The 57671-nt window shown below is 40.1% G+C and carries 51 protein-coding genes, 1 other RNA gene, 1 pseudogene and 1 riboswitch; of the genes and pseudogenes, 8 read left to right on the forward strand and 45 right to left on the reverse strand.

What is annotated here, in order from left to right; all coding sequences use genetic code 11:
- A partial coding sequence (locus EO114_RS07870) for a hypothetical protein (RefSeq protein WP_164723783.1) occupies window positions 1-325 on the forward strand: 325 nt, incomplete at its 5' end.
- Between the two features lie 6 nt (window positions 326-331).
- Here EO114_RS07870 and EO114_RS06005 read toward each other — a convergent pair.
- The 9 genes from EO114_RS06005 to EO114_RS08070 form a co-directional block, all read right to left on the reverse strand.
- Complete coding sequence (locus EO114_RS06005) at window positions 332-1024, reverse strand: hypothetical protein (protein ID WP_127062084.1); 693 nt, start codon at window positions 1022-1024, stop codon at window positions 332-334.
- Between the two features lie 78 nt (window positions 1025-1102).
- Window positions 1103-2638 carry a glutamine-hydrolyzing GMP synthase gene (guaA, locus tag EO114_RS06010; RefSeq protein WP_127062086.1) on the reverse strand — a complete coding sequence of 512 codons (1536 nt, stop codon included), beginning with the start codon at window positions 2636-2638 and terminating at the stop codon, window positions 1103-1105.
- 84 nt (window positions 2639-2722) lie between these two features.
- Window positions 2723-4141 (reverse strand): [FeFe] hydrogenase H-cluster radical SAM maturase HydG, encoded by a 1419-nt coding sequence (gene hydG / locus EO114_RS06015; protein WP_062401249.1) that lies wholly within the window; start codon window positions 4139-4141, stop codon window positions 2723-2725.
- A 296-nt stretch (window positions 4142-4437) separates the two neighbouring features.
- Window positions 4438-4725, reverse strand: a complete 288-nt coding sequence (rpmA, locus tag EO114_RS06020) for a 50S ribosomal protein L27 (RefSeq protein WP_009353004.1) — start codon at window positions 4723-4725, stop codon at window positions 4438-4440.
- Between the two features lie 12 nt (window positions 4726-4737).
- Window positions 4738-5052, reverse strand: coding sequence for a ribosomal-processing cysteine protease Prp (locus EO114_RS06025; RefSeq protein ID WP_062401250.1), 315 nt, complete (start codon window positions 5050-5052; stop codon window positions 4738-4740).
- Window positions 5053-5057: 5 nt separating this feature from the next.
- Window positions 5058-5369: a 50S ribosomal protein L21 gene (gene rplU, locus EO114_RS06030; protein WP_009352881.1), complete on the reverse strand. Its 312-nt coding sequence runs from the start codon at window positions 5367-5369 to the stop codon at window positions 5058-5060.
- Between the two features lie 237 nt (window positions 5370-5606).
- The gene (locus EO114_RS06035; protein ID WP_127062089.1) at window positions 5607-6791 is read right to left on the reverse strand and encodes a multidrug effflux MFS transporter; all 1185 of its coding nucleotides are present in this window, start codon (window positions 6789-6791) and stop codon (window positions 5607-5609) included.
- Window positions 6778-7671 carry an epoxyqueuosine reductase gene (locus tag EO114_RS06040; RefSeq protein WP_127062091.1) on the reverse strand — a complete coding sequence of 298 codons (894 nt, stop codon included), beginning with the start codon at window positions 7669-7671 and terminating at the stop codon, window positions 6778-6780. The genes EO114_RS06035 and EO114_RS06040 overlap by 14 nt, the downstream gene beginning before the upstream one ends.
- Window positions 7672-8012: 341 nt before the next feature.
- Complete coding sequence (locus EO114_RS08070) at window positions 8013-8111, reverse strand: putative holin-like toxin (RefSeq protein ID WP_370447307.1); 99 nt, start codon at window positions 8109-8111, stop codon at window positions 8013-8015.
- Window positions 8112-8520: 409 nt separating this feature from the next.
- Here EO114_RS08070 and EO114_RS06045 point away from each other — a divergent pair, with 409 nt between their 5' ends.
- Window positions 8521-9468, forward strand: coding sequence for an L-lactate dehydrogenase (locus EO114_RS06045; RefSeq protein WP_127062182.1), 948 nt, complete (start codon window positions 8521-8523; stop codon window positions 9466-9468).
- Between the two features lie 330 nt (window positions 9469-9798).
- Here EO114_RS06045 and EO114_RS06050 read toward each other — a convergent pair whose 3' ends face one another.
- The 35 genes and pseudogenes from EO114_RS06050 to thrC all read right to left on the reverse strand — a co-directional run bounded on the left by EO114_RS06050 (window position 9799) and on the right by thrC (window position 50579).
- Window positions 9799-10581: a basic amino acid ABC transporter substrate-binding protein gene (locus EO114_RS06050; protein ID WP_009352866.1), complete on the reverse strand. Its 783-nt coding sequence runs from the start codon at window positions 10579-10581 to the stop codon at window positions 9799-9801.
- Window positions 10582-10884: 303 nt separating this feature from the next.
- A complete protein-coding gene (gene rpoD, locus EO114_RS06055; protein WP_009352990.1) occupies window positions 10885-12117 on the reverse strand; it encodes an RNA polymerase sigma factor RpoD in 1233 nt (410 codons plus the stop codon).
- A gap of 21 nt (window positions 12118-12138) precedes the next feature.
- Window positions 12139-13902, reverse strand: a complete 1764-nt coding sequence (dnaG, locus tag EO114_RS06060; protein ID WP_009352888.1) for a DNA primase — start codon at window positions 13900-13902, stop codon at window positions 12139-12141.
- Between the two features lie 205 nt (window positions 13903-14107).
- Window positions 14108-15691 (reverse strand): ribonuclease Y, encoded by a 1584-nt coding sequence (gene rny, locus EO114_RS06065; protein WP_369813333.1) that lies wholly within the window; start codon window positions 15689-15691, stop codon window positions 14108-14110.
- Window positions 15692-15797: 106 nt separating this feature from the next.
- A complete protein-coding gene (locus tag EO114_RS06070; RefSeq protein ID WP_127062094.1) occupies window positions 15798-16301 on the reverse strand; it encodes a regulatory protein RecX in 504 nt (167 codons plus the stop codon).
- Window positions 16301-17410 carry a DNA recombination/repair protein RecA gene (gene recA, locus EO114_RS06075; protein ID WP_369813334.1) on the reverse strand — a complete coding sequence of 370 codons (1110 nt, stop codon included), beginning with the start codon at window positions 17408-17410 and terminating at the stop codon, window positions 16301-16303. The genes EO114_RS06070 and recA overlap by 1 nt, the downstream gene beginning before the upstream one ends.
- Before the next feature lie 4 nt (window positions 17411-17414).
- Window positions 17415-18650 carry a competence/damage-inducible protein A gene (locus EO114_RS06080; RefSeq protein WP_127062096.1) on the reverse strand — a complete coding sequence of 412 codons (1236 nt, stop codon included), beginning with the start codon at window positions 18648-18650 and terminating at the stop codon, window positions 17415-17417.
- A 12-nt stretch (window positions 18651-18662) separates the two neighbouring features.
- On the reverse strand, window positions 18663-20003 hold the full coding sequence (gene rimO / locus EO114_RS06085) for a 30S ribosomal protein S12 methylthiotransferase RimO (protein WP_009352872.1): 1341 nt from the start codon (window positions 20001-20003) through the stop codon (window positions 18663-18665).
- Complete coding sequence (locus tag EO114_RS06090; RefSeq protein WP_127062098.1) at window positions 20000-21043, reverse strand: ABC transporter substrate-binding protein; 1044 nt, start codon at window positions 21041-21043, stop codon at window positions 20000-20002. The genes rimO and EO114_RS06090 overlap by 4 nt, the downstream gene beginning before the upstream one ends.
- A 30-nt stretch (window positions 21044-21073) precedes the next feature.
- On the reverse strand, window positions 21074-23035 hold the full coding sequence (locus EO114_RS06095) for a YgiQ family radical SAM protein (RefSeq protein WP_127062101.1): 1962 nt from the start codon (window positions 23033-23035) through the stop codon (window positions 21074-21076).
- A gap of 18 nt (window positions 23036-23053) precedes the next feature.
- The gene (locus EO114_RS06100; protein WP_062400958.1) at window positions 23054-23500 is read right to left on the reverse strand and encodes a helix-turn-helix transcriptional regulator; all 447 of its coding nucleotides are present in this window, start codon (window positions 23498-23500) and stop codon (window positions 23054-23056) included.
- A 53-nt stretch (window positions 23501-23553) separates the two neighbouring features.
- A complete protein-coding gene (locus EO114_RS06105; RefSeq protein WP_127062103.1) occupies window positions 23554-26280 on the reverse strand; it encodes a DNA translocase FtsK in 2727 nt (908 codons plus the stop codon).
- A 115-nt stretch (window positions 26281-26395) separates the two neighbouring features.
- The gene (locus EO114_RS06110) at window positions 26396-27694 is read right to left on the reverse strand and encodes a replication-associated recombination protein A (protein ID WP_127062105.1); all 1299 of its coding nucleotides are present in this window, start codon (window positions 27692-27694) and stop codon (window positions 26396-26398) included.
- 279 nt (window positions 27695-27973) lie between these two features.
- Window positions 27974-28146: non-coding RNA, 6S RNA (gene ssrS / locus EO114_RS06115), on the reverse strand.
- A gap of 98 nt (window positions 28147-28244) precedes the next feature.
- Window positions 28245-30041 (reverse strand): aspartate--tRNA ligase, encoded by a 1797-nt coding sequence (gene aspS / locus EO114_RS06120; RefSeq protein ID WP_127062107.1) that lies wholly within the window; start codon window positions 30039-30041, stop codon window positions 28245-28247.
- Between the two features lies 1 nt (window position 30042).
- Window positions 30043-31317 (reverse strand): histidine--tRNA ligase, encoded by a 1275-nt coding sequence (hisS, locus tag EO114_RS06125; protein WP_127062109.1) that lies wholly within the window; start codon window positions 31315-31317, stop codon window positions 30043-30045.
- Window positions 31317-32909, reverse strand: coding sequence for a coproporphyrinogen dehydrogenase HemZ (hemZ, locus tag EO114_RS06130; RefSeq protein WP_127062184.1), 1593 nt, complete (start codon window positions 32907-32909; stop codon window positions 31317-31319). The genes hisS and hemZ overlap by 1 nt, the downstream gene beginning before the upstream one ends.
- A gap of 22 nt (window positions 32910-32931) precedes the next feature.
- Window positions 32932-33423 carry a Fur family transcriptional regulator gene (locus EO114_RS06135; RefSeq protein ID WP_009352981.1) on the reverse strand — a complete coding sequence of 164 codons (492 nt, stop codon included), beginning with the start codon at window positions 33421-33423 and terminating at the stop codon, window positions 32932-32934.
- The gene (locus tag EO114_RS06140) at window positions 33416-34486 is read right to left on the reverse strand and encodes an AI-2E family transporter (RefSeq protein WP_126940559.1); all 1071 of its coding nucleotides are present in this window, start codon (window positions 34484-34486) and stop codon (window positions 33416-33418) included. Before EO114_RS06140 ends, EO114_RS06135 begins: the two co-directional genes overlap by 8 nt.
- Before the next feature lie 8 nt (window positions 34487-34494).
- Window positions 34495-35118, reverse strand: coding sequence for an MBL fold metallo-hydrolase (locus EO114_RS06145; protein ID WP_009353002.1), 624 nt, complete (start codon window positions 35116-35118; stop codon window positions 34495-34497).
- Window positions 35119-35130: 12 nt separating this feature from the next.
- Entirely contained in the window at window positions 35131-35580 is a 450-nt protein-coding gene (gene dtd / locus EO114_RS06150) for a D-aminoacyl-tRNA deacylase (protein WP_009352832.1), read from the reverse strand.
- Window positions 35577-37736 (reverse strand): bifunctional (p)ppGpp synthetase/guanosine-3',5'-bis(diphosphate) 3'-pyrophosphohydrolase, encoded by a 2160-nt coding sequence (locus EO114_RS06155; RefSeq protein WP_370447308.1) that lies wholly within the window; start codon window positions 37734-37736, stop codon window positions 35577-35579. The genes dtd and EO114_RS06155 overlap by 4 nt, the downstream gene beginning before the upstream one ends.
- Before the next feature lie 65 nt (window positions 37737-37801).
- Window positions 37802-39808, reverse strand: a complete 2007-nt coding sequence (gene recJ / locus EO114_RS06160) for a single-stranded-DNA-specific exonuclease RecJ (RefSeq protein WP_127062111.1) — start codon at window positions 39806-39808, stop codon at window positions 37802-37804.
- 439 nt (window positions 39809-40247) lie between these two features.
- The gene (locus EO114_RS06165; protein WP_126940562.1) at window positions 40248-41648 is read right to left on the reverse strand and encodes a DASS family sodium-coupled anion symporter; all 1401 of its coding nucleotides are present in this window, start codon (window positions 41646-41648) and stop codon (window positions 40248-40250) included.
- A gap of 91 nt (window positions 41649-41739) precedes the next feature.
- Window positions 41740-42132 (reverse strand): 30S ribosomal protein S9, encoded by a 393-nt coding sequence (gene rpsI, locus EO114_RS06170; RefSeq protein WP_009352806.1) that lies wholly within the window; start codon window positions 42130-42132, stop codon window positions 41740-41742.
- A gap of 21 nt (window positions 42133-42153) precedes the next feature.
- Window positions 42154-42594: a 50S ribosomal protein L13 gene (gene rplM, locus EO114_RS06175; RefSeq protein ID WP_009352918.1), complete on the reverse strand. Its 441-nt coding sequence runs from the start codon at window positions 42592-42594 to the stop codon at window positions 42154-42156.
- 125 nt (window positions 42595-42719) lie between these two features.
- Complete coding sequence (locus EO114_RS07980) at window positions 42720-43277, reverse strand: N-acetyltransferase (protein WP_240629068.1); 558 nt, start codon at window positions 43275-43277, stop codon at window positions 42720-42722.
- Window positions 43260-44162, reverse strand: a pseudogene (murB, locus tag EO114_RS07985) (UDP-N-acetylmuramate dehydrogenase); the annotation flags it as partial. The pseudogene murB and the gene EO114_RS07980, both read right to left, overlap by 18 nt.
- A gap of 1 nt (window position 44163) precedes the next feature.
- Window positions 44164-44514, reverse strand: coding sequence for a YlbF family regulator (locus EO114_RS06185; RefSeq protein ID WP_127062116.1), 351 nt, complete (start codon window positions 44512-44514; stop codon window positions 44164-44166).
- Between the two features lie 190 nt (window positions 44515-44704).
- On the reverse strand, window positions 44705-45193 hold the full coding sequence (trmL, locus tag EO114_RS06190) for a tRNA (uridine(34)/cytosine(34)/5-carboxymethylaminomethyluridine(34)-2'-O)-methyltransferase TrmL (RefSeq protein WP_127062118.1): 489 nt from the start codon (window positions 45191-45193) through the stop codon (window positions 44705-44707).
- A gap of 15 nt (window positions 45194-45208) precedes the next feature.
- Window positions 45209-45679: a cyclic pyranopterin monophosphate synthase MoaC gene (moaC, locus tag EO114_RS06195; RefSeq protein ID WP_009352949.1), complete on the reverse strand. Its 471-nt coding sequence runs from the start codon at window positions 45677-45679 to the stop codon at window positions 45209-45211.
- A 246-nt stretch (window positions 45680-45925) separates the two neighbouring features.
- Complete coding sequence (locus EO114_RS06200; protein ID WP_127062120.1) at window positions 45926-46600, reverse strand: metal-dependent hydrolase; 675 nt, start codon at window positions 46598-46600, stop codon at window positions 45926-45928.
- Window positions 46601-46775: 175 nt separating this feature from the next.
- Entirely contained in the window at window positions 46776-48191 is a 1416-nt protein-coding gene (gene gnd / locus EO114_RS06205; protein ID WP_009352833.1) for a decarboxylating NADP(+)-dependent phosphogluconate dehydrogenase, read from the reverse strand.
- 23 nt (window positions 48192-48214) lie between these two features.
- Entirely contained in the window at window positions 48215-49072 is an 858-nt protein-coding gene (locus tag EO114_RS06210; RefSeq protein ID WP_009352991.1) for a DMT family transporter, read from the reverse strand.
- A gap of 7 nt (window positions 49073-49079) precedes the next feature.
- On the reverse strand, window positions 49080-50579 hold the full coding sequence (gene thrC / locus EO114_RS06215; protein ID WP_127062123.1) for a threonine synthase: 1500 nt from the start codon (window positions 50577-50579) through the stop codon (window positions 49080-49082).
- Between the two features lie 351 nt (window positions 50580-50930).
- Here thrC and EO114_RS06220 point away from each other — a divergent pair, with 351 nt between their 5' ends.
- The 3 genes from EO114_RS06220 to EO114_RS06230 are packed head-to-tail and all read left to right on the forward strand — an operon-like array spanning window position 50931 to window position 51859.
- Window positions 50931-51218: a rhodanese-like domain-containing protein gene (locus EO114_RS06220; protein WP_164723785.1), complete on the forward strand. Its 288-nt coding sequence runs from the start codon at window positions 50931-50933 to the stop codon at window positions 51216-51218.
- Window positions 51219-51220: 2 nt separating this feature from the next.
- Complete coding sequence (locus EO114_RS06225) at window positions 51221-51433, forward strand: hypothetical protein (RefSeq protein WP_127062128.1); 213 nt, start codon at window positions 51221-51223, stop codon at window positions 51431-51433.
- A 15-nt stretch (window positions 51434-51448) separates the two neighbouring features.
- Window positions 51449-51859, forward strand: a complete 411-nt coding sequence (locus tag EO114_RS06230; RefSeq protein WP_127062130.1) for a DUF4236 domain-containing protein — start codon at window positions 51449-51451, stop codon at window positions 51857-51859.
- A gap of 295 nt (window positions 51860-52154) precedes the next feature.
- Window positions 52155-52324, forward strand: a riboswitch (cobalamin riboswitch).
- A gap of 425 nt (window positions 52325-52749) precedes the next feature.
- On the opposite strand, the gene EO114_RS06235 is transcribed toward EO114_RS06230, so the two are convergent.
- The gene (locus EO114_RS06235; RefSeq protein ID WP_164723786.1) at window positions 52750-53556 is read right to left on the reverse strand and encodes an ADP-ribosylglycohydrolase family protein; all 807 of its coding nucleotides are present in this window, start codon (window positions 53554-53556) and stop codon (window positions 52750-52752) included.
- 257 nt (window positions 53557-53813) lie between these two features.
- Between EO114_RS06235 and EO114_RS06240 the strand changes: the two genes are divergently transcribed.
- The 3 genes from EO114_RS06240 to EO114_RS06250 all read left to right on the forward strand — a co-directional run bounded on the left by EO114_RS06240 (window position 53814) and on the right by EO114_RS06250 (window position 57660).
- Window positions 53814-55151, forward strand: coding sequence for an MATE family efflux transporter (locus EO114_RS06240; RefSeq protein ID WP_127062135.1), 1338 nt, complete (start codon window positions 53814-53816; stop codon window positions 55149-55151).
- 140 nt (window positions 55152-55291) lie between these two features.
- Window positions 55292-56521 (forward strand): LL-diaminopimelate aminotransferase, encoded by a 1230-nt coding sequence (locus EO114_RS06245; protein ID WP_127062137.1) that lies wholly within the window; start codon window positions 55292-55294, stop codon window positions 56519-56521.
- Between the two features lie 164 nt (window positions 56522-56685).
- Window positions 56686-57660: a diaminopimelate dehydrogenase gene (locus EO114_RS06250; protein ID WP_127062140.1), complete on the forward strand. Its 975-nt coding sequence runs from the start codon at window positions 56686-56688 to the stop codon at window positions 57658-57660.
- The last annotated feature ends 11 nt before the right edge of the window (window positions 57661-57671 follow it).

The following is a 57671-nucleotide window of genomic DNA, read 5'->3' on the forward strand; positions in this document are numbered from 1 at the left end:
AAACCATACCTCAAATAAAAATTTAAGCTTAAATTCAGTTTCTTGTCAACTTAATTCTAATATAACAACCTATTATGCTCAAAAATTAAAAATAATTCGTTCAGGAAATGGTAAACAACCCCAAATAAAATTATCAGATTTAAAAAAAATCAGATTGACGGATTGTCCAGAAACTAATAATTCTTTAGAGAAAATATATAATAAAATGCAAAAGAATTTGTTAGATTGTGAAAAAGCAGTAGATGCAATCGATAAAATACTTGCACAGTTTTATGGTATAAGTTCCGATGAACTAGAATATATAAAAGAAGAGATTAGCCGTTAAAATTGGCTAATCTCTTTCTTCTGATTCCTCATTACATTTTATTAATTCTGGCAACAACGAAACTAATATTTCTTTCTTTTTGGTGATACTAGTTTCTTGCCTTATATACGATTCTTGCATTTTTTGAATCAATAGTTTAATAAATTCTTCCCTAGTTCTGTATTCGGGTTCAGCAGAAATATTAACTTGCAATTGTGGTTTAGGATTTAACCTAAAACTATGATTTACATCTTTAAGTAAGTACGTTTTAACAAATTTTCCGTTATACTTCTCAAATTGTAGTCCTAGTTGAATTCCAACGTAGTAAACAATAATATAAACTAAATAAAAATTTCCATTTTTAATAAACGATATAATTTTTGAAGGAGTCCCTATATCTGGATTACTATCTACCGAAGATACTTTTATTGCTTTAAAATCAATCCAAATCTCCTCTTCTCGATTCATGTAGTTAAACTTACAACGAGCATCCCATGGATTTTTTGTTTTTCCTTGAGGTGACTGCTCAGCATCATGAATAAATCTAGATACTTTTTCATCATTTACTTTTTCTTTAAACTTACCTTCTAAAAAGTCACTAATTTCCGCACCCGCTCTTGCTCGTGCTGAGATCTCTAATTGTTTATTTTCATTAATAATTTCTAATACTATTCTTGTTAATTCCTCACATAGAAAAGTTTCATATTTTTTAAAATCCATATAATCCCTCTTTGTTTGCAATTATCTTTTTAAAGGCTTTGAAATACTGATTTCAAAGCCTTTTTATTGTAATATTTGTTATTCCCACTCAATGGTTGCTGGTGGTTTACTTGTAATATCGTACACGATACGGTTAATGTGATTTACTTCGTTCACGATGCGGCGGGAGATAGTATCCAATACATCGTAAGGGATACGAGCCCAATCGGCTGTCATGAAGTCAGTGGTGGTCACCCCACGCAATGCCAATGTGTAATCATAGGTACGGAAGTCACCCATAACACCTACTGTGCGTGTGCTTGTTAACACCGCGAAGTATTGGTTAATGGAACGATCTAAACCAGCTTTTGCAATTTCATCACGGAAAATGTAATCCGCATCACGCAATACGTCTAGTTTATCTTTTGTTACTTCACCCATGACACGAATCGCAAGACCTGGCCCTGGGAATGGCTGACGCCATACTAGGTAATCTGCCAAACCAAGTTCAGCACCTAATTGACGCACTTCATCTTTGAACAAATTGCGAAGTGGCTCGATTAAACCTTTAAAATCTACCACTGCAGGCAAACCACCTACGTTATGGTGAGATTTAATGACTTCTGCTTCGCCAGTACCAGATTCGATCACGTCTGGATAAATGGTACCTTGTGCTAAGTAATCAACGGAACCAATTTTACGACCTTCATCTTCGAAGACACGGATAAATTCTTCACCAATGGCTTTACGTTTTGCTTCTGGATCTTCTAAACCCGCTAATTTTGTCAAGAAACGTTCTTCTGCATCCACACGAATGAAATGCATACCAGAATCTTTGAAAGCGGCTTCTACTTCATCACCTTCGTTTTTACGCATCAAACCATGGTCTACGAAGATACAAGTCAATTGGTCGCCTACTGCTTTAGAGATTAACGCTGCTGCTACAGAGCTATCTACGCCACCAGACAATGCCAATAATACTTTACCATCACCTACAGTGTTGCGGATTTCTTCAATAGCTGTTTTTGCATAGTTTGCCATTGTCCATTGACCTGTGCATCCACATACTTCATACAAGAAGTTGTGCAACATTTCTTTGCCGTGTTCTGTATGCAACACTTCTGCATGGTATTGCATTGCATATAAACGACGGTCTTCGTTTTGCATGGCTGCTACAGGGCAATCTTTTGTATATGCTACAATTTTGAAGCCTTCTGGCACTTTCGCCACATAATCTACATGGCTCATCCATACGATTTCTTCTTCTGAAAGACCTTTAAATAGCGGTGAGGACACGTCGACTTGAGTTGGTGTTTTACCAAATTCACGTGTTTCTGCAGACGTTACATGACCGCCCAATGTATGCGCCATGAATTGCATACCATAACACATACCCAACACTGGAATGCCAAGTTCAAATACTTCCGCTTCCATTTTTGGAGCATTTTCTTCGTATACGCTAGCAGGACCACCTGTAAAGATGATACCTTTTGGCTGTAATTCTTTAATTTTATCTAATGCTTTATTGTACGGATATACCTCACAATACACATTATTTTCACGTACACGACGCGCGATCAGTTGGTTATATTGACCTCCAAAGTCAACGACAACAACCATCTCTTTTTGTTCCATTCTGTCCTCCCACAATCTTCTGTTTATAACTTCAATATATAAACACTATATATTAAATATTATACCCTATGCACTAAATTTTGACTAGAATCGGAAGTCACGTTCTCCCTCTTCCATTTGCGCAATATAAGCTTTGGATTTTTCTTTCACTAGATCATTTTTAATGGAGTCTAATTGCACGTCGATAACAGCCGCACCAACAGCTTTTGTTTCCTCATCTGCATAGTCTAGTAAATACTCTTTCAATGTCATCAACGCATTCGGTTGACAACAGTTAGAAATTTGTCCACTCTTAGCCAGTGCCATAAAGCGGTCACCTGTACGTCCTTCACGGTAGCAAGCCGTACAGAAACTTGGTACATATCCTAATTGCAATAACCATTCCACAATTTCATCCAAGGAACGGCGGTCACTCGTATCAAATTGAGCAGAATTTTCTTCTTCTGGTTCTTCTTCTACATAACCGCCCACAGACGTACGAGAGCCCCCAGAAATTTGCGAGATACCTAAGGCTAAACCACGCTCACGCATAGCTTGACTTTCTCGAGTAGACATAATCATACCTGCATACGGTGCAGACACACGAATCAAAGCTACGATTTTTTCAAAAATATCGTCTGGTACAGCATTACTGAAATCATCTACATCGATATCATCAGCTGGACAAATTCGAGGCACACTGATCGTATGCGGACCTACACCAAACTTCGCTTCTAAATGTTCTGCATGCATCAACAAGCCTACGAAGTCATATTTATAGTGTTCCAATCCATAAAGGACGCCAATGCCCACGTCATCAATACCTGCTTCCATAGCGCGATCCATAGCCGTTGTATGGTATGCATAATCGCTCTTAGGGCCTGTTGGATGAAGGGCTTCATAGTTTTCTTTATTATATGTTTCTTGGAACAATGTGTACGTACCAATACCTGCCTCATGTAATTTTCGATAATCTTCTACTTCACACGCCGCAATATTGACATTGACACGACGAATTTCTCCATTATCTTTTTTGATGGAGTAAATCGTATCAATACATTCCAAAATATATTCCAGTGGATTTTCCAATGGATGTTCGCCAGATTCAATAACAATCCGTTTATGTCCCATGGCTTCTAAGGCCATCACTTCTTCACGGACTTGATCTTGGTTTAATTTTTTGCGAGTAATGGTTTTATTTTTTGCATGGTATGGGCAGTAGACACAACCATTGATGCAATAGTTTGATAAATACAAAGGAGCAAATAATACAATACGATTGCCATAAATCGCTTGTTTAATCTCTTTTGCTAAAGCAAATAATTTTTCCTTATATTCTGGCAAAGGACATTCTAACAGTACCATCGCCTCACGGTGGTTTAATCCTACACGAGTTTTTGCCTTTTCCAATATGGCATCCAATAAAGGACGGTTTTCCTTATTTTCTTCTGCATATTGTAAAGTGGCTAGAATCTCTTCGTGATTAATAAATTCTTCCGCCTTGGAAGAGCGTACATCATACATAGTAAACTCCTTTTCTACTGACTTAGTAGATCTATGATAGCCTACATCTTTCTAGGCTTTGTCCTAACATAAGCGCTATACCGATTTTATTAGATATAGCCTTTCTTTTATTATACTCCACTTATGAATTGATGTATATAAAATTAGTGTACATTATGAAAGCAAATATTAATACTATGTATGCATAAACAGAAATATACATCTATTCATTTGTTCATTTTGAAAGTTTCCTGCCCCATGCAAACAAAAAAGGCCACCAGATATTACTATCTAGTGACCTTTTATATGTGTTATGATTAAGCTTCTACAGGGTATACAGAAACTTTACGGTTATAACGACCAGCACGTTCAAATGCTACACGGCCAGGAACCAATGCAAACAAAGTATCATCTTTGCCGATACCAACGTTAGCGCCTGGATGGAAATGTGTACCACGTTGACGAACTAGGATGTTACCACTTTTTACAGTAGAACCGTCATGGCATTTAACTCCAAGACGTTTGGACTCGGAATCACGACCATTTTTTGTACTGGAAGCACCTTTTTTAGATGCGAATAGTTGTAATTGGATATTGAATAACATGTAGTTCACCTCCTATTGTTCACTCACTCTAACAAAATCACTATATTGATCCGCCACATTCTTGATACCAAGAAGCATCGTTTCTAATATAGTTTGTCCTCTTTCAGTAACAGGTTCTGAAAGTAGGATATGTAACTCACCGTCTTCTATTTGGTACTCCATGGATTGCTTAGCCACCTCATGAAGACCTAAGATCGATGTCTGTGAAAGCATGGATATAGCGGCACATACAATATCTTCTCCGTAAGGACCTGCTTCAGCATGTCCTCGAAAATGACATTCTATGATTTGCCCTAATCGATTGCGTTTCACATCAATGTGAGTCATGATACTTACGCCTCGATTTTTTCGATGCGAACTTTAGTGAATGGTTGGCGATGGCCTTGACGACGACGATAGTTGGATTTCGCTTTGTATTTGAAAACCAAGATCTTTTTCGCTTTACCATGTTCAAGTACTGTACCAGTAACTTTTGCACCGTCCACAAGTGGTGTACCAACTTTAACATCACCGTCTTTAACTACAGTTACAACTTCGTCAAAAGAAACAGTTCCTTCAGCTGCTACATCCAATTTTTCAATAGTGATTACATCGCCTTCGGAAACGCGATATTGTTTACCACCAGTTTTAATAATTGCGTACATTATGACACCTCCTTGTATTCGTACTCGCTGAATGCGGTTATCTAGCCGAAGCCAAATATTATTGACCTCTTCATGCGGCTTGCAATAGTTGGGCGTACCCAAACTATGACTCAATTATTATACATGACAAGTACCGTTTATGTCAACGAAAGAAACCTAATTTTTTCTATCTCTATAGACTCAATACTTGCCGTTTTCACTACCTTTACCCACAATACCCTGGCTATAGTAATACACCTATGCCCTAGGGCGAGCGAATCGATAATAGCAAAGAAGTGCTGCCAAGGAACATATCACCATTGTGATCCCCATAGGAGTTGCCGTATGTGACCCTCCGATCCCCACGATAGGTGACACAACACCCGCAGACATCATGGAGAAAAACCCTAATAAGGCAGATGCACTACCTGCTAGGTGACCGTAATTTGCCATAGCCATAGAAAAACTAGCCGCCCCGAATAGAGACACTGTCCCTACGGTAAAGAATAAAATTGTGGTCACCACTAAGAATGGCATATTCAGTACCATAGCACCTAAGAACAAAGTGGAGCCTAGGAATAGCACAGTTAAACTGCCTTGTAATAATTGGTAATCCTTAATGACATTACTCAAACGAGAGCTAATTATACTGAACAAAATGATACCACAGCTGTTGATGCCAAATACATAACTAAATTGTTGCGCATCCAACCCAAAAATATTCTGATACACAAAGGATGATCCACTAATGTAACAAAAGAAGGCTCCAAAAGCAAAGCATTGAATACCACATTGCCCTAAAAAAGCTTTATCTTTTAGTAGCGTCTTATAGTTTTTGATGGCCTCTTGAATGCCCCCTGCTACACGCTGTTCTGTTGGTAAACTTTCACGGAATAGAATGGACCCCACGAGAAGAAGAATCGCAAAGCCTGCTAAAACGACGAAAATGAATCTCCACGTTTCATATGCCAAAATTTGTCCTCCCACTAATGGAGCGATAACAGGCGCCAAGCCATTGACCATCATCAATGATGCCAGCAACTTAATCAGAGCCGGTCCCGATGCATGGTCACGAGCGATAGCCTTAGAGATAACTACCCCAAAGGAACCCGTCACACCTTGCAAAAATCGACCTAACAAGAGTACTTCAATATTTGGTGCATAAGCGCAAACAATGGTAGCTACTACGCAAAGTAGGTTTCCCACAATGAGTGGTCTCTTGCGACCTAGCACATCGCTGATAGGTCCTGCAAAGAGTTGTCCCACTGCAATACCGATGGTCATAATGCCGATGGTCATTTGAATATTTGATGCCGATGTATCCAGTTCTCCAGGCATAATCGGCAAGGCTGGCAAATACATATCCGTCGCCAATGGCGTTACCGCTGTGAGCAATCCTAAGAATATAATTAAACACAATGAAACAGACTTACTTTCCTTCATGCTTTTCCTTTCTAACAATCTCCACATTGCGAAGCAACACTTTTTTTCCTCGCCAAGCCCATGCTTTGTGGCCGTACTTCGCTTTAAACTCCTTATTCGTCATTCCTTCTAATTCCTCCATCTCAATGTAGGATGTAACCTGTTGAAACTCTGGTATAGGCGTCATAGGAATATCTCGATTGTGAGGGCACACCTCCTGGCATACATCACACCCAAAAATGAGAGGTGTTTTACCAATAATTCGTTCTTCTTCCTCTGAAAGTTCCCCTTTACATTGGGTAAGATAACTTTTACAGGTTCGATAATCTAAATGATCTCCTTGTAAGGCCTTACCGGGGCAAGCACGCAAACAAGCACCACATTGCAGACAGCTCTGTGCAAGCGGTACAGAAGGAGACAATTCCAACGTCGTCATAATAGTCCCAATAACAGTATAGGAGCCCCACGTAGGGTTGATAAATGTTTGGTTCCACCCATAAAACCCTAAGCCTGCCAAGTATGCCATATACCGATCCGCTAAAGGTGACGTATCACAATGAATCTCGTATATTTCGTCAGGATAGCGCTCACGCAAAATATCCACCAGTCGTTCCAAATACTGTCGTACCACAACATGATAATCATCGCCCCAACAGTACCTAGCTAAATTCGTCACTCCTTCCCTAGGCATATAATAAGGAAACAAACAGACTATCGCGGACTTCGGTGAAGCAATAGTCGTGGACCCCTGCAATCGTTCTTCAATACTTCCATTCGTAAACGGACAAGGATAGGGCGTATCCAAATGTAACGACGCCTCCACCGGCAATGGCCAAGACGCCACCCCCACCGCAGGAATATTTAATTGTATCGCTAATTCTTCAAGTTCTAAATTTGTCATGCATTCATTATACTATACAATCCATAGGTTTTATATATAAACAGCCACTCATATATCATACCAATTACGAACAAAGACCATGCATTTGGGGAAACTTTATTTTAACTTATAGTTTTCTCTGGAAGTACTACCAAAAAACTCAAAACTAATCCCGCTCCCTAAGGAACGCAGTTAAGCGTAGCAGAACAAGAGACATTGTCATGGCCTATATACTATGCTATAATTAAAACAACAAAAGAAGAGCCATCGACGTCTGCTAGCGTTAGGCTCATCTCAAAAGTGAAAAATTGATTACGTCTAACGTGTAAGGTCTGGGAAACCTTATTCGTTAGGCGTTTTCATTAGCTATAAAAGCAACGAATAACTTCTACAATCAACATAGAAAATTGAATCAATAAAGATAACTTTTCATATGTAGTCATAGTATCACCTCCTCCCATAATAGGAAGAGATGAGCCTAACAACACGTCGTTGACTCTTCCTATTTATTATACTGCAAAATCACACAAAATGTTAATGTTTTATCAATACTACACATACTCCATGAGGAACGCAGTTAAGCGTAGCAGCCTTGTGGCGTCCCTTACTACCTAAATCACACAAACACAAGAAGACCGTAACATGTTCCTGAACAAACCTAACCACTGTATCAGTTTGAGAAGGAGTATGTTGCGGTCTTCTCTTTGCAATATTTAGTATAGATCGCCACAGGCTACATAGCAGAATAAGTGACGACCTACAGGCTGCATAGATTAGCAAGTGACGTGTTGACGTAAACCCCTAAAAGTTTTATCCTATAACATATTACTAATTACTTTTATCATTCAATACAGGAGGAACAATATGTCTATAGAACTACGAAAAGTTGCCATTATCGGCACTGGTCATGTGGGCTCCCACGTGGCATTTTCCCTTGCTACACAAGGTGAGGTGGACCAATTATACATGGTAGACATCGACAAAGACAAAGCTATTGCTCAAGCCACTGATATTAATGATGCGGTAAGTTACTTACCACATCGTGTAGAAGCTATCCCTTGCGAACCTGAAGATATCGGAGACTGCGATATTCTCGTTATTTCTGCAGGCCCTCTACCATCCCCAGAACAAGATCGACTAGATACACTAGGGTCCACCGTAGAAGTATTGCGTGAATTCCTTCCTCGTGTGAAAGCCTCGGGATTCAACGGTTTCATCGTGAGCATTTCCAACCCAGCTGACGTAGTAGCGGCCTATGTACAAGAATATCTAAACTACCCAAAACACAAAATCATCTCTTCTGGCACATCCTTAGACTCTGCTCGTTTGCAACGATTAGTAGCTGAACAAATCCACGTACATCGTCGCTCTTTATCTTGCTATGCTATGGGTGAGCACGGTGGTAGCGCTATGGTCCCTTGGTCTCACGTTACTGTATCTGGCAAACCGTTGAAAGAACTTCAACAAGAGCTTCCTCACCACTTCCCAACCTTTGATGAAAATGCCCTAGTAGAACAAATGAAATACGGTGGCTACCTCGTCCTCATTGGAAAAGGATCCACAGAGTTTGGTATCGCTGCATCCGTTACAGAAATCATCCGCGCTTACTTCCACGATGAACAAAAAGTATTACCTCTATCTTGTAAACTAGAAGGCGAATACGGCGAGCACAATGTCTTCGCCTCCGTCCCTGCCATCATCGGCAAAAACGGCATCGAAGAAATCTTGGAGCTGCACCTAACCTCAGACGAACAAAAAGCCTTCCACAACTCTTGCGAACGCATTCGGGAATATATTAAACTAGCACACACACTATAATTCCCTGAGGAACGCAGTCATGCGTAGTAGCCCTGTGGCGATCCTTTATGAATACTATATTATAAACCTAAAAGACCGCAATATACCTTCGAAGAAACATTATGAAATACCGTTTCTGAGGAGTATACCGTGCTCTTCCACATCCCCCACCCCTGAGCAAGGCCATTATGCGTAACAGCCTTTATGGCGCTCCTTATTAACTAAATTACACAAACACAAGAAGAGCACGGTGTGCTCCGAACAAACATTATGAAATGCCGTTTGTGAGGAGTATACCGTGCTCTTCCCTTTCGCTAATAAGATAGAAACGTCATAGGCTGTATAGCAGAACTATTTTGCGAACCATTTGGAGTAAATTTTTTGATATGTTCCATCTTCACGCATTGCTTTCAAAGCTTCATTAACTTTATCACGTAATGCTGTGTTAGATTTATTGAACCCTAATACGAATGGAGGTGCATCTGTGCCTTCTCCTACCAATTTAAGATCTTTGTCTGCACCTTGTTTCAAGTAATACATAGCCACTGCTTGGTCAATGATAGCACCATCAATCGTACCTGCTTGTAATGCCATGAAGATATTGCTATTAGAATCCATTTCTTTTACATCTGTACCAGGGATTGCTTTTGCCATTTCCACAGGTACTGTACCAATTTGAACCCCTACACGTTTATTAGTAAGGTCGTCCATTTTTTTGATATCCGTATTATCTTTACGAACAATAGTGATGAAACCGCCTTCTTTGAAGTATGGCTCAGAGAATGCTAATGCTTTTTCACGTTCTGGAGTTGCATTAATACCAGCTGCAATCATATCAATATTGCCAGATTGTGTAGCAGGAATCAACGCATCGAATCCCATGCTGACAAACTCTAATTTTAAGCCTAACCGTTTGGCTACTTCTTCACTTAAATCTACATCAAAACCAATATATTTATTAGTATTTTCTTCTGCAAATTCAAATGGAGGGAATGTGGTTTCAGAACCAACTTTCAACACCCCTGCTGTTTGTGTTAACTGCGCTTCTTTTTTATCACTACCACAACCAGCTAGCAAACCTACACTAAGAACAGCTGTACATAGGATAAGACCTAGTTTTTTCATGCTAATCATAATTACCTCCCAGAATATATTCACTACTTATGATTATTTATACATAAATTATACCACACAATTATTAAATAGCAAGTATTTTTTATAAAGTTTCTCTTTATAAGTATATCACTATTTTTATTTTACTCTACAAAAGATATTTACTATAATACCATCAAATACATCAAAGGGAAGTTGAACAAAACATATCAACTTCCCCCTAGGTTCATTATTTTAATACGTAAGACTATAACAGCATAATTATTTCACAATTAGTTACAATCCCTACCTACAATACTAACTACTATTACTTAATATTAGGCATTATAAAAAGTCTTTAATTTTATCTCGTTTCCCACGATTTCGCAGTTTTGTTAAAGCTTTTCCTTCAATTTGACGAATCCGTTCCCGTGTCACATTAAAGAATTGACCAACTTCTTCCAATGTGCGTGGCTTGCCATCTTTTAAACCAAAGCGTAATTCTAACACTTGTTGTTCTCGATCTGTTAAGCAACTAAATACTTCAACAATTTGTTCTCGCAACAAAATAAAGCTAGCCGCATCATCTGGAGCTACCGCATCTTTATCTTCTAAGAAATCTCCTAAATGGGAATCTTCTTCTTCCCCAATTGGCGTTTCTAAAGAGACTGGCTCTTGAGAAATTTTTTGAATTTCTCGAACACGCTCCACTGTAATTCCCATGCCTTCAGCAATTTCTTCTGGACTTGGTTCACGGCCTAAATCTTGTAATAATTGACGCTGAATACGTACCAATTTATTAATCGTTTCTACCATATGTACTGGAATACGAATGGTTCTAGCTTGGTCAGCAATCGCCCTTGTAATGGCTTGACGAATCCACCATGTGGCATAGGTAGAAAATTTATATCCCTTTGTATAGTCAAATTTATCTACTGCTTTAATAAGCCCCAAATTGCCTTCTTGAATTAAATCCAAGAACAACATACCACGGCCTACATAACGTTTTGCAATACTTACCACAAGACGCAAGTTAGCATCAATCAATTTCTGTTTCGCGCTACTACCTAAACGAACTTCTTTATAGGTAGCTCCTTCTTGATTACCTGCCTCAATTTGTTGTGCCAAAATGATTTCTTCATCACCAGATAGCAATGGAACACGTCCAATTTCTTTCAAATACATACGCACTGGATCATCAATATTCATCCCCTCAGGAATAGATAAATCAAGATTAATCTCTTTTTCTTCATCATCTTCTTCCGTAGCAATATCGATGTCACTAGTTAAATGTTCCACATCCACATCTACATCAACTTCGACTTCTATATCCTTATCTAATAATTCATCATGTAGATGCAAGTCACTTTCAGAAGCATGCTCATCATCAGGAATGACTTCAATATTTAAATTATTAAATATTGCATACATACTATCAAGCTGCTCTGCTGTTACTTCCATTTGCTCTGAAAGTGCATCAGAAATTTTCTTAGCTGTAATGACGCCTTCTCGTTTCGCATCTTCTAATAAAACCGCGATAATTTCTTGCACTTGCGATTCTTTTTTCTTCTTTGCCACTGTGCTCTTCCTTTCACTACATCAAGACCACTGTTTAATTAATTCTTGTAAATCCTGACACATTCGTAACTCTTCTATAAATCTAGGATCATTAGCTCTACTTAATTGGTCTGCCAATCGACTATGTTCCTTATATTGATTGCGAAGGGATTTTAATCGCACACTTCGAATTAAACTGTGCAATAATTCCTCATTCATTTCACGGTCAATTAAGACCGACCATTTGCCAAACATGTGCCAAGATTCTGCATCTAAAGCTCCTTCTAAAAGGATGTCCGACAATGTTTCACCTCTAGTTACCAAATCGCCAATTTTTTCATAATAGGCGCGATACATAGGATGCGATATGTCTTCTACTCCTATATATTGGGTCACTAAGGTATAAATATTATTATCTTTACCAACCCAGTACAGCAATTCTTCTTCATCTGTAAAATGTTCCTTAGGCACATTAAGTTCCTGCTGTTTTAATTCTATATTTCCTTGTCGAAGAAACTGTCTAAAGTAAGTAATGATAGTACTCACATCTAACCACAAAGGTAATGCCATAGCTTTTAAATATTCATCACGGCGCACTTGGCTTTCATGGCCTGCAATAAAAGGGAACATATCTCCCAAAACAGAACGCTTTCCTTCTACCGAATTAGTATCGTGACGACGTAAGCTTTCATTTAATAAAAACTCAAAATCTCTTGGCGATGTATCCACCAATTCTTGCCATGCTTCAGGACCGTGATTTTTGATAAAATCATCTGGATCCTTTCCATCAGGCATAGATACTACCTTAACAGAAAATTCTGTATTTTGCAATAATTCGATAGCACGCTTAGCCGCTGTACGACCAGCTCCGTCCATATCATAGGCAAGAACAACTTCCTCTGCTTGACGCATTAATAACCTACCATGGTCTTTCGTATAGGCCGTACCCAACGATGCCACTACATTCGTAATGCCTACATTATGACAACTCAGTACATCCATATATCCCTCTACAAGGACTGCTTGTTTCTTTTCACGAATGCTACGGTAGGATTGATAAAAGGCAAATAATAAATGTCCTTTATTAAATATTTCCGTTTCTGGGGAGTTCAAATATTTCGGATTACTGTCATCAAGAACACGACCACCGAAGCCTAACACACGCCCCTTTCCATCCATGATAGGAAACATCACACGTTTTCTAAAATAATCGTATATCTTACCTTGCTCATTTTTACGGCATAGCCCTAACTCTAATAACAAATTAGGGTCCACTCCACGTCCAATAAAGGCACTGTATAACTTATCCCATCCATCTGGAGCAAAACCTAAGCGAAACTTTGTTATCGTCTCCATGGATAGACCTCGTTTTAGTAAATAGTCTAAACCCTGTTTTCCTAACTCTGTTTTTACTAAACAATTATGAAAGAAATTTGTAGCTAGTTCATTCACTTCATACATAGATTCCATACGGGCCATACGTTTTCGTTCTGCTGATGATACGGTCCGTTCTGGCAAAGCAATGTTAGCACGATTAGCTAATCTTTCTATCGCTTCTGGAAAAGTTAAATTATCATATTTCATTAAAAAACTGATAACATTCCCCGATTCTCGACAACCAAAACAATAAAAAAAGCCCTTTTCAGGGGTCACACTAAAAGAAGGTGTCTTTTCATTATGAAATGGACAACAACCCCAATAGTTTTTCCCTTTCTTCTTTAATGGAATATGCTCAGAAATGACAGATACAATGTCATTGGCATCTTTGACTTGTTCAATTATATCATCATCGAAAAACTTGCTCATGTCATTCTCCTAAGCTATGTACTACAGTGTATTTACTAAAAAGTATAAATTATATATACGTTCTCTATCTATACTATTCTACACAAATAAAAAAACTCCTACTTACAGATACTTTCTTTTTCTTCACACTATATATGCAATTCATATATAGTGTGAAAAAAAAGAAGTTAGAGCAGCCAAAGGCTGCTCCAACCACTTATGTAGACTATTTTTTCGCGTAATCTACGACTCGTGTTTCACGAATAACCACAACTTTAATTTGTCCTGGATATTCTAATTCATTTTCGATTCGTTTAATGATGTCACGTACCAACAAGTTCGCTTCCACATCATCCACTTTATCTGGTTTTACCATAACGCGAATCTCTCGACCTGCTTGGATAGCAAAGCATTTTTCAACGCCTTCAAAAGATTCAGCGATTTCTTCCAACTTAGATAATCGTTTTAAATAATTTTCTAATGTTTCGCGTCTAGCTCCTGGTCGTGCTGCAGAAATAGCATCTGCTGCCGCTACCAATACAGCCTCTACAGATTTAAACTCTTCATCACCATGATGAGCGCCAATACAATTTTGCACCAATGCGCTTTCATGATATTTTTTAGCAAGATCTACGCCAATTTCCACGTGAGATCCTTCAATTTCATGTGTTAAGGCTTTGCCTAAATCATGTAATAAACCGCCTCGTTTAGCCAGTACTACATCGCAGCCTAATTCCGCTGCCATCATACCTGCTAAATGAGATACTTCTACAGAATGTTTTAGTACATTCTGTCCATAACTAGTACGATATTTTAGTCTACCTAAAATACGAATCACTTCTGGATGTAAGCCATGTACATCTGCTTCAAAAGTAGCTTGCTCGCCCGCTTCTTTTATAGTTGTTTCCACCTCACGGCGTGCTTTTTCAACCATTTCCTCGATACGAGCTGGATGGATACGTCCATCTACAATGAGTTTTTCTAAAGCAATTCGTGCTACTTCGCGACGAATTGGATCAAATCCGGATAAAATAACTGCTTCTGGTGTATCATCAATAATTAAGTCAATACCCGTCAACGTTTCTAAAGCACGAATATTACGGCCTTCACGACCGATAATACGGCCTTTCATCTCATCATTTGGCAATGTCACCACAGACACTGTAGATTCTGCTACATGGTCAGCTGCACATCGTTGAATGGCCATAGAAATAATTTCTCTGGCATTCTTTTCCGCCTCTTCTTTTGCTTGTTGCTCAAGATCTTTAAGCATCACAGCAGTGTCGTGACGAATCTCTTGTTCTACTTTTGTCAATAAAATTTGTTTTGCTTCATCAAAGGTTAAGCTAGAAATTCGTTCTAACTCTTCCATTTGTTGTTGATGCAATACCTCGATTTTTTCTTCCGCTTTTTCTAGATTGCGTTCCTTGTGGTGCAAGGACTCCTCTTTGCGTTCAATACTGTCTAGTTTTTTGTCTAATTGCTCTTCTTTTTGTAAAATCCGTCGTTCAAGACGTTGTAATTCATTACGTCTATCCCGATTTTCTTTATCTACATCAGCACGCAATTTATGAATTTCTTCTTTTGCTTCCAGTAACGCTTCTTTTTTCTTAGACTCCGCTAAGCGCTCGCCATCAGCAACAATACGTGCAGCTTCTGTTTCCGCTTTATTTAGCTTACCTTCTGCAATATTGCGACGCAATAAATAGCCTACTCCAAGACCAATTAATACCATGACTACGGCAATAATGCTGTATTCTAAAATCGTGTTCACCTCCCACTTGCATAAAAAAAGGAGAAGTCGATACATCCGCTTCCCCGGTTTCTCGCCCATTTTGCTTTTAAATTTTATTTTGCTTATTATTAAGGCTATTTTAATTTTAGTTCATACACCGTGGAATGTCAAGACAAAGCCCCTACTCTAAGTAGGGGCCCCATTCATAACAGATAGATTGAATTGTACTCACAGCGAATCCACGATTCTTCAAAAAATAAATTATTTTTTTCTTACTAAACTTATCTTCTTCTCCCTCTTCGATGCCTGCTAACCGCTCCTCATCGGATATGTGAAATCGTTGCTCTAATAGTTTTACCGCTACCGACCATTCATCATAGTCATCTAATACATGGGATACAGTAAGACCTCGTTCGCGCATTTTTTCACGAATGTAATAGGTACTATGCTTTTCTGCCTCCATATAGGCACGCAATGCTTCTTCCGACAATTCGTCATCGTCTAAGTACGATAAGGATAGAAGTTTTTCTTCTACATCGTGTATTAGCTCACTAGGCACAGACCGTTGAGACAATTTACGCCGTAGCTCTAAGGTACTTAAAGACCGTGGCCCTAATAAGCGTAAAGCTTGCTCCATAGCTGATGCAAATGTCCACTCCTCTTCTTTCGATGTACGAAATGCCATTATTCCATATCCACAGTTTCAGTAGTTGCTACTTCATCCACTTCTTCATCATGACCAAGTACATTCAATGGTTCTGCTGCTAATGTATCACGAATGATAGCATCAATTTCTTGAGCAATTTGAGGGTTTTCTTTCAAGAATACTTTGGCCGCTTCTTTACCTTGACCCATACGCTCTCCATTATAGGAATACCAAGCACCAGACTTTTTGATCACTTCAATATTCGCACCGATGTCAATTAAGGTACCTTCATAAGAAACACCTTCTCCAAACATCAAATCAAATTCTGCCACTTTGAATGGAGGAGCCACTTTATTTTTCACAACTTTTACTTTTGTACGGTTACCGACATGTTCTTTAGCAGAAGTCAACGCTTCCCCTTTGCGTACATCTAAACGAATAGTAGAGTAGAATTTTAAAGCACGGCCACCTGTAGTTGTTTCTGGGTTACCAAACATAACGCCCACTTTTTCACGCAATTGGTTAATAAAGATAATAACCGTTCTAGTTTTACTGATGGAGCTTGTTAATTTACGTAATGCTTTACTCATCAAACGCGCATGTACCCCAACGTGAGCATCTGTCATTTCACCATCAATCTCTACTTTAGGTGTTAAGGCCGCTACGGAGTCCACAACGATTAAGTCTACTGCCCCAGAGCGAACCAAAGCCTCTGTAATTTCTAAGCCTTGTTCACCATTATCTGGTTGGGAAATCAACAAGCTATTGATGTCTACGCCTAATTTTTTCGCATATACAGGGTCTAAGGCATGTTCTGCATCGATGAAGGCAACAACGCCACCATTACGTTGTGCTTCTGCTGCTGCATGTAAAGCCACCGTAGTTTTACCAGAAGATTCTGGTCCATAAATTTCAATAATACGGCCCCGTGGGAATCCACCTACACCAACTGCCAAATCCAAGGCCAATACGCCTGTAGAAATGACTTCAATGTTCATTTTATCTGCCGCTTCGCCCATGCGCATGATCGCGCCTTGACCAAAGTCTTTTTCAATTTGTTTTAAAGCCCCTTCTAAAGCTCTCATACGATCTTCTTGAGATCCGCTTTTCATATCAATTGCTGCTTCTTTTGCTTTATCCTTTGCCATTGTTCTACCTTTCTATTAATTCTTTATATACATATTGAATCGCTCGTTCCGCTACACTCTTACGGATACTAGTACGATCCCCTATAAATATCTCTTTATATACAGTTATTCCTCGTGGTGTACCTATACCAATATATACAAGACCTACTGGTTTTTCTTGACTGCCACCACCTGGACCTGCTATCCCTGTGGTCGCAATGGCATAGTCTGTACGTAATACACGAAATACACCTTCAACCATTTCCTTAGCCGTTTCTTCACTGACAGCACCATATGTTGCCAATGTCTCTGATGATACACCTAATACTTGTTCTTTCACCGCATTTGCATAGGAAATAATACCACCCTGATAATATCCACTGCTACCACCTAAGTCAGTCAACATTTTTCCTACTAGGCCGCCTGTACAAGATTCAGCAGTTCCTATGGTAACGCCTGTTGTTAGAGCCACCTTGAGAAAGTCTTCCAACACCGATGTATCTAAACTACGGATATCTTCCAAGCGTTCTAATAGGATAGACCTCCATGGGCCTAATTTCTCCTGACAGTCTACTTTTGATTCGCCTTTTGCAGTTAAGCGAATTTCAATGTATCCTGGTTTGATCAATAATGCTATAGTTGGATTCTGCTGATTCTGAATCAAGTCTTGCAATAGAGTCTCTAGTTGCATTTCACGATATCCATACACAGCATACCGTTCAGAATAAATCATCCCTTGCTGTCCAAAACGTTGCTCTAAAAAGGGGCTCACACTGTCTATAAAAGTTCCTTGTAATTCTGATGGAGGACCTGGTAACAATACATATACCGTATCATCCTGTTCCACTACTACTGCTGGTGCCACCCCTACTGGATTATGTAGTACTTTTGCCCCTTCTGGCAAATACCGATCTCGGTCAGATTCGTAAGGTTTCACCCGTCCTTGTTTCTCATAAAAAGAATCTACCTCACGACCTGCTTCTTCGTGAAATACCAAAGGTAATCCTAGCGCATCTGCCAAGGATTTTCGAGTTATATCTCCTTGGGTAGCACCTAAGCCTCCAGAACTGATCACAATATCTGCTCGCTCCCCTGCTCGTTGAAATACCTCTTTCATACGCTCAGGATTATCCCCCACCGTCGTTTGATATGACACAGAATAGCCTCGATTGTTCAGTTCTTCGCTGAGCCATTTCACATTTGTATTGACAATATGTCCTAGTAATAATTCTGATCCTGTAGAGATTAATTCTACGATCATGCTATCACCATCCTATATAGTTTCTACTACCACGTCATAAGCGAAACCTTGTGATACTTTTACAGTCACAATATCGCCTTCAGAAAGTCCTGTTACATCTTCTACATACATGTTACCATCTACATCTGGAGCCTGCATTTGCAAACGTCCACGAGCCAAAAATTTTCCCGGCTCTACTTCATCGATAGCTTCAATTAGGCCTTGATGAATCGTTCCCTCTAGATCACGATTATGTTCCTCTGAAACTTGTGCTTGAATAGCCATTAATGTATGGTATCGTTCTTCTTTCACTTCTTCAGGAATTTGGTCATCCATCAGACCTGCTGGTGTGCCATCCTCTTGAGAGTACGTAAATACACCCATGTGATCAAATCGAATATCTTTGACAAAATCTGCCAATTCTTGGAATTGTTCTTCTGTTTCTCCAGGGAAGCCTACAATAAGGGATGTGCGCAATGTAATATGCTCGCTGCGATTGCGGATTTTATGCAACAAGGCTACAATATTTTCTCGCGTATCCTTACGGTTCATACGTTGTAACACAGTATTATTAATATGTTGTAGCGGCATATCGATATACTTGCACACCTTTGGTTCTGTCATGATTGTTTCTAGCAATTCATCAGAGAAGTGTTTTGGATACAAGTACAACATGCGAATCCATTCGATACCTTCAATCTTCGCCAATCGTTTCAATAACTCTGAAAGCAGCGGTGTACCATTGTTCAAATCTGCGCCATAGTAGGTAGTATCTTGGGCAATTAATACTACTTCTTTCACACCTGCTTCTGCAAGCTGTTGTACTTCTCGTTCAATAGACTCCATAGATCGACTGCGATAGGCCCCACGTACTTTTGGAATGATACAGAATGTACATCCATTATTACATCCTTCAGAAATTTTTACATATGCACTATAGTCTGGTGTCGTCATCATCCGTGGCATGCCTTCATCATACATATTTGTCATACTATCCATGATACAAATACGTTGACCTTGTTGAATGGCCTCCACAGCCTCCATGATACGATTCCAAGATCCTGTTCCAATGAGGGCATCAATTTCTGGAATTTCAGTAAACAATTCTTCTTGGTATTGCTGACTTAAACAGCCCGCTACGATAAGACCTTTACAGTCTCCATATTGTTTATATTGACCAGCCTCTAATATAGTATTGATAGATTCTTCTTTTGCTTTCTCGATAAATGTGCATGTGTTAATAATAATAATTTCTGCTTTTTCTAACTCTTCTGTGATTTCATAGCCATTATCTTGTAAAGCTCCTAGCATCACCTCTGTATCCACCAAATTCTTGGCGCAACCTAAACTAATATAACCTAACAACTTACTCATGGTGTATCCTTTCTAAAACGCACTTGTCGTATCCATTCTTGTAATATCTTATCTTGCTCTTCTTTCACAATCCCTGCATTCCATAACACAAGATGATTGCCCTGTCGGTCTTTATGAGATTCCACCGTTTCTCTGGTTGGCAAATAATACCTATCCCCCTCTTTCAATACAGCTTGTACCCGTTCTGAAAGTAACCAACTCACAAACGCTTCACTTTCACCAACATTACTGGATCCTTTTAGAATCCCTACGCCCATCAAATCATAAGGAGTACCTTCCCTAGGATATAAAATCGTCAAAGGATATTTATGAATCTCATATAATTTGGCATCCGAATAATGTCCTACGCTGACCTGTACATCTCCAATAGCAGCCATGCGCACTGAAGATGGCAAGGCTTTTGCATACTGCACAATACGCGGTCGCAAACTATCAAAATAGGAGATGGCACCATCTAGTCCATAGATAGCACCAAAACTATTCAATAAAGTAGTGGCCGATGCATCGGCTACAAAATCAGTGACCGCTATACGCCATGGGCCCGTATAAGCTAAGGAAAACCAAGTGTTTACATATTTTCCCTGACTACTATAGAAGGTATCGTGTAAGGCTAAGACATAAGGATCATACCATATCCCTACCCATTGCTCATCCGGACCGTGGAATACTGTATCTACCGAATACGTTAAAGTAATTGGCAATCTACGAAAGGCTCCATGCTCAACCCCTTCACTGAGATTGGATTTTGTAGAAATCACAAGATCCCCTTGTTGCTCTGCTTCTGGCAAAGCTAACCGTGTACCCATTTGATTCTGCGGTATGGGAATAACATGTACTCTTACTTGTGCCTCTCTTTCATAGGCCTGTCCTATAGCCGCCATGACTTCAGGGTCCCCATCTGTATAGATAGTAATTTCTGCTCTTGTAGAAATCACACGTTGATCCACTTGATCTTGTTTCATATCATTAAGCCACAAGCCTACACTAAACATACCTACTACTACTAGTACATACACCATGAGCAATCGTAACCGTTTCATAGATTCACCTCCTTTACCTATTAGAGATACCTAACCAAAATTCCTTTTTTTCATACCTTTATTTTTTCGATTTCCTATACCAGTTTTAGAACCACTATTTGTACGTCCTTCCCCTTGCATAGACCCTTTTCCTCTACCTGTTGCTTTCACTCCACCCTTAACTGAAATTCTAGTCCTATCAGATTTTGGTGCATTCCGTTTTATACATCGCGGAGGAATTAAGCATAATGGTCCAAAACCGATTAAATCTCTGCGATTTGCTTTGATTAAGGCTTCTTTTACTAATTCATAATTATCTTCTCGTTTATATTGCATCAAGGCTCGTTGCATAGCTTTATCTCTGCCTTTTTTAGCCACATATACAGGCTCACCTGTAAGGGGATTGATTCCTGTGTAATACATGGCGGTCGATAAGCTACCTGGAGTAGGAATAAAATCTTGCACCTGTTCTGGAGTCATATTTTGATCTCGCAAAAATTCTGCCAATTCAATAGCATCTTCTAATGTACAGCCTGGATGAGAACTCATAAAATAAGGCACCAAAAATTGTTGTTTACCTAATTTACGATTCGCCTCATCAAACCAAGATTTAAATTTTAAGAAGTAACTTTTATTGGCTTTCCCCATGATGGTCGTTACATGCTCGGATACATGTTCAGGGGCAACTTTTAATTGACCACTCACGTGATGTTCGCACAATTCTCGAACGAAGTCTTTGTTATTATCGTCCAATACATAGTCATATCGGAGCCCCGATCGAACAAACACTTTTTTTACGCCTTTTACATTACGTACTTTTCGCAAAATGCTCACATAGTCATCATGATTCGTATTTAACTGAGGACATGCTTTGGGCGCAGCACATGTTTTCCCCTTACAGGCACCTACTTTTAACTGTTTATCGCAAGCAACATGACGGAAGTTTGCCGTAGGGCCTCCTACATCGTGAATATACCCTTTAAACCCATCCATAGTTGTCATGCGGTGAGCCTCATCTAAAATCGACTGATGACTACGATTTTGAATAATTCGCCCTTGATGGCTTGTAATAGCACAGAAAGAACAACTACCAAAACAACCACGATGGCTAGTAATACTGAACTGTACTTCTGCTAAGGCAGGTACTCCACCAGCCGCATCATACATAGGATGCCATTTTCTCATATAGGGTAAACTATAGACATGATCCATTTCTTCCTGTGTTAATGGTAAGGCTGGACTATTCTGTACTATATACCGATTACCATGCCCTTGCGCCACTGTTTTTCCATAGTATGGATCTTGCTCATCAAATTGCATTTTAAAGGCTTTAGCAAAGATTTCTTTATCTGCTGATATAGCTTCGTAAGATGGGCATTCAATAGCATTCTCTGGCACGGTGTTGGCAACATAACAAATTCCTTTGATAGCAGGTAATCGTTTTTGTAATTGGTCTTTATCTAAGGCTTCGGCGATTTCACGGATTTGCTTTTCTCCCATACCATAGATAAGGACATCTGCTTTACTATCCATCAAAATAGAGCGGCGCACCGTATCGGACCAATAATCATAATGGGCAAATCGTCGCAAACTAGCTTCAATGCCGCCAATAACAACAGGAACCCCTTTAAAAGCCTCTCGCATACGATTCGCATACACCACCGTAGCTCGGTCTGGGCGTCGCCCAGATTCACCACCTGGAGAATACCCATCATCACGGCGATGTTTCTTGGCTGCTGTAAATTTATTGAGCATACTGTCTAAATTACCTGCTGTCACTAAGGATGCCAATCGAGGCTTTCCCAAAACCTTAAAGGCATTCACATCGTTCCAGTCTGGCTGAGCTATGATACCGACTCGATATCCATAGGACTCTAATAATCTACCAATTACAGTAGGCGCGAAGGAAGGATGATCCACATAGGCATCTCCGCTGATAATGACAAAATCAAGTTCAGCCCACCCTCGTTCGTCCATTTCTGCTTTTGTAGTAATTAAATATTGTTCTTTCATTGTATTCCTTATACTGTATTACACGAAAAATAGCCAACCTAAAAATAGAATAATCAGCAGCAAAATACCACCTACTACAAATCGTTCTATCATCATCGTTTTTTGTCGCTTTGCCTTGCGACTTTCATAGGTTAACCGTTGTTTCGGCGCCTCAATCAATTCCTGTTCTCGAAAGGCATCAGCCTTCTCTTGTTCTTTTGATACCATTCTGCGTTTGGGAATCGTCAAGGATTCACCCATTCTATTTTTAAAAGTATCCACCAATCGACGACTATCTAAGCCTAGTAGTTCACTATAGTTTTTGATGAACCCTTTGGTGTACACACTACCTGGAATACGACTAAACTCATCATGCTCCAAGGCGTGTAGGTAAGCTACTTTTATATGTAATACATCTTCAATTTGTTCTAATGTTAAACCGCGTCGTTGACGCTCACGTCTAAGTTCCTCGCCAATCGATGCCATAGAACCTCCTATACATATAGGTGCCATCTACATAACGCAAATGGCACACTACTCTAATCTACTGTAAAATTTGGGAAATATAGTTCTCTAATTTGATCTTCTCCCATTAAAATATCGCGACCTTTACTACTATTCGTAGGAGGTCCAATAATTTTCATATCTTGCATGGTATCAATTAAACGACCGGCTCTAGAAAAACCAACTCGCAATCTACGTTGCAAAATAGAGGCTGATGCACTACGTTGTTCTAGTACAATTTGTACGGCTCGTTCCAACAGCTCATCTTGTTCCTCATCACTGCCAACAGCATCGGAACTTTCAACACCTTTATCTGTTTCTGCCATCATCACTTCATCATATTCTGGCTGCCCTTGCCCTTTAACAAAAGCAATCAATTCTTCCACTTCTTCATCAGAAATGAAGGCCCCTTGAATACGAATTGGTTTATTCGCTCCTATAGGATTAAATAACATATCGCCACGACCTAATAAGCGTTCTGCTCCTGCTTGGTCCAAAATGGTGCGAGAATCAATTTGAGTAGCCACTGTGAAAGCAATACGACTCGGTACATTGGCTTTAATTTTGCCTGTAATCACATCCACTGATGGTCGTTGTGTTGCCAATACCATATGAATCCCTGCAGCACGCGCTTTCGCTGCTAATCGGTCAATGGATTCTTCCACATCTGGATTGGTCATCATCAAATCAGCTAACTCATCGATAATAATCAAAATGAGAGGCATAGATTTGGTTGGATTTTGCTTATTATAGCTAGCCACATTACGCACACCCGCTGTAGCTAATGTCATATAGCGAGCATCCATTTCACGAACTGCCCACCGTAATACAGCAGCCGCCTTATTCATATCTGTTACTACTGGCAACATCAAATGTGGAATACCGTTATACACGGATAACTCTACCATTTTAGGGTCTACCAAAATCAATTTCACTTCATCTGGCTTACGACTAAACAATATGCTAGAAATCAATGTATTGACACAAACAGATTTACCAGACCCCGTGGATCCAGCCACCAATAGATGTGGCATTTTAGCCAAGTCCGTAATAACCGGCATGTCTGCAATATCTTTACCAAGTCCTACCGGAATACCACCACTCGCTTGTTGGAACTCTTCACAGTCCAATACATCTCGTAAATGAACAGCAGACACATTTTTATTAGGAATTTCAATGCCTACTGCAGACTTTCCTGGTATAGGTGCTTCCATACGAATATCAACGGCTGCCAAGCTCATTTTTAAATCATCTTGTAAACCCATAATTCGGCTTACTTTTGTCCCTTTCGCAGGTTCTAATTCATAACGTGTTACCGTTGGACCTTGGGTGGCATTCACCACTTTTGCTGTAATACCAAAATTATCTAATGTTTCTTCTAGCAAGACTGCATTATGAGCCACTTCTTCACTGGTCACAGGATTGGACTTTCCCTGTGAAAGCATCGTCAACGGAGGATATTGATAAGGCTTTTCTATCGTCCTAGGACGCGCCACACCATCCGTGTTCACAGCTACTGCTGCAGTATCTTCTTTCGTAGTTTCAATGGTTGGTACTTCTACCAAGGATCCTACATAATTAGTAGTTTGCAAAAATGATGGAGGTTTTATAGGTTCTAAATTTATAGACTCTTCTGGTACATAAGAGTCTTCGTCCACATCTGTGGTCTCCCTATCTTCCCATATATCCTGTAAAGAAGCATCGTCTGTGATAGGTTCCTCTGCTCGATCTACCACTAGAGAATCCTCTAGTGTCTCCACCATAGAAGTACTAGTCACTATCTCATCTTCAAGTAGTTCTGGCTCTGGAATATGGTTATGTGTAGTATCATATTCTTCCATTTCAGTAACATCTGCTTCCTTCTGTGCATTAGAAGCGATTACTTCTTCCACTGGTGTGGAGTGTACCGTTTCTTCTAGGTTTGATACCTGTGTTCTCTGAACTTCTTCAATCGCTTTTTCAGCAGATTCAGCACCAGTTTTTTCAGTAATTACATCAACATCAGATTCCAATTCTGTATCAAACATATCCTCTTCTATTTTAGGATACCTCGTATCTTTTTCACGATCATAGGCCTTACGACGTTCTTCACGCCATTCATATACTTGTTCACGAATGGCACTAGCTGTTTCTGTTGCTTTTTCTTGCGCTATTTCGAGACCCACACTAGCCTTATCCTTCGCTTTATGCAAGCCTTCACGAAGAGATAATTTTGTAATCCCCAATACACAAGCAAGGCCCAAAATAGATGTCACTAAAATGCCGCCAATATTCCCTAATAAGTTTCTTAAAAAAACTCCTAATAAACCACCTAGTACACCGCCATTATTTGCTAATGTTGTAGTTCCTAATTCATCTCCATTATCGACATTCCACAGTACCAGTTGCACTAATACAACTAGCAATAACGCTGTATATAGCAATCCTTTTCTTGTAATTGATGCCAATGCCCCTTTATAAAGCCAGCACCAGCCATTGTATAGAACCCATATAGCTACAACCCAACCACCTAGGCCAAAACCATAAGAGAAAATACCACTGATAATACTTCCTAAGGCTCCCAGTTCAATGCCGGCCATACCTACAAGTGCTAATATAGCAAAACACATGAGAAGTAAGCCTTTCACCTCAGTGCGAATTCCCTTAGGCTCTGCTTTAGTTCCCCTAGTGCTACCTCGTTTATCTTCTTTAAGAGGCGTAGAACGTTTCGATTGTATCTTTTGTCCCCTTCTTGGGGCCTTACCTTTCTTTTCCTCTGCCATCTTCCACTCCAAAACTCTGTTTCTATCATATACCTTAGCACTTTATTATACCATTTTCACCTATGAAAGTATATCGAATATTCTCAAAGCTGAGCCTTCTCACAAGAAAATAACCTTATCCTTTACGTGTTTTCCAAGCTTTCACAATTTCCCCTTCACAACCCCGTTCTAAAGGGGTATAGAATGTCTCACCTACTAAGGTATCTGGTAAATACTGTTGCTCCACATAACCATTAGGATAATCCTGTGCATAGCGATAGCCAACTCCATGTCCTAATTGTTTAGCACCTCCATAGTGAGCATCTCGTAAATGTTTCGGCACCTCACCTTGCTCCTTATGCCGCACCACATGGATAGCTGCATCAATTCCTAGGTAGGTACTATTGCTCTTAGGTGCTAAAGCTACATATACAGCAGCCTCTGACAATATAATGCGCGCCTCTGGTAGGCCCACCATATGGGATGCTTGGGCCGCTGCATTTGCCACCACCAAGGCTTGTGGATCTGCTAGTCCTACATCTTCTGCCGCACAAATAACGATGCGTCTAGCAATAAATACAGGATCCTCTCCTGCCTCAATCATACGAGCTAAATAATATAGCACCGCATCTGGATCAGAGCCACGCATACTTTTAATGAAAGCAGAAATTACATCATAGTGATTATTCCCCTTCTTATCATACCGATACACTCGTCGACCTAGTACTTTTTCTATAATTTCTATGGTAATTTCTCCACCAGATCGAACCATAGCCCCCACTTGCTCCAGAATATTTAAAGCCATACGGGCATCTCCATCTACAAAGCGGCCTATATCCTCTAATAGATCATCTGTCACAATCAGCGCTTTCTTACCTAGACCATACTCTTCATCTGTTAAAGCACGACGTAAGATTGCCACTAATGCCGTAGCATCTAATCGCTCTAGAGTAAGCAAGCGCAATCGAGATAAAAGAGGTCGATTCACTTCAAAGAAAGGATTCTCTGTGGTGGCACCAATTAAAATGATTTGACCACTTTCCACTGAAGGCAACAATACATCTTGCTGACTTTTATTGAAGCGATGAATTTCATCTAAGAATAAAATTGTCCTCTGGTGTAAAGATGTACGAATACGCATCGCTTCTTCAATAGTGCTTCGAAGTTCACCAATCCCCACATTGGTCGCATTAAGCATAACAAAACGACTACTAGTTAGCTCCGAAATGATTTTGGCTAACGTAGTCTTACCTGTTCCAGATGGCCCATATAGCAATAAAGAGGGTACCTTATCTTCTTCAATCATAGAGCGAAGAAATGTTCCAGGCCCTACTACTTGTTCTTGTCCAAAGAAATGGTCCAATGAACGTGGTCGCATGCGGACCGCCAAGGGTTCAAATGGATCTACTGGTTCCATATTCTCAAACAAATTCATCCTTACACCTCCCTATATTTACCATCATATATTGATAACTACTACCGTGCATGCAGTAGTACATACATATATACTTATACATAGTTGATGCCCGAGCTTCCTTCTTAGTAGCCGTATAGAACAATTCCTGTATAGTTTACAAAATCACGTTGAGCAACAAACTTGTAGAAACCTGATGTTACAACAAATATTATCTGTACATTATTATACATGCATCCAGTTATATAGTCTATATGTTCTCATTAATGCAAAAAAAATAAACCACCATAAGGCGGTTATAAAGGCCCCACTATGCCGTATCCATACCGTGTTTTGATCCTGCAAGGGCAGGTGGGTTTCCTCCTTGTAAGATTACAGTCCTCGTAGAGGCAGAGCGCCCTTACAAGAGTGAGAATCCCTAAGTTAAAATGTTGGCTCAAAACTGCGATATAACACGCACATAGCAGGAATTTCTTTACTCATAGTATAGCAGAAAGGAACGGTCATTTCAAGAAGAAATACACCGTCCCTTTCCTTAAAAGTATATCAATTTTCTATTGGACAAATTCGATTATACTAATTTTTCTTTTGCCACATCTGTTTTGATATGTAATTCACGCAATTGTTTTGGCGCTACCTCAGATGGAGCTTGGCTCATCAAGTCGGATGCACTTTGTGTTTTAGGGAATGCAATCACGTCACGGATGGATTGACGTTTCGCCATCAACATTACCAACCGGTCTAAACCGAAAGCACAACCACCATGTGGAGGAGCACCGTATTCAAAGGCATCTAACATAAAGCCAAATTTAGAACGACTTTCTTCTGTGCTTAAGCCGATCGCATTGAATACTTTTTCTTGTACATCAGATTGATAAATACGGATGGAACCACCACCGATTTCCACACCATTCAATACCATGTCGTAAGCGATGGCTTTTACAGCACCTGGATCTGTGGCTAACAAGTCCATATCCTCTTCACGTGGAGATGTGAACGGATGATGCATTGCCACAAAGCGTTTATCTTCTTCGTCGTATTCAAACATAGGGAAATCAGTTACCCACAAGAAGGCTAATTTGTTTTCATCAATTAAGCCACGGCGTTTACCCATTTCAAGACGTAATTCGCCAAGAGCTTTCGCAACTACAGCTGGTTTATCCGCAATCATCAATACCAAGTCACCTGGCTCTGCGTTCATTTTTGCACCAATATTACGAACAGTATCTTCACCTAAGAATTTCATGATTTGAGATTTGATCGTGCCATCTTCATTGAAACAAGCCCAAGCCAAACCTTTGGCACCATAGATGCCTACGAAGTTTGTCAAATCATCTAATTCACGACGTGGAATACCTGCATAACCTTTTACAACGATACCTTTTACTTGACCGCCATTGTCGATAACGGAGCGGAATACTTTGAACTCTGTATCTTGCACACAGTCAGTTACATCTGTAAACTTCATATCAAAACGGATATCCGGTTTATCAGAACCATATTGATTCATCGCATCATCCCAAGTCATGCGAGGCATTGGTAATGGAATTTCCACATCTTGTGCCGCTTTAAATACATGGGCAATCATTTGCTCTTGCATGTTCAAGATTTGCTCTTGGTTCATGAAGCTCATTTCGATATCCAATTGTGTAAATTCAGGTTGACGGTCTGCACGTAAATCTTCATCACGGAAACAACGAGCAATTTGGAAATATCTTTCATAGCCAGCAACCATCAAAATTTGTTTGAAAATTTGTGGAGATTGTGGCAATGCATAGAATGTACCAGGATTTACACGAGATGGAACTAAGTAGTCACGAGCTCCTTCTGGTGTACTTTTTGTTAACATTGGTGTTTCAATTTCCAAGAAACCATTGTTGTCAAAGAAATCGCGCATCGCTTTTGTCACTTTATGACGTAAGATCAAGTTTGCTTGCATTTCTGGACGACGAAGATCTAAATAGCGATATTTTAAACGAATATTTTCATCTACATCGATATTGTCTTGAATATAGAATGGAGGTGTTTTCGCTGCATTCAATACACGTAGCTCTTCACAGTACATTTCATATTTACCAGTTGGTAAATTAGGATTCACAGCCGCTGTATCACGTTCTGTAATTGTACCGCGTACGCACAATACATATTCATTACGTACATCTTCTGCTTTATGGAAGGACTCCATATTATGATCAGGAGATGCCACGATTTGCACAACCCCAGAGCGGTCACGTAAATCAATAAAAATCAATCCACCATGATCACGACGGCGCTCTACCCAGCCGCAAAGAACCACTTCTGTTCCTACTTGTTCTGCACCGATAGTTCCACAATGATGTGTACGGTGTAAACCTTTCATAGTTTCCATTCTAATTTCCTTTCACTAACTCAGTTATACGGTTTGTAATCTCAGCTAAGGATACTGTTTCTTGTTCAGATGTATCCATATATTTTAAGATGACCTTACCTTCAGCTAATTCATTATCACCAATTATAATAACATATTTTGCGTTAATTTTGTTAGCATACTTCATTTGGCTCTTCATAGATTTACCAGAACCTTCCATTTCTGCTTTTACATAGGCATTACGCAAGGTATTTGTAATTCTGAAAGCCTCTTTTTGTGCCATTTCTCCTAATGCCACTACGAAGACAGAGTCTTCTTGTTCTCGTTCTGGCAACAAACCTTGTTTTTCTAGAGCCAACAATAACCGTTCCATACCCATCGCAAAGCCTACCGCAGGTGTATGTGGTCCATCTAGTTCTTCTACTAGACCATCATAACGACCACCACCAGCAACAGCACTTTGAGACCCCAATGGAGTATACTGTACTTCAAAAGCAGTTTTCGTGTAATAGTCTAAGCCACGAACCAAGCGTGGATTTAAACTGAATTTCTCGCCAGCTGCTGTTAAGTATTCTTTCACATGATGGAAATGATCTTGACACTCTTCACATAAATTATCACTTAACTCCGGAACACCTACTGCCAATTGTTGGCACTTTTCTTCTTTACAATCAAGGATACGCAATGGATTCTTGTATAAGCGGCTTTGACACAGTTCACATAGTTCATCTTTTTTTGGTTCAAAGAAAGCAATTAATTTTTCTCTATACGCAGGGCGACACGTTGGACAACCTACAGAGTTTACTTCTACATTCAAATCTTTTAAACCTAGGTCACGCAATAATTGCAACACCAAAGAAATACACTCCGCATCAGCACTTGGAGCTTGTGTACCCAATAATTCTACCCCAAATTGATGGAATTGACGATAGCGACCAGCTTGCGGCTTATCGTGACGGAACATAGGACCAATATAGAACCACTTTGTAATCGATTCTTGTCCATAAATTTTATTTTCTAAATAAGCCCGTACTGCAGATGCCGTTCCTTCTGGACGCAATGTATAGGATTGATCTTTTTTATCTCCTGTAGGAAAGGAATACATTTCTTTTTGTACGATATCTGTAGTTTCCCCAATACCGCGTAAAAATAAGCCTGTTTCTTCAAACATAGGCGTACGAACTTCTTCAAATCCATAGGTCTTACATAATCGACGAATGGTATTTTCAATATAGTACCAATTTCCAAGAACACTCGGCAATAAATCTTGTGTCCCTCTTGGTTTTTGAATAGCCACTAGCTGTCCCTCCAATGTTCATTACTTAGTAAATCGCGTTTCTCTAATAGTCGTTGTATATCTTGAATATACGTATCTACATCTTTCGGCATGTATTGTTTTTGTTGCCTAAAATCAGCACCATCTATCCATTTAGAGACACTACCTGGTCCTATGGAAAGTATGGACTGACGTTCTTCTATCATTTGTATATTATAAATGCTTTCATAGTTTGGCAAGGTGTAGCCAATGTTCTCCATTTGCCCCACCATGTATTGTTGACGATACATATAGTATGGTATATATCCTAATTGCAATAATGCTTCATGGGTTTCATCTAACATAGTTTGGACCATATCCTCAGAAGGAATCTCTTTGGCAAAGCTACTCCCATATAAAGGACTACCTTTTTTCAACGCTAAGGTATGGACAGTTACATTGTGAGGACGTAACTGCTCAATGTATTGCACATTCTCTTCCATATTTTTTACTGTTTGACGTGGTAATCCTGCAATAAAATCCATATTGATAGAACAATTTGTGTGGCTCTCCACATACTCATAGACAGACAAAAATTCTGCAACGCTATGACCACGGCCAATGATACGCAACAAATCATCCTGCATCGTTTGGGGATTCAAGCTAATCCTAGTAACACCCGCATCTACAATAGATTGAACCTTGTTAGCATTCAATGAGTCAGGACGCCCGGCTTCTACAGTAAACTCACGGCCCTTTGAAATCACATCTCCCAATGCATGCACAATATGGTGAAAGTCTCCATCTCCTAAACTAGTAGGAGTTCCTCCACCCATGTATAACGATTGTACCTCTAAACCATATGTTTTAACAAGTCTTTTCAAGTGTTCTATATCACGATGATAGACATCCACAAAGTCCTGTACCTTTCCATAGTTCTGAATGAGCCCATAGGGAAAGGAACAATAGGTACAATGAGTTTCACAGAAAGGAATACCACTATACAAACTAATCTCCTTAGGAGATTGTTGTACATGTGCTACATACGGGCGTTCCAGTACTGCCACTTGCTCTAATAATTTCCACTTCACATGGCTAATACTATGGGTACTTTCCAGTTCTTGCCGAACCTTCTCTAAATCACCTAAGGAGTCCCATAGTTTATGGGTCAACTTTGTAGGCCGTACGCCTACTAAAGTGCCCCATAAACTAGTCTTCACACCCAATATACGTCTAAGCTCTGATAAGACTTCTCTGCCTATCAGTTTCCGACCTTCCACAGTGTCTTTTCCAGAAATAGACCATATATGAAGATAGTCTGCGTATAACTCTGATGGTCTCTGTATACCAGTCTCCAATAGCTCTTCTTGTACTCTAGTATGGCAGAACAACTGTACTACCAACCGTGTACCATCAGTATCTGCCTCTAGTTCACTGATAATATCCCCAAATTGTACTAACACACTCGGAGTAGACTCATTTTGCCTATACTCTATGGGAAATAGACCTTGTACATAAGGACTAGAGCCAGATTCCCTAATATCCGATACATATATAATAAAGTCAGGGTTGTCTTTCGATGAAAACAATCCCACTGCACCACATTGATGAGCTATGACAGAACCTAACTCCATAGGTCCTTCATAGCTATATGTATTATGCATGTTCTTTTTCAGATTCTGCTTGTTTTGCCTTTTCATGACACTCGCCACAGAAACCGTATACTTTTAATTGATGGTCTGTGGTATGGAAGTTCAATTTTTTAGCGATAATGGATTCTAATGTTTCCAACATATCATCTTCAAATTCTTTCACACAGCCACACTTAACACAAATCAAATGATGATGGAAATGAGATAATTCATCGCTATTTAATTCATAGCGATTACGACCATCACCAAAATCCAAACGTTTCACTAAGTCTAACTCAGTGAATAAGTCCAATGTACGGTAAATCGTAGCTAAACCAATATCTGGATTGTTCTTTTTCACTAAAATATACACATCTTCTGCACTTAAGTGCTTCTCTTCTGCTTCAATAAACGTTTGTAAGATAATTTGACGTTGTGTTGTTAATTTATATTTTTTATCTTTAATACGCTCTTTTAATTTTTCCATTGTTGCTTGTACTTCCATTGCTTTATCCATGATGTTCCTCTTTCTGTAAACTATAATATTTATTAAAATACCACAACCGTTTTGCTATAATTTGTGCTACAGCTGTCAATGGTACGGCAGTCATCATACCGATCATCCCAAAGAAATAGCCTCCCACAAAAATGGCTGTAATAATAACTAATGGGGGAAGATTAATAACATGCCCCATAATCTTAGGCATAATAATTTGTCCATCTAGCACTTGCAAGATCCCATATGTAATGGCAACTTTTACGGCTAGAGGACCACTAATAACAGCGGCTAAAATAATGGCTGGCGCCGCACTAATAAATGGTCCAATGATAGGAATCCACTCCGCGATACCCGCTAATACTGCTAATACAAGAGGATACGGCAAATCGTAGCAATAGCATACGATAAATGTAAGGCAAAACATATTACTTGCTAATAGCAATTGTCCCCGTAAATATCCTCCTAAAGTACGAATAATATCATTCACTACGTCTTCCAAATGAGCTGAAGTAGGGCTGGAAAAAATATTTAATATAGCCCGTTTAATACTACGTCCATCTTTCAGTAAATAAAATGTTAAAATCGGTACTAATAACAATTGTAATAAGGTACTAGCAAAGGAAACAATAGCAAGCACACCACGTTGTGCTAAATCCACTCCATAATTACCAATCGTAACTAGAGTTGAATTAATCACACCTTCAAATTGATGTGGTATGATACTTTCACCATCGATACCTTGTAATCCTTTTACCACTTCTACAAATTGGTCTAATACATATGGTAAGTTAATTAATAATTTTGTTAATTCACTAATTACTGGTACCATCACATATCGAACCAACACGGTAGATACGAGTGCCACTACCACGAAAGATGGAATAATAGCTAACCATCGTGGGCATTGTTTCCAATACTTTCGAATATATTGTTGCGTCATATTTACCCAAGGCCATAAGAGCAAGGTTAAAATAATAGCAATCACTAAGGGAATCACTACCGGTAATGCAATCGTTAGACCTATACTCGCTAAAATCAGTAAAATACAGCGTAGCCAATATTGTATAGATTTATCTCCCATCCTATCACCTACCGTACAAATGGATTAAATTGCTTTTCATCGCCAATTGTTGTTTCTGGTCCATGTCCAGGATAGACCTTTGTATCTTCTGGCAATGTATATAGCTTTTCTTTAATCCCCTTACTTAATACGTCAAAATCTCCATTAGGAAAATCCGTCCTGCCTATTGACCCTTGGAACAAGGTATCCCCTGCCAGTAAAGTTCCCTCTGTGTAATAACATACTCCACCTGGTGTATGACCTGGTGTTTCAATCACAGTAAAGGTAGTGTCACCTAAGGAAATCGTATCGCCCTCTTTTACATAGCGTACATCATCTACTTCTGCTGTAATATAGCGACCAGAATGAGCACTCAAATTCACCGTTGGATTCGTCAAACATTCCGCATCGCCTTCGTGAATATATACTGGCACATGGTACGCATCCACCAACGTTTTTACAGCTCCAATATGATCACTGTGCCCATGAGTTAATAAAATACCTTGCACCTTAAATTCGTGACTATCTAGAATTTCTTTTAACTTTTCTCCTTCGTCGCCTGGATCAGTTACAAGGCACGTATTATCTGCTTCATTATGCGCAATGTAACAATTCGTTCCATACGCCCCTAAGGGCATATAATATAACTTCATTTCTTAACTCCATTAAAACTCTTTACTACTCTCTAATAGAATCGTCACAGGTCCATCATTGACCAATGCTACTTGCATATGAGCTTGAAATTGACCTGTACTCACGATTAAGCCTTTTCCTTTGAAAGCCTCTACTAGCTCCAAATATAAGCGCTCTGCCATCTCTGGTGGAGCTGCTTTCATAAAATTCGGTCGACGCCCCTTACGCGCATCTCCGTAGAGAGTGAATTGCGAAACTACGCACACCTCACCACCTACATCTAATACGGATAGGTTCATCTTATCCTGTTCATCTTCAAAAATGCGTAAGTGGCTTACCTTTTCACAAATATATTGTACATCCTCTATTGTATCCGTATCTGTTACGCCTACTAGTACTAAAAGACCTTGCTTCGTACTACCAATAACAGACTCATCTACGGTAACCGAAGAAGAACTCACACGTTGTACAACGGCTCTCATGCTTTCCCTCCTCGATGGACTGAATATACATCTTTCACTCGGCGCAATTTCGTCATCACATAATCGAGTTGTGACAAATCTTTAATGTCTAGCATTAAATGGATCGTTACATCTTTTGCATCGTCAGTTTTCGCATTAATATTGGAAATGTTAATTTTCATTTCTGACAAGACTGCCATCACTTCCATTAACAAACCACTGCGATCATAGGCATGCACGGACACACTTACTTGGAATTGATCCTGTGTAGCTCCTTCCCAATCGACTTCTATCATACGATTCAAATCATCTGGGGTATGACCAATATTGGTACAATCTGCACGATGTACAGAAACGCCTCGGCCTCTCGTAATATAGCCAATAATGTCGTCTCCTGGTACAGGATTACAGCAACGAGCCATACGAACCATCACACCAGCTTCACCTTTTACAAGAACACCACTGCTACTTTTCTTAGATTTTCCTTGATGTACTTTAAGACGGTCGATGACAGCCATCGTATCTTTTCGCTGCTCTTCCTTAGCGACTTCCTGCTTATGAATGTCCACTAATCTGAGCAATACTGTATTCACTGAAAGTCCACCAAATCCAACGGCAGAGTACAGCTCAGCTTCGCCGCCAGCATTCAAAGATTTTCCAATCTTTTCTAGGCGACCATTTTTTGTTAAGTCCTTCCAATCATAGCCTAAGCGTTTCGCTTCTTTTTCTAATAGTTCGCGACCTTTGACGATATTTTCTTCTTTATTTTCACGCTTAAACCAGTTTCGAATCTTTGTCTTACTTTCTGTAGAGCCGACAATATTTAACCAGTCTAACCGTGGTTTCCCATTTTTAGAAGTGACGATTTCAACGATGTCCCCATTTTGCAGTTCATAATCTAGAGGAACAATCTTGCCATTAATTTTAGCTCCTACGCATTTATTTCCCACATCGGTATGAACACGATACGCAAAATCCAGTGGTACAGTGCCTTTTGGCAACTTCATAACGTCACCTTTTGGGGTAAAGACGAATACTTCCCCTGTAAAGACATCCAGTTTCAAAGCGTTAAGCAATTCTTTCGGATCGCTTGCATCTTGCCACTCAAGAACATGACGAATCCAGCCTACCTTTGCATCAAAATCAGCTTCTGCTTTCCCTTTATTACCTTCCTTATATCGCCAATGGGCGGCTACACCATATTCAGACACACGATGCATATCCCAAGTACGAATTTGAATTTCTACAGGCTGACCTTTTGTACCGATAACTGTGGTATGCAAGGATTGATACATATTCGACTTCGGCATCGCAATGTAATCTTTAAAGCGATACGGCAAAGGTTTCCACAAACTATGTACTGTACCTAGCACGGCATAACAATCTGGAATCGTATCTACGATGACTCGAACGGCATACAAATCATAAATTTGAGATAAATCTCGATTGTCCTTTTTCATTTTCTTATAAATACTATAAAAGTGTTTTGGACGACCTTTTACATCTGCTTTAATATGAGCATGTTCCAAAGCATCTTTCAAAGTATTCATAGTATCATTTACAATATCCTCACGAGCTTGTCGTTTTTCACTCATCTGTTGTACTAGGTCATAATATTTTTCTGGTTCTAAATAGCGGAACGATAAGTCCTCTAGTTCCCATTTAATATTAAAAATACCTAAGCGATGTGCCAATGGCGCAAAAATTTCTAATGTTTCTTGGGCTATGCGTTGTTGTTTATCAGGACGCATATGCTTTAAGGTACGCATATTGTGTAATCGGTCCCCTAGCTTGATGACCACTACGCGCACATCTTTTGCCATGGCCAAAATCATCTTTCGATAATTTTCAATTTGCTGTTCTTCTTTTGTTTGATACTGAAATTGATTTAGTTTTGTAACCCCATCTACCAAGAATGCCACTTCTGGTCCAAATTGTTCTTCTATTTCCTCTAAGCTTATCTCTGTATCTTCCACTACATCATGTAATAAAGCAGATACCAAGGTAGATCGATCAATTTGTAGTTCGCTCAATATGGTGGCAACCCCTAAAGGGTGCAAGATATACGGTTCTCCAGAAGCCCGTTTTTGTGGAGCATGCGCTTTATCTGCCAGTGCAAACGCACGCTCTATGACTGGCCAGTCTTCTTCTGGTAAATAGGACCGAACACGGTCCATAAATTGTCCATATTCTCGTTCTTTATTAAATGTATGCTCCTGAGGGGTACTTATAGTACTTACCATTATGATCCCTCCTGACTATAAGTCATAAACGTCAACGATGTGTGAAGTTCCAACTTTTGTTGCACATTCACCCAGCGATATACATGACGTCCATCATCCAATGCTTCCTCTTTTAGAATGCCTAAATCTTTAAATACATCTAAAGCAAGGATTGCTTCTCGCGAAGTCATTTCTTGTGGCTTACACTCTAACGCTTCTCGCTCCACTATATACTTTGGTGCTGTGGGAGACCGGAAAATATGTTTTACCACAGTATACATCTTGCGTAAGCTATCTACTTCTAGTCGTTCTCTTTGTTGTGAAAGTGGTTCCAAGTCTTGCACAATGAGTTGTGGCATCACCACGCCTTGCCATTCATTTTTCTGCAAAGAAAATGCTACTTTTACAGGGTCATCTGCAAAGATTTCCTGCATATAATGTGCCCCTTGCCAAGCCACCGCATCAATGGGGCCCTGTTGACCTTGCAAGATAATTTTACAATGATTTTTTTGAAATCCCATAGGGTACAGATTCTGCACACGAATCTTAGGAAGTGCAAACACAGGCGTACTATTCCCCATACCATAAGGCTCTAAAGTAGCTATTTGATCAATTAACTCAATGCTAATATCATCGCTATGCATAGCACCATCAACGGTGACAATGGGAATATAATCTTCTTCTGTTAATTGTTTACGGCAAAACTCACTAGCTTTTTCACGTAAGGCATCAATATGCTCTGCTTGTACACTAAATCCTGCCGCCTGTGCATGTCCACCAAACTGTATTAATGTATCTCCCGCAAAGGTTAACATATCATACATATTACAATGATCAATACTACGACAGGAGCCTTTACCAATTCCATCATGAATACTAATCACCATAGTCGGTTTATAAAAGGCTTCTACCAAACGGGACGCAACGATACCGATAACTCCAGGATGCCAGCCTTCGCCTGCCACTACAATACATTGATCCGCCAAACTTCCTTGTGCTAATACCGATTGATACGCTTCTTCAAAAATAGCTCGTTCAATCTGTTGTCGCTCCGTATTTGTTTCTTGCAACTCTTCTGCAATTTCCATGGCCTCAACTAGGTCTGTGGTAATCAGTAATTCTACAGCTCGTGTCGCATGCGTCACCCGTCCTGCTGCATTTAATCTTGGTGCTAAGGTAAACCCAATATGGCCTGCAGATAGTACTTTTCCTTCTAAACCGGCCACTTGCACTAAGGCTTGAATCCCTACATTGGGAGACTCTGTCATCTTACGCAAACCTTCACGGACGATAATCCGATTTTCTCCCACTAAGGGAACTACATCAGCAACCGTGCCCAAAGCTACAATATCTAAGTCTTCTCGATATTCTTCACCAGTACGACGCTTCCATAAAGCTTGGCAGACTTTGAATGCCACACCTACGCCAGATAAGTTTTTATCTGTATAGGGACACTCTGGCTGTTTATGGTTAACCACCGCTGTAGCCCTTGGTATTTGCGGCGGTGATGTATGATGGTCTGTAATAATCATAGACACGCGATCTCTCACAGCTTCTACAATATCATAGGAACTAATACCGCAATCTACCGAAATAATTAAATCTGTTTTTTGAGCAATCAAATATTCCAAAGCTTCTAAGTTGAGACCATATCCTTCACTTTGTCGCTCTGGAATATAATAAGTTACATTCGCTCCTAATCGCGAAAAAAATCGGTACATTAGTGATGTAGCCGTAATACCATCTACATCATAATCTCCGTAAATGACAATGGACCCATTCATGTCTAAGACTCTTTCGATTTCTTCCACAGCCTGTGCCATTCCTTTTAACATAAAAGGATCTAATAAATCATCCATTGTGCTATATAAGAATGTTCGACCTTCTTCTACAGTGGTAATCCCACGGTTTGCCAATAAATGAGAAACAATAGGATGCACTGCTAATCCAGAGGTCAATTGAGATTCTATTTCTTTTTGATGTTCGGCAATTTTCCAACGTTTGCCTTTTCGTTTATCTATTTTCATACGTACCTCTTGGAGGGATATTTCTTTCATTATCATTATCATTATTATACATGAAAGTCCAAGCATTTTCAATAAGTATCATTATTAAAAATATAATAATTTACCTTTATTATTACATCTTATGACAAAAGTAGTGTTTATAATTAAATTTCTTCACTCTTCAATTATCAATTTCAAACTCTAAAACCCCACCATAACAAATGTGAGGGCTCTTCGTATATGAGCATCCCACACATTTAGCATAAAACCAAAAAAGGTTGTACCCAAATGCACATACAGCATTTCAGTACAACCTAATGTAAAACCTGTCCTAATTCTAATTATGCAGAATATGACATCCATCACTTCTATGAAGCCATATACTACCATCATTACAAAGAAATCATCTACTCATGCACTACGATGACTACACTGGAAGTATTTCCCTATCTACATCATCTTAGATGATTCCAAATAACTTCATGCTTAAGTTACCAAAGAAGAAATGGAAGATATAATTCAATACGGAAATATAAAATCCTACTTTCCACCAGGTCACTTGTGGCACGTAGTGACTGCCAAAGAAGATTGGCGTTACCCCAGAGCTATAATGTGTCAACGTACAGCCGGGGCTATTCATCAAGCCAAACATTAAAATCGCATAAGGAATTGGTGCTCCCAAGGCAATTAAGATAGACGCAAAGGCAGAAAATAAGGCTGTAATACGAGCGGTACCACTGGCGAAGAAATACTGCGAGTATACAAAGACTAACGAAATAATCAATGCCGCCCACTCCCAAGACATACCACCTAACATAGTGCTGACGAATTTTGCAAAGACAGCTACAACGCCTAATTTACCAAGCAATCCAGCCATACCTACTAGAGTACCCATCCAGATTAAAATATCCCAACCTGTGGTTTCTTTCAAAATATCATCCCATGTAAGACATTCGCTAATGACACAGGCTAGTACGGCCATAATCGCAATGACCGTCGCATGTAAACCCGTAATTGTCGTAGTAGACCAGAGTAGAATTGCCCCCACAAAGATAGCTGCTACCTTTTTTTCCATCGTCGTGATCGGACCTAGTTTATCTAACTCTTCACGAGCCATAGCTGGAGCTTCTGGTGTTTCTTTGATTTCAGGTGGGTAAATCTTATAAATAAACCAAGGCATGATAACCATACTGAGCAAACCAGGCAAAGCTCCTGCTAAAAACCACTCCCACCATGTCACAGTGTAGCCAAATAATTTTGCTCCTAAAGATGTAATCAACAAGTTACCACTACAAGCGGTCAAGAATACAGTCACTGTACAGGCATTTACTGTGTGAGCCGTAGTCATTAGGTAGGCTCCCATGCGACGTGCCGTTTCTCCTGGTCTCGAATCAAAGGCCATAGAAATATTTTGCACGATAGGATAGATAATACCACCTCCACGAGCAGTATTAGATGGAGTAGCCGGAGAAATAATTAAATCTGTCATCGCCAAGGCATAGGCTAAACGCAAGGTACTCGTACCGAACCAATGAATTAAGGTATACGCAATGCGTCGCCCTAATCCAGAGTTAATAATTCCTCTAGAAAAGAAGATAGCCGACACGATAAGCCATACATTAGGCTCTGCATAGCCTAATAACGCTTCATTCATCTTAATCGAACTAGTAGCGACTGCCGCCGCAGATCCCATAAATGCCATTACCCCAGTGGGATATGGTCGTAGTATAAAGCCCACAATAGTAGCTGTAAAGATAGCTAATAAATGCCATCCTTGATCTGAAATTTCTGGCGTATGTGGCAAATACCATATGATCAGTGCCACAGCTACCACTCCCAATAGTCTTAGTAGTTTATCCATGTAGTATCCTTCCTTTCTCTATTAACACAGATCCTCCAGAGGTAACAAAAAACCCAGCACCATAAGGGTACTGGGTTCTGTAATCGCCAAATTAACGTTTGGAGAATTGAGATGCTTTACGAGCTTTTTTAAGACCGTATTTTTTACGTTCTTTCATACGTGGGTCACGAGTCAAGAAGCCAGCCTTTTTAAGACCTTGACGAAGTTCGCCATCAACTTCTAGTAATGCACGAGACACACCGTGACGAATTGCACCAGCTTGACCGGATGGGCCACCACCAGCTACAGTTGCCACAACGTCGTATTGTTCTAAAGTGTTTGTTAATACCAATGGTTGTTTAACAATCAACTCAAGAGTTTGACGACCGAAATATTCATTTAATTCGCGTTTGTTTACAGTGATTTTACCTGTACCCGGTACCAGACGAACTCTAGCAACGGAAGATTTTCTACGACCAGTGCCGTAGTATTGTGCTACTGCCATTATATGTTCCTCCTCCCGGTATTAACGGATATCTAATTCCAAAACTTCTGGTTTTTGAGCAGCATGTGGATGCTCTGCGCCAGCGTATACATTCAATTTACGGTATTGTTGTGCACCCAATTTATTTTTTGGAAGCATACCTTTAACTGCCATTTCGATTACACGTTCAGGATGTTTTTCCAACATCATAGCAAGTGTAGTGAAACGGGATCCGCCTGGATAACCAGAATGACGGAAATATTCTTTTTGTAATAATTTTTTACCTGTTACACGAACTTTTTCTGCGTTCACAACGATAACGTGGTCACCAGTGTCTGCATGTGGTGTAAAAGTTGGTTTATGTTTGCCCCGAAGAACTTTAGCAACTTCGGCAGCAAGACGTCCTAAAGTTTTACCTTCAGCGTCAACAACATACCATTTGCGTTCAATATTGTTCGCATTGGCCATAAATGTAGTTTTCATGCTGCTTTCCTCCTAATAACAAGAATGTATTAACAGAAGCAATTGCCACCTTCCGGGGCTAGTGGAAGTCCGTACAAATTGCTTACCGAAATATTATACTCAAAATGCAATGGATATGTCAAGGATTATCGCAAAGATTTCTTCAACAACCAATCGATATCTGTCTTCTCTGGAGTCACAACAAATTGGTGTTCTCCAAATTTTTCAAATCCATAGCGTTTATAAAAATGTTGGGCTTTATAATTTTTCTCCCAAACGCCAAGCCAAGCCCAATCAAAGTCACCAGACTCAGCGATGCGCAAAGCTTTTTCCAATAAGGCTTTACCCACACCTTGTCCATGGTACTCTTTGAGCACATATAGGCGTTGCACTTCAAAGGCATTCTCTAATTTACGCTCTGTTTGTGCGTCGCCCCAGTTTATTTTCAAATACCCTACCAACACATCATCTACGTAAGCTAGATATGTTTCACTCTCGTCATGGTCCAACTCACGTTTCAATACATCATGGTTATAAGCCTCATCAAAGAAAGCCTGTAATTCCTCTTCTGTATTATCATGACTGAAAGTTTCTCTAAATGTGTCTGCACACAAGTTAGACAATGCTGGAATATCTCTCTCTTGAGCTCTCACAATGGCGACTACAGAACCTATTGGTTCACGAGATTCCCCTAGGATGCGCACCTCTGGTTCCAACTGCACCCCATGAGCTGCATGAATCCGTTTTTGGACCTCATGAATCACACCTAGCACATCATTGGCTGTAGCGCCTCCACGATTGACCACAAATCCAGCATGCTTCATAGATACCTCTGCAGGTCCTACGGATAACCCTTTCAATCCTGTTTGGTCAATCAAAGTTCCTGCATAATATCCCGGTGGGCGCTTGAAGGTAGATCCTGCGCTAGCATGTTCCAATGGTTGTTTAGACTCTCGTTTTTCAGTAAGATCATCCATCCGTCCTTGGATATCCTCAGGATTTCCTTCCTGTAATTCCATAGTCACACGAACAATGATTTCATGGTTCTCGTGAAAGCGGCTATGACGATAGGCAAACTGCAATTCTTCTCGGCTATAGTGGTGCAAGTGTCCCTGCATATCTACAGCATCTACACTGGTTACCACTTGATCCATCTCTCCATCATAGGCACCTGCATTCATGAATACAGCACCACCTAAACTACCAGGAATGCCGATGGCAAATTCTAAGCCGCTCAAACTTTCACGTTGAGCATATTCGGATACTTCTTTCAAAGTATACCCAGCGCTCATAGTAATGGTTGTACCGTTGCGGTGTTGCTCCTCTTGCAATTCTTTCAAGCAAAGAACGACGCCACGCATGCCTCCATCTTGAATCAACACATTAGATCCTAGGCCTAGCACAAAAGGTTCTATGTTATGAGTATGTAATACACGCATGCAATCCTGCAATTCTTGTATAGAACGAGGTAGTACAAGTAGATCCGCAGGTCCTCCTATCTGAAAAGTCGTGAAAGGTGCTAACAGCGCATCCCTTTGAATGCGATCCAACGGAATCACCTGTTGCAATGCTTCCCATACAGCACTCATATTAGTTTGCCTTTTCTAAAATTTTCATGCCTTCAGTGATTGGTTCACTAATGATTCGATAAATATCATTCGCCACTTGTGTCCAACGTGCATGGGCTGTTAAGTACGCATTTGCACCAGAATTAGCTTGTACCATTGGCAATAAGCCTTCTAATTTTTTCAATAACTCTTCCGCTTCAGGAGCATCTGCAATTTTTGCATATTCCAGTTGCATTTGTAAAGACATAAATTCTTCCACCATGTCTTTTGCTGCTTGGTCGTCTTTAATTGCCTCTTGGGCTGCCATCATCTCTCTATATTCTTCGCTGTCGCGCATTGCTTTTTGTAATTCATATGCTAAATCGTAATTCATAATTCCTCCTCCATCCTATTAGGATTTCATTCTTATATTCTTTCATATATTGTGTATGCTATACAGTCTATATTATCTAATCTTTGGTCATTCTATGAAAGTTTATGATATTTCACTATATAGGCTATATTGTATGATTAGACTTACTATATTTAGTATTTTCTATAGACCAATACCTACTATCAAGAGGTTACACCTCAATAGATACACTTGGTCCAACGGCCTGCAAATCTGGGAAATCCAGTTGGCGCATAGCTTCATAGGCAATGATTGCCACCGCATTCGATAAATTCAAAGACCGCGCTTCATCAATCATCGGAATGCGAATGCATGTGTCTGGATTGGCTGCCACAATTTCTTCTGGCAAACCTTTTGTTTCTTTACCAAACACGAGCATATCTCCAATTTCATATTGCACTTCTGCGTGGGTATGGGCGGCCTTTGTCGTAGCATACCAAAAACGCCGATCTTTATATTGTTCATACACTTCATCCAAGGACTTATGTATTTTTACATCTACTAGATGCCAATAATCAAGACCTGCTCGTTTTAAATATTTATCTTCAATGGAAAACCCCAAAGGTTCCACCAAATGTAGTGTCATATGATTTGCTGCACAAAGGCGTGCAATATTGCCTGTATTACCAGGAATTTCCGGTTCTACTAATACAATTTCCATGATTCACCTACTATCTTATCGCTTAAAATGTCCGCTTTTACCGCCTTGTTTTTCCACAAGATACACAGGACCAATGGTCATAGTTTTATCGACGGCTTTCACCATATCATAGACAGTTAACAATCCAACTTGAACTGCTGTTAACGCTTCCATTTCCACCCCTGTAGGTCCCGTAGTTTTCACTGTACTACGAATACATACAGCACGTTGTTCTTCTACTAAAGAGCAGTCTACACTCACCTTCGTCAACGCCAATGGATGGCATAACGGAATGAGGTTAGACGTTTGTTTCGCTCCCATGATGGCTGCCAATTGTGCCACTGCTAACACATCACCTTTTTTGACATTCCCACTAGCCACAATACTAAAAGCTTCCTCACTGAGCGTAATAAACCCTTCTGCTACAGCTACGCGCTCTGTATGATCCTTTTGGGACACATCCACCATATGCGCATTACCGCCTTCATCAAAATGTGTTAATTTCATAGATACCTCCATGTGAATTTCATTATACCATAGAGAAGGGATTGACGTCAGTAATCTATGTTAGAGAAAAGAGTCTACGCAAAAAGGATTGCCACATTAGCATATGCTAGTGACAATCCTTTTATGTAGAAATATTTCATATTCTCTGCTATCAAGATCCGTATCCCAATGATACATTTCTATCTCTTCTGTAATTTTTATTTGTTCAAGGAACCAAGGAACTATTTATTTTTCATATTCCTTATATTATAGCTCGATAGTTTGACCTGGATCTACCACAAGTCCAGCTTGTTTATGTTTTGCTTCTAACAACGCCACAAAGGTTGCTGGTTCTTTATCGATGACAGGCCATGTTTTGTAATGAATTGGAATCGTTGTATTCGCTTGAATCCAAGATGCCGCTGTCACCGCATCTTCCACACCCATAGTAAAGTTATCGCCAATTGGTAGCAAGGCATAGTCGATTTCACCATGGCGACTGATTAATTTCATATCGCTGAACAATGCCGTATCCCCAGCAAAGTACACACGTTTACCAAAAAACTCAATGATCACACCTGCCGCATGACCACCTGGCACACCAGACCCATGAAAAGCTGGTGTTAAACGGATGGAACCAAATGGGAAATTAAACTTTCCACCTAAATGCATCGCATGGCTACGAGCCCCTGCTTCAGCGGCTTTTCGAGCTACCTCTGCTGTGGAGATCACAAGGGCATCATTCTTCTTGGCAATCACATCGGTATCACCATAATGATCATCATGACCGTGGGATACAAAAATATATTGACACTCTATATCCTCTGCCTTTGCCACATCCCATGTATTGCCCGTAAAGAACGGATCACATACCAACGTTACATCACCATTGCTCAAAGCAAACGTAGCATGACCATAATACGTTAACGTTACATTGCTCATAAGAATACCTCCCTCAGATTATCTTAGTCCAACAATATTTGTTAAGTAAATTATATCATTCATAGAAAGCTGGTCGCAAGATAAAGAGCATGTATACATAAAAGTCAACATCCCTAGGCCGCCACCTAGGGATGTTTGCTATATATTCATGTTACAAAATCTAGCTATATAGTAGTTACGCTTCCGCCCACTCTGTATGGAATGTGCCTTCTTTGTCTGTACGTTCGTATGTATGAGCACCGAAGAAGTCACGTTGTCCTTGGATTAGATTTGCTGGCAATACACCACGACGATAAGAATCGAAGTAATCTAAGGATGCACTGAAAGCAGGTGTTGGGATACCGTAACGTTTCGCAGCAATGATCGCTTCACGCCATTTTGCTTGATGTGTTTGTAACGCTTCTGCGAAGAATGGATCCAACATCAAGTTATTCAACTCTGGGTTATTTGTGAAGGCTTTTTTAATGTCTTCTAAGAAAGCAGCACGGATAATGCAACCACCGCGCCACAATAACGCCATATCACCAAAATTGATATTCCAATTATATTCTTTTGCTGCTGCTTTAATCAACGCAAAACCTTGTGCATAGGAGCAAATTTTAGACGCATATAAGGCAGAATGGATAGCATCTACTAAGGCTTCTTTGTCACCTTCAAAGACTTCTGTAGGGCCTGCTAATACTGGTTCTGCCAACACACGTTCAGATTTGTAAGCGGACATAGCACGAGCGAACACTGCTTCCGCGATGGTTGGGATTGGCACTCCAAGGTCTAAACCTTCTTGGCTAGTCCATTTACCAGTACCTTTTTGACCAGCTTTGTCCAAGATTTTTTCTACTAATGGAGTTCCATCCGTATCTTTTACTTTCATAATTTTAGCTGTGATTTCAATGAGGTAGGAATCTAATAGTCCTGTATTCCATTTCGCAAATACATCGCCGATTTCATCATCGCTCATGCGAAGTAATTCTTTCATCATGAAGTAGGCTTCGGAAATTAATTGCATATCACCGTATTCGATACCATTGTGCACCATTTTTACATAGTGACCTGCACCGTCATCACCTACATATGTGCAGCAAGGACCGTCTGCCACTTGGGCTGCAATGGATGTAAAAATAGGCGCCAATTCATTGTAGGAAGCTTCGTTGCCACCTGGCATCAAGCTTGGACCATTTAAAGCCCCTTCTTCACCACCAGATACGCCAACTCCTAAGAAACGGAAACCTTTGGATTCTAAGTATTTTGTACGACGGATCGTATCTGGATAATGGGAATTACCGCCATCAATTAATGTATCGCCTTGGTCCAAGTATGGCAAGAATGCTTCGATCATGTCGTCCACAGGTTGACCTGCTTTCACCAAGAACATGATTTTACGAGGTTTTTCTAACATCGCTACAAACTCTTCTGGAGTATGTGCTCCGCCGATTGTTCCTTCGTGGCTATAGTTGGCTACAAAATCGTCTGTTTTTTGTGGTGTACGGTTGTACACTGCAATGCTGAATCCATGACGGGCAATGTTGCGGGCCAAGTTTTGTCCCATAACAGCCAAACCAACTAGACCAAATTGATATAATTTTTCACTCATCGTCATACCTCTTTCTTGATTGACTACCGTGTGTGAGCTTGTTCTTCTTTCAAACGAGCCAACATCACTGATGAACTAAACATAATAATACCTGCGATGACGGTTGCCAAGGCTAGGTTTTCTCCGAAGACGATAAATCCCCAGAAGGAGTTAAAGAACACCCCTACATATTGCATAAATTGTGCCACTACTGCATTGGTTGCCACAAACGCACCAGTTAGGAAGAATTGCGCCACTACGGAAATGGCTCCGATAATCCCTAAATACAATGCTTGTGTTGCATTAGGCCACACAAAATCTGGTATCATCACGATACCGCCTACTAGCATGGTGGTGACTAAAAAATAAAACATGATTTCATAGGAACTGTGACCACCCTTTAAGCTAATGGTGCGAATCGTTGTATAGGCCGCCGCCGATAAGGCTGCTCCTGCAATGGCAATAAAAGAATACCAATGCAATCCCGATAAATTCCAAGGTTGAATCATATACACAACGGCTAAGAAGATCAATCCTAACCATTTAGCAGATCCATCAGGCAATTTTTCTTTCAACACAAAGTTGCTAAAAATCAGGACGAATATACCTGATAATTGAAATAGTATGGATGCATCTGCCATCGTCATATAGACTAATGCAATGAAATTACTTAAATTTCCTAATCCACCGAAGATACCACGTAAGGTTAATAGCCCTCGATGTTCCGTGGAAAAGGAAATTCCTTTTTGTCGCATCACTATGAGTACGGCAATTGTTCCTATGAGCCCTCTGAAAAATGTCACCTCTGCCGCCGGCATACCATCGCCTAGAAGTTTCACAAATAAATTCATAATACTGAAGGCGAAAGATGACATGAGGGAAAAGAAAAATGCTTGTACCATAGGTCACCTATTGTTTGAAAGTATCCACAAAGGATAGAATTTCTTCTTTCATAGCTTCTTTTGGAATCACCTTGGTGAAACGCAATGGCTTATGTTGCAACTCTGCCAATTGTTTCGGACAACCTACGCCTGTGACTGCCGAAATATTGTCTAAGCTTTCATAAGGAGTTGATCCTACTTTGATATCCAAGGCTTCACAAATCGGTGTTGGGAATTTGAAAGGATGCGCCGTGGAAGCAATCACCGTATGACGGTGACCATCTTCAGGATGAGCCTCTAGCTCTTTCATATAAGCTCCCATCGCCACCGCTGTGTGCGGATCCATTACATAGCCATAGGAATTGTACACTTGCTCGATTACAGCCTTTGTCATGTCATCGTCTACATAGGCGCCAGCAAACTCTTTTTGCACCGCTTGTAGTTCTTCTGGAGTGACAGAGAATTTGCCCTCTCCTTTCAGTGCTTTCATACGCTCAGCTGTCAATTCTGCATTTTCACCGCTCACATAATAAATAAACCGTTCAAAGTTAGAACTTTCCAAAATATCCATAGACGGAGAGATGGTTGTATAGAACGGACGGTTCATATCATAGGTACCAGTGCTGAAGAAATCTGCGAGCACATTGTTTTGATTGGATGCACAAATTAATTTACCAACCGGAATACCCATGCGTTTTGCATAGTAAGCGGCCAAAATATTGCCGAAGTTGCCTGTTGGCACCACCACATTAAACACTTCATCTTCGTGGATAGCCCCCGTATTTACCAATTCAGCATAGGCTGCCACATAGTACACCACTTGTGGCGCTAGACGGCCGATATTAATAGAGTTAGCAGAAGAGAACTTCACTCCTTTGTCTGCCACTTCCTTCGCCACATCAGCATCCACAAAGAGACGCTTCAAAAATTGTTGAGCATCATCAAAGTTACCTTCGATGGCTGTTACATTGACATTTGCACCTTCTTGCTTTTGCATTTGCTCTTGTTGCATAGGGCTAACGCCATCCGTTGGGAAGAACACTTGAATGTGTGTGCCTGGTACATCTTTGAATCCTTCTAAGGCTGCTTTTCCTGTATCACCAGAGGTAGCTGTCAATATCAACACTTCTTTTGTTTCTTTTTCCGCTTCCTTTGCTGCCACCAATAAGTATGGGAACAAAGATAAGGCCATATCTTTAAAAGCTTGGGTGCGACCGTGGAACAACTCCAACACGGATACTCGCTCTAACAAGGAATGCATAGGCGCCATATCTGGTGTATCGAAGTTCACCGTATTATAGGCACTACGAATCATCGTTTCTAATTCCGCTTCTGTGAAAGTCGTAAATAACTTACTCAACACAACCAGTGCAATTTCTTCATAACTCTTGTCTGCTACATCGCGGTAGGACAAACATTGTTCCGGAAACTCCGCCGGCACATATAAACCGCCATCACTTGCCAATCCATGGAGCAACGCAAAGGTTTCACTCACCGTTTCATGACTGCGCGTACTTGTATACTTCATCTCATCATCCTTTATATTACACAATATATTGTATTATCTTCATTCATTATAAATTAATGCTATCTATTTAGCAAGAAAAGGCGCACTATCATCTAGTAATACTACCTATACATCATAGATTGAGAACATAACTAGAAAGTCAAGACATCGTTTTAAATTGTCAATTCTACTATAAAGTACTATACTATGAAGAAGGTATTAATTTAAAACGGTGGATTTATTATATCCGCTATAAGATTTTATCATTCTAAAAAGTTGGTGCTTCATTTGAAAAAACTATTGCTCATATTTTTTACAATGTTCTTTTGTCATTTAACAAATTATGCTTACCAAACCACTTCCGATTTAGATATGTCAGCTACTTATATAGATATCCGTAGTTCTCATGCAAAAGAACTATTGGATGAAGATATGCCAGGAGCTATATGGATAAACCCTCAAAACTTACTAATTATCAATAATTTCTTAAAAACGTCTGACAAAAAGAAAAAGTACATCGTATTTTGTTCCTGTCCTCACGATGAACATTCCATAGCCTTAGCTGAAATAATGGATCGCGAAGGGTATGAAAATGTATATGTATTAGAAGATGGTTGGGATATTATTACAGACAATCATCTTACCACAAGGAGGTCTTAAAAATGAAAAAACTATGTATCTTAACAATCATGGCACTGTTCCTAGGCTTTCAATCTAACCTAGACGTATTCTCCGCCTTTGATCAACCTGCGACGAATGGCACTATGATCGCCAAACGAGGCTGTTGTTCTCACCATGGTGGTGTAGCTGGTTGCAACAGCAATGGTTCTGTAAAATGTAATGATGGCACTACCTCTCCAACTTGTACATGTTAATGCAAAGGTAAACGTATGAGATTTCGGTTTAGAAGAACCTTAAAAATTGCACCTGGTATTCGCCTTAATTTGGGAAAGAAGGGCATAAGCACTAGTATAGGTCCACGAGGCGCAAAAATCACTCTAGGTAAAGATGGAGTCAGAACAACTGTAGGCCTTCCAGGCAGCGGTCTATCTTACACATCTTATCACCGATATAACAACAATGGTTCTATTCCTTATACCCCTGTTTGCCCCTATTGTGGTCACCACATGAGAAAAGCTTGGCCCAATTGTCCTAAGTGCAATTATAATTTATTACCTGCACCCTCTGACAACCCTAATCCAGCGGATACAGAGACCTTAGAGGAACCTTCCTCTGTAGCAGGCTGCGGTTGTATACTTATAATTATATTGGTAATTGCTTTTGCTATCTACATCGTTTAACTATACAGTTACGCTATGATTCTAGAATAAAATTAACAACAACCATATACTATGACTGTAGTGCTATGCATTTGTATAGCACCACAGTCCTTTTTATTGACATTACAATAATCTCTTCAACCCTTAAAGGAATTTTTAAATATGATGCCCATACTTATAGAACTAAGCAACACCACCCCATATATTACATTTTGTAATATATATCATACATATACCTCTATTCTTATAAATTAGTCATACTTATTCATCTTGTTCTTGACATCGAAAAACTAAAAGAGTACAATACACACATACAATCAAACATTCGGGAATAGGTGCGAAAGCATAATAGAGAAGCCAGTTAAAGTCTGGCACGGTCCCGCCACTGTAAAGCAGAGCAAATCCAATTATGTCACTGGGAAACTGGGAAGGCTGGAGGCGCGTTGAAGCTGAGTCAGGAGAACTGCCTATTCATCATTCACCACTTGACCTACGAGAGATAGGGAGGAGAATCAAAGGCCTTTTTCTGATACTCCAAAATACAAGAAAAAGGATTTTTTATTACTACAATATGCGTTGTATGGGATACGTCACATATTGATGATCGCCTTATCATGGCCAAGTGAATTCACCATTATGGTATTAGCACTCAAAGTGTTGATATAGTTGTCATGATTTTGTATGGGCGTACATCATCATCCTAAAAAGAACCTGCCGGTGGGCAGGTTCTTTTTTTTGCGTCAATAGTAAATAGGGAGACCACTCACATACGAGTAGCCTCCCATATTTTTATCATAATTCTATTTTCTCTCTATCGTCATTGCCTTTCACATGGTACAATACAATTGCATAGGGGATTCCGGCCCCTTGTATCATACCCTCAAAGGCAATATGCGTGTCCAGCGCTAGCTTTAGAGGGTTTTTTCTTTGTCCATATACATTGCTTTGAAGTCTTCATAATCTTCCGCCATATAGTCCGGCATTATGGATAAGGCTTTTTCTTGGATCCATTCTGGGATTCCATAATAGGCCCCCGCTACAGCACCGACAATGGCACCCAATGTATCACAGTCACCACCGATGTACATTACATTGCGAATAGCCGATTCATAGTCTTCACTTTCAAAGAAACATTGCATTCCTTCTGGCACTGTTTTTTGACAGCTTGGCTCAAACCTATAAGTCTTATGCAACTCTTCCACACTGTACTCACCAGGATAATAGGATCGTACCATTTCTTGAATTTCTTCTTTCGTCGCTCCATGAAGTGCTTTGAACACGGCTAAAGCCGTCACTTCTCCACCTTTTAATCCTTCCGGATCATTATGGGTGGTACCTGTTACAATTTGGCTCAACAACTTGACTTCCATTTCACTATTCCCTACGTAAGCCACAGGGCTAATACGCATCGCTGCTCCATTACCCCAACTACCATAGGGCTCAGTCACATCAGATAACCCCCATCGGAAAAATTTTGCACCAAATCCGCCCATCGGTAATGGATTGGAAAGAAAATATTCTTTCATACGATAGATAGTAGCTCGTTGTAAATGTGTCCCCCTTCCTTTTACATCAATTAAAGCTCGTGCAATAGCACATGTTAAAATCGAATCATCTGTAGGCTTACAAGCCTCTGACAAAAACTCGAAGTCTCTGCTTTTGATATTATTGAACTCATAGATTGAGCCCGCCATATCTCCAATGATTGCTCCTAACATAGAACTCCTTTCCGGTGTTTCCACCAAACTCATTGCGATAATTACATAGATGTATGCAAAAATTATATACATCTGTGATTTTTCCGCAATATACCTCATTACATCTATTGATATAACTGAATTGTTACCATTATACACCATGTCTTTTTAAGGGACAATACCCCTCAAGAGATATAGACATATAGTGTAGAAAGTGATAGAATTAAATGTTATTAACATTATTAATATCATAAGTAAGTTTGTTTTTGGGAGGCACTATGTCTTTATTTTCGATGATAAAACACTTTTGTTTAGTGGCTGCCCCCGTCACAGCAACACAAGTTTCATTAATTCTCGGCAGCTTCGTAGCTGTCACCTTAACGGGGCAGTATAGTACAGTGGATCTGGCCGGCATGGCTATGGGCTATAATTTATGGGTAGCAGCCTTTTTTGGTCTCACTGGAATTCTTCTAGGAGTCACTCCTATCGTATCTCACGCTTTAGGCGCTAAAAAAACAGAATCTATCGCTTCTATTATGTGGCAAAATGTCTATTTAGGGCTTATTTTTGCCACAGGTCTTATTGTAGCCACCCTGATGGGTCTTTCCCCCTTGCTAGATATACTCGGTATCGAACCCGCTGCCAAAACGGTATGCCTACAATATATGTACGCTATGTGCGTCGCCTTTCCTGCGATGATGATCATGTCCGCCTTTCGGTACATCGTCGACGCTCATGGCAATACACAATATTCTTTATATATCATTAGTAGTAGCGTATTAATTCAGTCCATCGGTAATGCTATCTTCATTCCAGGTCTTGGCCCTATTCCCGCCCTTGGCGGATTTGGTGCTGGCATCGCAACAGTCATCGCCTATTGGTATATGATGTTCTGCTACCTTGGAATGATTACGTATCACAAGAAGTTTAAACACTATCAGTTTTGGTCCTCTTTCACAGGGCCTAGTTGGGTACTCATTCGCGACCAATTATCTTTGGGTATCCCTATTGGATTGTCTATCTTTGCGGAAATCAGTATTTTCAGTGCCGCCGGTATCTCCATGGCCAACTTCGGTACTGACATCATTGCAGCCCACCAAGCTGCAGCTAGTTTTCTAGGAGTTACCTTCTCCTTTCCTCTTAGTTTGAGCATGGCTTCCACCATTGTTATCGCCTATGAATTAGGCGCCAAACGATACGAACAAGCCGTCACCTATACATGGATCACCCGTGGTGTAGCAATCTTTATCGCACTTTGCATTGGCACCTATTCCTTTACCCACATCGATTACTTAGCAGAACTTTTCACCAATGAGGAGCACATGATTCCTTTAATTGAAAGTTTCATCTCCTACGCAGTGTTCTTCACCATCATCGATGCTCTAGGCACTCCGTTACAAGGCGTGCTCCGTGCGTACCGGGATGTGACAAGTGTATCGATCATTGCTATCGGCACCTATTGGGGTGTTACCGTGCCTGTAGCTTACCTTTGTTACACATTTACAGACTTCGGTCCTTATTCCGTTTGGATTGGATTATTAACTAGTACCTCCACTGCTGCACTATGTTATATGTATCGACTACGGAGAGTACAAAGAAAACTATTAGAAATATAACTATATCTCTTACGGAGCTGTTCTTAGAACGGCTCCATTTTTTTGCTTTGACATATCTTTTTAAATACTATAGAATATAGAAATGCAATTTAAACTATATATAAATGTATCATTATTGATGTATAACAGAAGGAGCTCCTATGGCTACTATAAATCCAAATTATGAAAATCTACAAGGTTCTTATTTATTCGCAAATATTGCACGCAAAGTAGAAGCTTTCAAAGAAAGTCACCCTGAAGCAGACATTATTCGCCTTGGTATTGGCGATGTGACACGCCCTCTTGTGCCAGCTGTCATTGAAGCTATGCACGCTGCAGTAGAAGAAATGGGTTCTGCCGATACATTCCGAGGTTATGGCCCTGAGCAAGGCTACGATTTCTTGCGCAATGCCATCGTTGAAGGCGATTATGCCCCCCTAGGCATTACTATTCAAGCTGATGAAATCTTCGTATCTGACGGTGCTAAATCTGATGTGGGCAATATTCAGGAAATTTTCTCTGAAAATAATATCATCGCTATTACTGACCCTGTATACCCTGTATATTTAGATTCTAATGTGATGAGTGGTCGCACTGGTAAAGCTATCGACGGCATCTACGAAAAAGTGGTATATTTACCAACCAATGCGGAGAATCATTTCTCACCGGCATTCCCAAAAGAACGAGTAGATATCGTCTATCTTTGCTGCCCTAACAACCCAACTGGCACTGTATTAAGCCGTGCTCGTTTGGCGGAATGGGTACAGTGGTGTAAAGATAACGAAGCGATCTTAATGTTCGACTCCGCTTATGAAGCTTTCATCACATCCACAGACACCGTTCGTTCCATCTATGAAATTGACGGTGCTCGTAAAGTGGCTATCGAGTTCCGTTCTTTCTCTAAAACAGCCGGATTCACTGGTACTCGTTGCGCCTACACTGTAGTGCCTCACGAAGTAACTGCAAAGAACGCAGAAGGCAAACGTGTTCCTCTGAACCCAATGTGGAATCGTCGCCAGACCACAAAATTCAATGGTGTTCCTTACATCATTCAACGTGGTGCTGCTGCTGTTTACACACCAGAAGGTCGTGCACAAATTAAAGAACACATCGCTTACTACATGGAAAATGCTCGCATTATCCGTGAAGGCTTAGAAGCCATTGGTCTAACTGTATTTGGTGGTGTTGATGCTCCATACATTTGGATTCAAGCACCAAAAGGCATGACTAGCTGGGACTTATTCGATACCCTATTAGAAAAGGTACACATTGTAAGCACTCCTGGTTCTGGCTTTGGTCCAGAAGGCGAAGGCTATTTACGTCTCACTGCATTCGGCAGTCGAGAAAACACCATTCGTGCAGTCGATCGCATTAAAACATTACAATTTTAATATCCCCCCTTTTCTCTATGAGAATTTTTCGCTATAATGGTACATGCGAAAAATAGCGGATATAATCCTCCCTATTTTATTTCATCATATACTGTAATCTTACATTACAGTTCGTATAGCATTAATATTAATGAAAGTATCAACTTTCACGAAAGGAAGTAACAATGAGCAACATTCGTATTGGTATCGTTGGATACGGCAATCTTGGTCGCGGTGTAGAAGCGGCTGTAGCATTACAACCAGATATGGAATTAGTAGGCGTATTCTCTCGCCGTTCTGGTTTACAAACTGTTAGTGGCGTTCCTAGCTACACAATGGAAGAAGCAGAATCTTTCAAAGGCAAAATCGATGTCATGGTATTATGCGGCGGTAGTGCTACAGACCTAATCGACCAAACTCCTGCTTTAGCAGCGCATTTCAATGTGATCGACAGCTTTGACACACATGCTCGCATCCCTGAACATTTCGAAAATGTGCGCAAAGTAGCCCAAGAAGCTGGCACAGCAGCATTAATCTCTTGCGGTTGGGACCCTGGCATGTTTTCCTTGCAACGTGTGTACGCTGAAAGTATCTTACCACAAGGCGATTCCTACACGTTCTGGGGCCGTGGCGTATCCCAAGGTCATTCCGACGCGATCCGTCGTATCGAAGGCGTAGCAGATGCTCGTCAATACACAGTGCCTAAACAAGAAATTATCTCTGCTATCCGCAATGGTGAAACACCAGAAGTGACAGCTACTTCTTCTCATCTTCGTGAATGCTATGTAGTATTGGAAGAAGGCGCTGACGCAGCTCGCATTGAAAATGAAATCAAAACTATGCCTAACTACTTCGTTGGCTATGAGACAACTGTAACATTCATCTCCCAAGAAGAATTGGATACCAACCACAAAGGCATCCCACATGGTGGCCTTGTGATCCGCAGTGGCGAAACTACAACAGGTACAAAACACATCTACGAATTCGGTTTACAATTAGATTCTAACCCTGAATTTACTGGTGCTGTATTAGTAGCCTTCGCTCGTGGCGTACATCGCTTAGCAGCACATGGTGGTCGCGGTGCTTTCACAGTATTCGATATCGCACCAGCTTGGTTATCTCCAAAATCCGCTGAAGAATTACGTGCCCATTATCTATAAGATATACGTTT

It is taken from the genome of Veillonella sp. 3627, assembly GCF_003992195.1.
In the GTDB taxonomy this organism is placed as follows: Bacteria; Bacillota; Negativicutes; order Veillonellales; family Veillonellaceae; genus F0422.

Coding starts and splice junctions, on each gene's coding strand:
- EO114_RS06005 (WP_127062084.1), bottom strand. CDS start 1,024: ATGGATTTTAAAAAATATGAAACTTTTCTATGTGAGGAATTAACAAGA.
- guaA (WP_127062086.1), bottom strand. CDS start 2,638: ATGGAACAAAAAGAGATGGTTGTTGTCGTTGACTTTGGAGGTCAATAT.
- hydG (WP_062401249.1), bottom strand. CDS start 4,141: ATGTATGATGTACGCTCTTCCAAGGCGGAAGAATTTATTAATCACGAA.
- rpmA (WP_009353004.1), bottom strand. CDS start 4,725: ATGTTATTCAATATCCAATTACAACTATTCGCATCTAAAAAAGGTGCT.
- EO114_RS06025 (WP_062401250.1), bottom strand. CDS start 5,052: ATGACTCACATTGATGTGAAACGCAATCGATTAGGGCAAATCATAGAA.
- rplU (WP_009352881.1), bottom strand. CDS start 5,369: ATGTACGCAATTATTAAAACTGGTGGTAAACAATATCGCGTTTCCGAA.
- EO114_RS06035 (WP_127062089.1), bottom strand. CDS start 6,791: ATGAAGGAAAGTAAGTCTGTTTCATTGTGTTTAATTATATTCTTAGGA.
- EO114_RS06040 (WP_127062091.1), bottom strand. CDS start 7,671: ATGACAAATTTAGAACTTGAAGAATTAGCGATACAATTAAATATTCCT.
- EO114_RS08070 (WP_370447307.1), bottom strand. CDS start 8,111: ATGGGAGGAGGTGATACTATGACTACATATGAAAAGTTATCTTTATTG.
- EO114_RS06050 (WP_009352866.1), bottom strand. CDS start 10,581: ATGATTAGCATGAAAAAACTAGGTCTTATCCTATGTACAGCTGTTCTT.
- dnaG (WP_009352888.1), bottom strand. CDS start 13,902: ATGAGCAAGTTTTTCGATGATGATATAATTGAACAAGTCAAAGATGCC.
- rny (WP_369813333.1), bottom strand. CDS start 15,691: ATGTATCGACTTCTCCTTTTTTTATGCAAGTGGGAGGTGAACACGATT.
- EO114_RS06070 (WP_127062094.1), bottom strand. CDS start 16,301: ATGGCATTTCGTACATCGAAAGAAGAGGAGTGGACATTTGCATCAGCT.
- recA (WP_369813334.1), bottom strand. CDS start 17,410: ATGGCAAAGGATAAAGCAAAAGAAGCAGCAATTGATATGAAAAGCGGA.
- EO114_RS06080 (WP_127062096.1), bottom strand. CDS start 18,650: ATGATCGTAGAATTAATCTCTACAGGATCAGAATTATTACTAGGACAT.
- rimO (WP_009352872.1), bottom strand. CDS start 20,003: ATGAGTAAGTTGTTAGGTTATATTAGTTTAGGTTGCGCCAAGAATTTG.
- EO114_RS06090 (WP_127062098.1), bottom strand. CDS start 21,043: ATGAAACGGTTACGATTGCTCATGGTGTATGTACTAGTAGTAGTAGGT.
- EO114_RS06095 (WP_127062101.1), bottom strand. CDS start 23,035: ATGAAAGAACAATATTTAATTACTACAAAAGCAGAAATGGACGAACGA.
- EO114_RS06100 (WP_062400958.1), bottom strand. CDS start 23,500: ATGGCATCGATTGGCGAGGAACTTAGACGTGAGCGTCAACGACGCGGT.
- EO114_RS06105 (WP_127062103.1), bottom strand. CDS start 26,280: ATGGCAGAGGAAAAGAAAGGTAAGGCCCCAAGAAGGGGACAAAAGATA.
- EO114_RS06110 (WP_127062105.1), bottom strand. CDS start 27,694: ATGAATTTGTTTGAGAATATGGAACCAGTAGATCCATTTGAACCCTTG.
- aspS (WP_127062107.1), bottom strand. CDS start 30,041: ATGGAAACTATGAAAGGTTTACACCGTACACATCATTGTGGAACTATC.
- hemZ (WP_127062184.1), bottom strand. CDS start 32,909: ATGGAGTTAGGTTCTGTCATAGCTCATCAATGTGGTGCAGTGGGATTG.
- EO114_RS06135 (WP_009352981.1), bottom strand. CDS start 33,423: ATGGATAAAGCAATGGAAGTACAAGCAACAATGGAAAAATTAAAAGAG.
- EO114_RS06140 (WP_126940559.1), bottom strand. CDS start 34,486: ATGGGAGATAAATCTATACAATATTGGCTACGCTGTATTTTACTGATT.
- EO114_RS06145 (WP_009353002.1), bottom strand. CDS start 35,118: ATGAAGTTATATTATATGCCCTTAGGGGCGTATGGAACGAATTGTTAC.
- dtd (WP_009352832.1), bottom strand. CDS start 35,580: ATGAGAGCCGTTGTACAACGTGTGAGTTCTTCTTCGGTTACCGTAGAT.
- EO114_RS06155 (WP_370447308.1), bottom strand. CDS start 37,736: ATGGACCGTGTTCGGTCCTATTTACCAGAAGAAGACTGGCCAGTCATA.
- recJ (WP_127062111.1), bottom strand. CDS start 39,808: ATGAAAATAGATAAACGAAAAGGCAAACGTTGGAAAATTGCCGAACAT.
- EO114_RS06165 (WP_126940562.1), bottom strand. CDS start 41,648: ATGGATAAACTACTAAGACTATTGGGAGTGGTAGCTGTGGCACTGATC.
- rpsI (WP_009352806.1), bottom strand. CDS start 42,132: ATGGCAGTAGCACAATACTACGGCACTGGTCGTAGAAAATCTTCCGTT.
- rplM (WP_009352918.1), bottom strand. CDS start 42,594: ATGAAAACTACATTTATGGCCAATGCGAACAATATTGAACGCAAATGG.
- EO114_RS06185 (WP_127062116.1), bottom strand. CDS start 44,514: ATGAATTACGATTTAGCATATGAATTACAAAAAGCAATGCGCGACAGC.
- trmL (WP_127062118.1), bottom strand. CDS start 45,193: ATGGAAATTGTATTAGTAGAACCGGAAATTCCTGGTAATACAGGCAAT.
- moaC (WP_009352949.1), bottom strand. CDS start 45,679: ATGAAATTAACACATTTTGATGAAGGCGGTAATGCGCATATGGTGGAT.
- EO114_RS06200 (WP_127062120.1), bottom strand. CDS start 46,600: ATGAGCAATGTAACGTTAACGTATTATGGTCATGCTACGTTTGCTTTG.
- gnd (WP_009352833.1), bottom strand. CDS start 48,191: ATGAGTGAAAAATTATATCAATTTGGTCTAGTTGGTTTGGCTGTTATG.
- EO114_RS06210 (WP_009352991.1), bottom strand. CDS start 49,072: ATGGTACAAGCATTTTTCTTTTCCCTCATGTCATCTTTCGCCTTCAGT.
- thrC (WP_127062123.1), bottom strand. CDS start 50,579: ATGAAGTATACAAGTACGCGCAGTCATGAAACGGTGAGTGAAACCTTT.
- EO114_RS06220 (WP_164723785.1), top strand. CDS start 50,931: ATGTCAGCTACTTATATAGATATCCGTAGTTCTCATGCAAAAGAACTA.
- EO114_RS06225 (WP_127062128.1), top strand. CDS start 51,221: ATGAAAAAACTATGTATCTTAACAATCATGGCACTGTTCCTAGGCTTT.
- EO114_RS06230 (WP_127062130.1), top strand. CDS start 51,449: ATGAGATTTCGGTTTAGAAGAACCTTAAAAATTGCACCTGGTATTCGC.
- EO114_RS06235 (WP_164723786.1), bottom strand. CDS start 53,556: ATGTTAGGAGCAATCATTGGAGATATGGCGGGCTCAATCTATGAGTTC.
- EO114_RS06240 (WP_127062135.1), top strand. CDS start 53,814: ATGTCTTTATTTTCGATGATAAAACACTTTTGTTTAGTGGCTGCCCCC.
- EO114_RS06245 (WP_127062137.1), top strand. CDS start 55,292: ATGGCTACTATAAATCCAAATTATGAAAATCTACAAGGTTCTTATTTA.
- EO114_RS06250 (WP_127062140.1), top strand. CDS start 56,686: ATGAGCAACATTCGTATTGGTATCGTTGGATACGGCAATCTTGGTCGC.